General features: G+C 73.1%; 56 protein-coding genes (1 of these 56 cut by a window edge). 27 read left to right on the forward strand and 29 right to left on the reverse strand.

The window, feature by feature from the left end; translation table 11 throughout:
* The first annotated feature begins 66 nt into the window (after positions 1-66).
* Together AC3ERT_RS25105 and AC3ERT_RS25110 are read left to right on the forward strand one after the other, a co-directional pair.
* The gene (locus AC3ERT_RS25105) at positions 67-555 is read left to right on the forward strand and encodes a GNAT family N-acetyltransferase (RefSeq protein WP_435176930.1); all 489 of its coding nucleotides are present in this window, start codon (positions 67-69) and stop codon (positions 553-555) included.
* 368 nt (positions 556-923) lie between these two features.
* Positions 924-2525 carry a hypothetical protein gene (locus AC3ERT_RS25110; protein ID WP_435176932.1) on the forward strand — a complete coding sequence of 534 codons (1602 nt, stop codon included), beginning with the start codon at positions 924-926 and terminating at the stop codon, positions 2523-2525.
* Between the two features lie 167 nt (positions 2526-2692).
* Here the strand turns inward: AC3ERT_RS25110 and AC3ERT_RS25115 are convergent, their stop codons facing one another.
* Complete coding sequence (locus tag AC3ERT_RS25115) at positions 2693-3694, reverse strand: hydroxyacid dehydrogenase (RefSeq protein ID WP_435176934.1); 1002 nt, start codon at positions 3692-3694, stop codon at positions 2693-2695.
* A 465-nt stretch (positions 3695-4159) separates the two neighbouring features.
* On the opposite strand from AC3ERT_RS25115, the gene AC3ERT_RS25120 reads away from it, so the two are divergent.
* Positions 4160-5308, forward strand: a complete 1149-nt coding sequence (locus AC3ERT_RS25120; RefSeq protein ID WP_335981395.1) for a LacI family DNA-binding transcriptional regulator — start codon at positions 4160-4162, stop codon at positions 5306-5308.
* 22 nt (positions 5309-5330) lie between these two features.
* On the opposite strand, the gene AC3ERT_RS25125 is transcribed toward AC3ERT_RS25120, so the two are convergent.
* From AC3ERT_RS25125 to AC3ERT_RS25150, 6 genes are all read right to left on the reverse strand, one after another.
* Complete coding sequence (locus AC3ERT_RS25125; protein ID WP_435176936.1) at positions 5331-7145, reverse strand: type IV secretory system conjugative DNA transfer family protein; 1815 nt, start codon at positions 7143-7145, stop codon at positions 5331-5333.
* A 4-nt stretch (positions 7146-7149) separates the two neighbouring features.
* Positions 7150-8568, reverse strand: coding sequence for an ATP-binding protein (locus tag AC3ERT_RS25130; protein WP_335981200.1), 1419 nt, complete (start codon positions 8566-8568; stop codon positions 7150-7152).
* A 30-nt stretch (positions 8569-8598) separates the two neighbouring features.
* On the reverse strand, positions 8599-10143 hold the full coding sequence (locus tag AC3ERT_RS25135) for an SCO6880 family protein (protein WP_435176938.1): 1545 nt from the start codon (positions 10141-10143) through the stop codon (positions 8599-8601).
* Positions 10140-11492 carry a hypothetical protein gene (locus AC3ERT_RS25140; protein WP_435176940.1) on the reverse strand — a complete coding sequence of 451 codons (1353 nt, stop codon included), beginning with the start codon at positions 11490-11492 and terminating at the stop codon, positions 10140-10142. The genes AC3ERT_RS25135 and AC3ERT_RS25140 overlap by 4 nt, the downstream gene beginning before the upstream one ends.
* On the reverse strand, positions 11482-12366 hold the full coding sequence (locus AC3ERT_RS25145) for a hypothetical protein (RefSeq protein ID WP_335981204.1): 885 nt from the start codon (positions 12364-12366) through the stop codon (positions 11482-11484). Before AC3ERT_RS25145 ends, AC3ERT_RS25140 begins: the two co-directional genes overlap by 11 nt.
* Before the next feature lie 199 nt (positions 12367-12565).
* On the reverse strand, positions 12566-12874 hold the full coding sequence (locus tag AC3ERT_RS25150; RefSeq protein ID WP_202238823.1) for a hypothetical protein: 309 nt from the start codon (positions 12872-12874) through the stop codon (positions 12566-12568).
* 261 nt (positions 12875-13135) lie between these two features.
* On the opposite strand from AC3ERT_RS25150, the gene AC3ERT_RS25155 reads away from it, so the two are divergent.
* The 4 genes from AC3ERT_RS25155 to AC3ERT_RS25170 all read left to right on the forward strand — a co-directional run bounded on the left by AC3ERT_RS25155 (position 13136) and on the right by AC3ERT_RS25170 (position 16890).
* Positions 13136-14158: an NlpC/P60 family protein gene (locus AC3ERT_RS25155; protein ID WP_335981205.1), complete on the forward strand. Its 1023-nt coding sequence runs from the start codon at positions 13136-13138 to the stop codon at positions 14156-14158.
* 227 nt (positions 14159-14385) lie between these two features.
* Positions 14386-15078, forward strand: coding sequence for a phosphatase PAP2 family protein (locus AC3ERT_RS25160; protein ID WP_335981206.1), 693 nt, complete (start codon positions 14386-14388; stop codon positions 15076-15078).
* 139 nt (positions 15079-15217) lie between these two features.
* Complete coding sequence (locus AC3ERT_RS25165) at positions 15218-15880, forward strand: hypothetical protein (protein ID WP_335981207.1); 663 nt, start codon at positions 15218-15220, stop codon at positions 15878-15880.
* A 26-nt stretch (positions 15881-15906) separates the two neighbouring features.
* Positions 15907-16890 (forward strand): hypothetical protein, encoded by a 984-nt coding sequence (locus AC3ERT_RS25170; protein ID WP_435176943.1) that lies wholly within the window; start codon positions 15907-15909, stop codon positions 16888-16890.
* Positions 16891-16940: 50 nt separating this feature from the next.
* Here the strand turns inward: AC3ERT_RS25170 and AC3ERT_RS25175 are convergent, their stop codons facing one another.
* Both AC3ERT_RS25175 and AC3ERT_RS25180 read right to left on the reverse strand, forming a co-directional pair.
* The gene (locus AC3ERT_RS25175; RefSeq protein ID WP_435177038.1) at positions 16941-18467 is read right to left on the reverse strand and encodes an FAD-binding oxidoreductase; all 1527 of its coding nucleotides are present in this window, start codon (positions 18465-18467) and stop codon (positions 16941-16943) included.
* A gap of 304 nt (positions 18468-18771) precedes the next feature.
* Complete coding sequence (locus AC3ERT_RS25180) at positions 18772-18951, reverse strand: hypothetical protein (protein WP_435176945.1); 180 nt, start codon at positions 18949-18951, stop codon at positions 18772-18774.
* A gap of 104 nt (positions 18952-19055) precedes the next feature.
* Here AC3ERT_RS25180 and AC3ERT_RS25185 point away from each other — a divergent pair, with 104 nt between their 5' ends.
* Together AC3ERT_RS25185 and AC3ERT_RS25190 are read left to right on the forward strand one after the other, a co-directional pair.
* Positions 19056-20027: an SCO4651 family lipoprotein gene (locus AC3ERT_RS25185; RefSeq protein ID WP_488180745.1), complete on the forward strand. Its 972-nt coding sequence runs from the start codon at positions 19056-19058 to the stop codon at positions 20025-20027.
* 130 nt (positions 20028-20157) lie between these two features.
* A complete protein-coding gene (locus AC3ERT_RS25190; RefSeq protein WP_435132601.1) occupies positions 20158-20331 on the forward strand; it encodes a hypothetical protein in 174 nt (57 codons plus the stop codon).
* Positions 20332-20447: 116 nt separating this feature from the next.
* Here the strand turns inward: AC3ERT_RS25190 and AC3ERT_RS25195 are convergent, their stop codons facing one another.
* Positions 20448-20780 (reverse strand): metal-sensitive transcriptional regulator, encoded by a 333-nt coding sequence (locus tag AC3ERT_RS25195; protein ID WP_335981213.1) that lies wholly within the window; start codon positions 20778-20780, stop codon positions 20448-20450.
* Positions 20781-20964: 184 nt separating this feature from the next.
* On the opposite strand from AC3ERT_RS25195, the gene AC3ERT_RS25200 reads away from it, so the two are divergent.
* Positions 20965-21585: a DUF47 domain-containing protein gene (locus AC3ERT_RS25200; protein ID WP_202235181.1), complete on the forward strand. Its 621-nt coding sequence runs from the start codon at positions 20965-20967 to the stop codon at positions 21583-21585.
* 5 nt (positions 21586-21590) lie between these two features.
* The gene (locus AC3ERT_RS25205) at positions 21591-22586 is read left to right on the forward strand and encodes an inorganic phosphate transporter (protein WP_335981214.1); all 996 of its coding nucleotides are present in this window, start codon (positions 21591-21593) and stop codon (positions 22584-22586) included.
* Positions 22587-22745: 159 nt separating this feature from the next.
* Here the strand turns inward: AC3ERT_RS25205 and pstB are convergent, their stop codons facing one another.
* From pstB to AC3ERT_RS25275, 14 genes are all read right to left on the reverse strand, one after another.
* Positions 22746-23522: a phosphate ABC transporter ATP-binding protein PstB gene (pstB, locus tag AC3ERT_RS25210; protein ID WP_335981215.1), complete on the reverse strand. Its 777-nt coding sequence runs from the start codon at positions 23520-23522 to the stop codon at positions 22746-22748.
* A 43-nt stretch (positions 23523-23565) separates the two neighbouring features.
* Positions 23566-24648 (reverse strand): phosphate ABC transporter permease PstA, encoded by a 1083-nt coding sequence (gene pstA / locus AC3ERT_RS25215; protein WP_335981216.1) that lies wholly within the window; start codon positions 24646-24648, stop codon positions 23566-23568.
* Positions 24645-25631 (reverse strand): phosphate ABC transporter permease subunit PstC, encoded by a 987-nt coding sequence (gene pstC / locus AC3ERT_RS25220; protein ID WP_435176947.1) that lies wholly within the window; start codon positions 25629-25631, stop codon positions 24645-24647. The genes pstA and pstC overlap by 4 nt, the downstream gene beginning before the upstream one ends.
* A 108-nt stretch (positions 25632-25739) precedes the next feature.
* The gene (gene pstS, locus AC3ERT_RS25225; protein WP_335981218.1) at positions 25740-26885 is read right to left on the reverse strand and encodes a phosphate ABC transporter substrate-binding protein PstS; all 1146 of its coding nucleotides are present in this window, start codon (positions 26883-26885) and stop codon (positions 25740-25742) included.
* A gap of 342 nt (positions 26886-27227) precedes the next feature.
* Complete coding sequence (locus AC3ERT_RS25230) at positions 27228-27656, reverse strand: NUDIX hydrolase (RefSeq protein WP_435132609.1); 429 nt, start codon at positions 27654-27656, stop codon at positions 27228-27230.
* Positions 27644-28714: a CHAD domain-containing protein gene (locus AC3ERT_RS25235; protein WP_435176949.1), complete on the reverse strand. Its 1071-nt coding sequence runs from the start codon at positions 28712-28714 to the stop codon at positions 27644-27646. Before AC3ERT_RS25235 ends, AC3ERT_RS25230 begins: the two co-directional genes overlap by 13 nt.
* A gap of 64 nt (positions 28715-28778) precedes the next feature.
* A complete protein-coding gene (locus AC3ERT_RS25240) occupies positions 28779-31142 on the reverse strand; it encodes an RNA degradosome polyphosphate kinase (protein WP_435177042.1) in 2364 nt (787 codons plus the stop codon).
* A 155-nt stretch (positions 31143-31297) separates the two neighbouring features.
* Positions 31298-32227 (reverse strand): mycothiol synthase, encoded by a 930-nt coding sequence (mshD, locus tag AC3ERT_RS25245; protein ID WP_435176951.1) that lies wholly within the window; start codon positions 32225-32227, stop codon positions 31298-31300.
* Positions 32224-33420 carry an MFS transporter gene (locus AC3ERT_RS25250; RefSeq protein WP_335981224.1) on the reverse strand — a complete coding sequence of 399 codons (1197 nt, stop codon included), beginning with the start codon at positions 33418-33420 and terminating at the stop codon, positions 32224-32226. The genes mshD and AC3ERT_RS25250 overlap by 4 nt, the downstream gene beginning before the upstream one ends.
* Positions 33421-33544: 124 nt before the next feature.
* Positions 33545-34996 carry a sensor histidine kinase gene (locus AC3ERT_RS25255; protein WP_435176953.1) on the reverse strand — a complete coding sequence of 484 codons (1452 nt, stop codon included), beginning with the start codon at positions 34994-34996 and terminating at the stop codon, positions 33545-33547.
* A complete protein-coding gene (locus AC3ERT_RS25260; protein ID WP_335981226.1) occupies positions 34993-35736 on the reverse strand; it encodes a response regulator transcription factor in 744 nt (247 codons plus the stop codon). Before AC3ERT_RS25260 ends, AC3ERT_RS25255 begins: the two co-directional genes overlap by 4 nt.
* 121 nt (positions 35737-35857) lie before the next feature.
* Positions 35858-37132: a S1C family serine protease gene (locus AC3ERT_RS25265; protein ID WP_435176956.1), complete on the reverse strand. Its 1275-nt coding sequence runs from the start codon at positions 37130-37132 to the stop codon at positions 35858-35860.
* Positions 37133-37323: 191 nt separating this feature from the next.
* Positions 37324-38346 carry a LacI family DNA-binding transcriptional regulator gene (locus AC3ERT_RS25270; RefSeq protein WP_335981400.1) on the reverse strand — a complete coding sequence of 341 codons (1023 nt, stop codon included), beginning with the start codon at positions 38344-38346 and terminating at the stop codon, positions 37324-37326.
* Between the two features lie 44 nt (positions 38347-38390).
* The gene (locus AC3ERT_RS25275; protein ID WP_335981229.1) at positions 38391-39182 is read right to left on the reverse strand and encodes a response regulator transcription factor; all 792 of its coding nucleotides are present in this window, start codon (positions 39180-39182) and stop codon (positions 38391-38393) included.
* A 195-nt stretch (positions 39183-39377) separates the two neighbouring features.
* On the opposite strand from AC3ERT_RS25275, the gene AC3ERT_RS25280 reads away from it, so the two are divergent.
* The 6 genes from AC3ERT_RS25280 (at position 39378) to AC3ERT_RS25305 (ending at position 44609) form a co-directional block, all read left to right on the forward strand.
* Positions 39378-40187: an alpha/beta hydrolase family protein gene (locus AC3ERT_RS25280; protein WP_335981230.1), complete on the forward strand. Its 810-nt coding sequence runs from the start codon at positions 39378-39380 to the stop codon at positions 40185-40187.
* 52 nt (positions 40188-40239) lie between these two features.
* Complete coding sequence (locus AC3ERT_RS25285) at positions 40240-40524, forward strand: MoaD/ThiS family protein (RefSeq protein WP_335981231.1); 285 nt, start codon at positions 40240-40242, stop codon at positions 40522-40524.
* Between the two features lies 1 nt (position 40525).
* Positions 40526-42211 carry a hypothetical protein gene (locus tag AC3ERT_RS25290; protein WP_435176958.1) on the forward strand — a complete coding sequence of 562 codons (1686 nt, stop codon included), beginning with the start codon at positions 40526-40528 and terminating at the stop codon, positions 42209-42211.
* 111 nt (positions 42212-42322) lie between these two features.
* Positions 42323-43030 carry an LmeA family phospholipid-binding protein gene (locus AC3ERT_RS25295; RefSeq protein WP_435176960.1) on the forward strand — a complete coding sequence of 236 codons (708 nt, stop codon included), beginning with the start codon at positions 42323-42325 and terminating at the stop codon, positions 43028-43030.
* A 421-nt stretch (positions 43031-43451) separates the two neighbouring features.
* A complete protein-coding gene (locus AC3ERT_RS25300) occupies positions 43452-44288 on the forward strand; it encodes a sulfurtransferase (protein WP_335981234.1) in 837 nt (278 codons plus the stop codon).
* A 30-nt stretch (positions 44289-44318) separates the two neighbouring features.
* Complete coding sequence (locus AC3ERT_RS25305) at positions 44319-44609, forward strand: DUF1416 domain-containing protein (protein ID WP_069466740.1); 291 nt, start codon at positions 44319-44321, stop codon at positions 44607-44609.
* Between the two features lie 139 nt (positions 44610-44748).
* Here AC3ERT_RS25305 and AC3ERT_RS25310 read toward each other — a convergent pair whose 3' ends face one another.
* The 3 genes from AC3ERT_RS25310 to AC3ERT_RS25320 form a co-directional block, all read right to left on the reverse strand.
* Positions 44749-45096: a DUF3099 domain-containing protein gene (locus AC3ERT_RS25310; protein ID WP_335981236.1), complete on the reverse strand. Its 348-nt coding sequence runs from the start codon at positions 45094-45096 to the stop codon at positions 44749-44751.
* 130 nt (positions 45097-45226) lie between these two features.
* Positions 45227-45931: an alpha/beta fold hydrolase gene (locus tag AC3ERT_RS25315; RefSeq protein ID WP_435132636.1), complete on the reverse strand. Its 705-nt coding sequence runs from the start codon at positions 45929-45931 to the stop codon at positions 45227-45229.
* A gap of 60 nt (positions 45932-45991) precedes the next feature.
* Positions 45992-46354, reverse strand: coding sequence for a DsrE family protein (locus AC3ERT_RS25320; RefSeq protein ID WP_335981239.1), 363 nt, complete (start codon positions 46352-46354; stop codon positions 45992-45994).
* Positions 46355-46437: 83 nt separating this feature from the next.
* On the opposite strand from AC3ERT_RS25320, the gene AC3ERT_RS25325 reads away from it, so the two are divergent.
* From AC3ERT_RS25325 to ygfZ, 7 genes are all read left to right on the forward strand, one after another.
* Positions 46438-47196, forward strand: coding sequence for a hypothetical protein (locus tag AC3ERT_RS25325; protein ID WP_435176962.1), 759 nt, complete (start codon positions 46438-46440; stop codon positions 47194-47196).
* A 28-nt stretch (positions 47197-47224) separates the two neighbouring features.
* The gene (locus AC3ERT_RS25330) at positions 47225-48142 is read left to right on the forward strand and encodes a hypothetical protein (protein WP_435176964.1); all 918 of its coding nucleotides are present in this window, start codon (positions 47225-47227) and stop codon (positions 48140-48142) included.
* On the forward strand, positions 48139-49026 hold the full coding sequence (locus AC3ERT_RS25335; RefSeq protein ID WP_435176966.1) for a hypothetical protein: 888 nt from the start codon (positions 48139-48141) through the stop codon (positions 49024-49026). Before AC3ERT_RS25330 ends, AC3ERT_RS25335 begins: the two co-directional genes overlap by 4 nt.
* Positions 49026-49958: a hypothetical protein gene (locus AC3ERT_RS25340; protein ID WP_435176968.1), complete on the forward strand. Its 933-nt coding sequence runs from the start codon at positions 49026-49028 to the stop codon at positions 49956-49958. Before AC3ERT_RS25335 ends, AC3ERT_RS25340 begins: the two co-directional genes overlap by 1 nt.
* 222 nt (positions 49959-50180) lie before the next feature.
* Positions 50181-50744 carry a heme-binding beta-barrel domain-containing protein gene (locus tag AC3ERT_RS25345; protein ID WP_335981247.1) on the forward strand — a complete coding sequence of 188 codons (564 nt, stop codon included), beginning with the start codon at positions 50181-50183 and terminating at the stop codon, positions 50742-50744.
* 20 nt (positions 50745-50764) lie between these two features.
* The gene (locus tag AC3ERT_RS25350) at positions 50765-51262 is read left to right on the forward strand and encodes a Fur family transcriptional regulator (RefSeq protein ID WP_435176970.1); all 498 of its coding nucleotides are present in this window, start codon (positions 50765-50767) and stop codon (positions 51260-51262) included.
* Between the two features lie 25 nt (positions 51263-51287).
* Positions 51288-52268 carry a CAF17-like 4Fe-4S cluster assembly/insertion protein YgfZ gene (gene ygfZ, locus AC3ERT_RS25355; RefSeq protein ID WP_435176972.1) on the forward strand — a complete coding sequence of 327 codons (981 nt, stop codon included), beginning with the start codon at positions 51288-51290 and terminating at the stop codon, positions 52266-52268.
* 60 nt (positions 52269-52328) lie between these two features.
* On the opposite strand, the gene dtd is transcribed toward ygfZ, so the two are convergent.
* The gene (gene dtd, locus AC3ERT_RS25360; RefSeq protein ID WP_335981252.1) at positions 52329-52754 is read right to left on the reverse strand and encodes a D-aminoacyl-tRNA deacylase; all 426 of its coding nucleotides are present in this window, start codon (positions 52752-52754) and stop codon (positions 52329-52331) included.
* Positions 52755-53081: 327 nt separating this feature from the next.
* Between dtd and AC3ERT_RS25365 the strand changes: the two genes are divergently transcribed.
* Positions 53082-53789, forward strand: a complete 708-nt coding sequence (locus tag AC3ERT_RS25365; RefSeq protein WP_435176974.1) for an RsiG family protein — start codon at positions 53082-53084, stop codon at positions 53787-53789.
* Positions 53790-53867: 78 nt separating this feature from the next.
* Positions 53868-55136 carry a GNAT family N-acetyltransferase gene (locus tag AC3ERT_RS25370; RefSeq protein WP_435176976.1) on the forward strand — a complete coding sequence of 423 codons (1269 nt, stop codon included), beginning with the start codon at positions 53868-53870 and terminating at the stop codon, positions 55134-55136.
* Between the two features lie 22 nt (positions 55137-55158).
* Here AC3ERT_RS25370 and AC3ERT_RS25375 read toward each other — a convergent pair whose 3' ends face one another.
* Entirely contained in the window at positions 55159-55365 is a 207-nt protein-coding gene (locus tag AC3ERT_RS25375; protein WP_335981256.1) for a hypothetical protein, read from the reverse strand.
* A 134-nt stretch (positions 55366-55499) separates the two neighbouring features.
* Here AC3ERT_RS25375 and AC3ERT_RS25380 point away from each other — a divergent pair, with 134 nt between their 5' ends.
* Positions 55500-55813 carry the 5' end (the start) of a GntR family transcriptional regulator gene (locus AC3ERT_RS25380; RefSeq protein ID WP_435176978.1) on the forward strand. It continues 598 nt past the right edge of the window, so only the first 314 of its 912 coding nucleotides appear in the window; the start codon lies at positions 55500-55502; its stop codon lies off the right edge, out of view.

Consider the following 55813-nt stretch of genomic DNA (forward strand, 5'->3'; position numbering starts at 1 on the left):
ATTCAGCTCGGGTTCCCCGGATTTATTCGGGGTACCCGGGCTTTTTTGCGTTGTACCGTCCGGACCATGGGATACGTGATACGGCCCGCGCGGCCGGACGAGTGGGAGCAGAGCCGGGAGTTGCGGTTGGCGGCACTCCAGGACCCGGTGGCTCCGGTGGCGTTCGCGAGGACGTACGCCGAGGAGTCGGCGATGGGCGACGAACGGTGGCGGCAGCGGGCGGCCGGGGCCGGCTCGCAGCAGTTCGCCGCCGTACGTGACGGGCGCTGGGTCGGGATGACCGTGGTGGTCGAGGAGCGTCCCGACTACTTCAGCGTGAACGCGGTCTACCTGGTGCCCGAGGAGCGGGGTACCGGGCTCGCCGACCGGTTGCTGGCGGCCGCCCTGGAGTGGGGCTGGCAGCGGACCGATCGGCTGCACCTGTGGGTGCACGAGAAGAACCCGCGAGCCGAGGCGTTCTACCGCCGGCACGGCTTCGCCCGGACCGGGCGGACGATGCGCTCACCGGTGGACGAGGCCTACATCGAGTACGAGTTGGCACTCGACCGGCCCTGAGCAGCGGTCCCTCGGAGTTCCTTGCACGTTCGGTCCGCGTGCGGTTTCCGCTCCGGTCTCCCGGCAACCGCGTTCTGTACGGTCACCTGCCGGCGCCGTTCTCCTGTGCTGCCACGGGTTTGTGACAGCAGCTACTGCACCATTGCGGCGGGGTTGACGGTGCGGAATGGTGGTCATGTGACCGGTCACTTGGGCTCCGGTTGCCGAGCTGACGCGTGCTGCACGCGTCCACAACAGGGAGGCTGCGCATGGGTACTGATGCGTCGTCCGAGAGAGCGTTAGAGGGTGAGGAGCGTCCTCCGCAGGCCGTCGGTGCGGAGAAGGACGCGAAGGGTGGGCCGGCGGCACGGAGGACCGGACGGGCGCGCGTGGGCGGGAAGGTGCTGCGGCGCGCGTCGATCCTGACGGTGGCGTCCGTGGTCGGTGTCCTGCACCTGACGGGCGGCGCCCTCGCCGACCCGCCCGGTGCGAACGGCGGGGCGCGCGCGGGTTCGTACGGGAGTGACAGCAGCGGGCAGGCGGGGCTCGGCGGTACCGGTGGCGGCCCGCAGTCCGGGGCGATCGGCATCGGCGGCGCCTTCGGCAACAGCTCCAACGGTGCTCCGGCGTCGGCCGGTATGAGCGTCGGCGACGGGAAGACCGGCGCCGGGGCGTCGTCGTACGGCGGGGGCACGAACTCGGCCGGTGCGGGCGCCTCGAAGGCCGGCCCGAGCGGCGGGCTGTCGACCGGCGACGCCACGGCGAGCGGTCCCGGGTCCGGGGCGAACTCCAACGCCGCGACCGGCAAGGGTTCGTCGTCCTCCGAGGCGTCCGGCGGCGGGCAGAGCGCGAGTGCGACGAGCGGGGCCAGCGGCAACGGCACCGCCGCCTCCGCCAGTACGAAGGGCGGCGGCTTCTCGGGCGCCAACTCCGAGTCCGGCTCGGTCGGTTCCTCCGCTGCCGCGTCCAGCGCCGTCGGCAACACCTCCGCGAGCACCGCCACGGGGCCGCTGGGCAGCGCGGGCAAGGCCGGGGTCGGGGTGAGCGGCGCGTCCGCGAGCACCTCGGCAGCTGGTACGTCCTCCGCCGGCACCGAGGCGGGCGGCAGCCAGGCGCAGGCGTCCGCGAGCAGTCCCTCGGGGCCGACCTCGGCCACGTCCACGGGGATCGGCAGTCCGTACGGCGGGGTCTCCTCGGCGACGGCCTCCGCGCCCGACGGCGGTACGGCGACCGCCCAGGCGCCCGGTACGGCACCCGCCAGCATCTCCGGTCCGCCCGGAACCAGCGTGTCGGCCAGCGCCTACAGCGGGGCGATAGCCGGCACCCCCGGAGCGATGATCGGATCGCCGTGGGGCGCCACCACGACGTCGACCTCGGCTCCTGCCGACGCGGCGCCCGCGGCCCCGGCCGCCCCTGCGGATTCGGCGCCCGCCGACTCGGCACCGGCCTCAGCGCCCGCCGACTCCGCGCCTGCCGCGCCTGCCGCGCCGGCGGCTCCGGTGGGAGACGCGGCTGCCGCGTCGGCACCCGGCGACGACGGCTCCTCGGACACCGCGTCCGCGGACGCGGGCAGCCCGGCCGGAGACGACGGCTCTTCCGAGGCCGCAGGCGATGCAGGCGATGCCGGGGCCGCCGGGGACAGCGGCGCGTCCGCGGACGGAGCCTCCGCCGACGGAGCTTCGTCCGATGGCGGCTCCTCCGACGCCAGCGCTTCGGCCTCCGCCGGCGATGGCGGCTCCTCCGATGGCGGTTATGGCGGCGACGGCGGCTACGGAGGCAGCGACGGCGGTTCTTCCGCGTCCGGCGGCTACGGCGGCGGCTCCGACGGTGGTTACGGCGGAGGCGACGGTGGGGGCGGCGACGGCGGCGGTTCCGGTGGCTACGGCGGCGGCTCCGGCAGCGGAGGCGACGGCGGTGGTGGCGACGGAGGGGGCTCCGGCGGCGGTTCCGGCGGTGGTGACGGTGGTGGCTCCGGCGGGGGCGGCGAGTAGGACGCGTCCCGTACGCGGCAGGCCCCGGGCGGTGACCCGTTGGGGCTGAACCGGGCGGCCGGCCACAGCATCGCCGTGGCCGGCCGCACGCCACCCGCCGCCCGCCGGCGCTACGGGCGCAACACCCCACCCGCCGACCCTGCGCTCACGCGGATCTCACGCGGACCTCACGCGATCCGCGTGAGGTCCGCGGCCTGCACGCCCCCGCGCAGCGGCTCCCCCTTGATCCAGCGCTCCACCTCGTCGACCGCGTAGGCGCCGAGCCGTTGGACCTCGCTGCCCTGGCAGCCGGCGATGTGCGGGGTGATCAGGACGTTCCGCAGGGAGAGCAGCGGGTGGCCGACGGGCAGCGGCTCGGGGTCGGTGACGTCGATGTAGGCGTCGATCCGTCCGCTGCCGCACTCGTGGGTGAGCGCGTCGGTGTCCACGAGCCGGCCCCGCGCGCTGTTGATGACGGTCGCGCCGTCCCGGAGCAGGGCGAGGCGTTCCGCGTTGAGCAGGTGCCGGGTCTCGGGGAGGTCGGGCGCGTGCACGGTGACGATGTCGCTGCGCCGGCACAGGTCGTCGAGGTCGACGAGCGTGGTGCCGAGGGCCTCGGCCTCCTCGGCGCTGACGTAGGGGTCGGCCAGCAGGACCCGGAAGCCCGCCGCGGCGGCGGTCAGGCGGGCGATGACGCCGCGTCCGATCCGCGAGGCGCCGATCACGCCGACGGTCGCGCCGTCGGCGCCCTGCCGCAGGCGCATCGCGGGTTCGCGTCCCGCGACGTAGCCAGCGGCGGTGCCGAGCGCGCGGTGGGAGGCGAGCCAGATCGTGGCCATGGTGTACTCCACGACCGGTGCGGCGTTGGCGTCGGCGGCTGAGGAGACGGCGATGCCGCGTGCCCAGACCTCCGGGGTGGCGTGGTGGCGCACGCTGCCTGCCGCGTGGATGGCGGCGGCCAGCCGCGGCATGCGGTCGAGCGTCGCGGTGTCGAGCACCGGGCAGCCCCAACCGGTCAGCAGCAGCCGGGCGCCGGCCAGCGCGTCGGCGGCCTCGGGGGCGGTCGGGTCGGTGACCGTGCCGGGGTGGACGTCGGCGAGCGCCTCGAGCCGGGCGCGCAGAGCGGTGGGCAGGACCAGGTCCACGATGTCGGGCCGCATCGCCAGCACCAGCTTCGGCCGCTCCGCCATGTCTGCTCCCTGCGTGTGGTGGTCGTGGTGGTGCTGCCTGTCCGCGTCCGTGCGGCCGGGGTGCGTGCACGGTGCCTGCCGGGTCCGAGCTGGTCCGGGCGGGTCCGCGCGGTGTCCCCCGTGGCGGCCGCGGTCGGCTGCCCGCTGTCCCGAGTCGGCGTGTAACCGGTTACCGCATCTGACGCGAAGCCTAGGTCGCCGCCCGGGGGGCGGTCAACGGCGCCATCGTGGCCGGGGGCGCCGTGACGGCGGTATTCTGCGGGTCAGGCGCGGAATTCGGCCACGGTACGGGCCTGCCGCGGGCCCGATGTGCCGGTGCGGCCGCCCGAGGCCGGGCCGTAACCGGTTAGATCAAGAGCCCGGGATGCCGGGTATCCGCCGGTCGTCGCGGCACCAGTACGCTGGGCGGCGGCGCGGTGGGCGTGCGGGCGGCTGCGACGGGACTGCGGACTGCGGATGGCGGAGATGGCGGAGCGTTCATCAGGGCCGGAGTTGGACCCGGGGCCGGGGCCGGGCGGCCGGGCGGGCCGGGGCAGCGGTCGGAGCACCATCCGGGACGTCGCCGATCGTGCGGGGGTGTCCGTCGCGACCGTCTCCCGGGTGCTGGCCGGAAACCACCCCACGTCGGCCGCGGCCCGCGCGAAGGTGCTGCGGGCGGTGAAGGACCTCGACTACGTCATCGACGGCCGGGCCCGGGCGCTGGCCGGCACCGGCCCGAAGACCATCGCGGTGGTCGTCTCCTCGGTGGACAGCGCCTTCTACACCGGTATCGCGCAGGGCGTGGAGCAGGAGGCCGCGGCCCGCGGCCGGCTGTGCCTGGTGTGCAGCCACGGCGGGGACGAGGCACGCGAGCTGGCGCTGCTCCAGATGATGCGCGAGCAGCGCGCGGAGTTCGTGGTGCTGGTCGGCGGTGTCGTTGAGGACGAGCGCTACCGGGCGCGCCTGGCGCAGTACGCGCACAGCCTGGCCGCGGCCGGCTCCCGGCTGGTGCTGTGCGGGCGGTCGGCGCCCAGCCCCGACATGCCGGTGCTGGTGGTGGAGTACGACAACGAGGCCGGCGCGTACGCGGTGGTCAGCCACCTGCTGTCGGCCGGGCACCGCGACATCCTCTTCCTGGGCGCGCTGCCGGGGCACTCCACCATCGAGCAGCGGATCAGCGGCTACCGGCGGGCGCTGGCCGACCATGGCGCAGGGGCGGCCGCCGAGCGGATCGCCGGGGTGGGGCTGCGCCGCGCGGACGGCCACGCGGCGATGCGGCAGCTTCTCGCGGACTGCGGCGGGCGCCCGGAGTTCACCGCGGTCTTCGCCGGTGACGACCATGTGGCGGCGGGCGCGATGGCGGCGCTGCGCGAGTACGGTCTGCGCACCCCGGGGGACGTCTCGGTCGTCGGCTACAACAACGACGGCCTGGCGCAGGACCTCAACCCGCCGCTGACCACGGTGAACATCCCGTCGTACGAACTGGGCCGGGAGTCGGTGCGGTTGGCGCTCGCGGAGAAGGCGGTGCTGGTGCCGGGAGGTGGGCCCCGGGTGCCGGTGCAGAGCCGCCACCTGCTGGGGACGCACCTGGTGCTGCGCGAGTCGGTGGGCCCGCCGCCCGCGCCGCGGGGCTGAAGCGGCGGCCGGGCGGCCCCGGTCAGTGGATGCGGACGGCGTCCGGGACGGTGGGCGGGAGTGCCTCGGCGGTGGCGTCGCCGAGCGCGAGCCGCATGTCGGCCTGCTGCCACAGCGGTGACCGCCAGCGGGCGGTGCCCTGTTCGGGCGAGCGCAGTACCGCGAGGGTCGGCAGCCCGGCGGCGCGGCCCTCGGCGAGGAGCACGGGAAGTTCGGGGACCGGGGCGAGTGCCGCGACGTCGTCGAGGACGAACGTCATTGGTGGGTCGAGCCGACCGGCGGGTGACCTTCCGGCCATGCGCCGGCCGTGCTCGACCACGCTGGAGACGAGTGCGGTCAGCAGGGGCATCGCACCCGGATGGGAACGCGGGTCCTCGATCCGTTCACCCACCACGTAGAGCGTTCCCCGTTCGGCGGTGAACGACTCCAGGTCGAGGCCGCCGGACTTGGCGGGGGTGCAGGCGTCGCGGATGTGCACCGAGTTCAGCGGTTCCAGGGCGCGCCGGATCAACGCCTGGGCGGCGTCCCGGCGTTCGGGGTGGGCGTGCAGCACCGACTCCAGTTCGCCGCTCCAACCCGAGGCGGCGGCGCGGTCGCTGCGCAGCACCCGGACCGCCTCACCGGCGCTCGACCCGCCCGCGGACCACCGCTGCACCTGGCGGAACGGCCGGCCGTCCACGGCGGCCGCGTGCAGCCAGCAGCGCAGGAGCGTCACGGCGGCGTCGTGCACGATCGCCTCGTCGGCGCGGGCGGTGCGCAGCGGGGCGAGCAGCGCGGCCGCGCGGGTGCGGGCGGTGTCGGGCCGTTCGCAGCCGCCGTGCGGTGCCCACCGCAGCCGGCCGGGCACGTCCACCAGGTGGGCGGGGTCGAAGACGTGCACGGGGCCGAGCTTCGCCCGGTTGCCGGCGGTCTGGTGGTAGGTGTCGGGGTCGGCGGTGGTCACCACCACCGGGCCGGCGGCGGCCAGTACGGCCGGCTGTACGACCTGCTTGGCCTTGTCGCCGCGCGGCGCGGCGAACAGCGCGTAGGTGCGGGTGATCTCGCCGTCGGCGAGCGCGGTCAGGGGTGCGGTGGCGGCCGGGCCGGGCGCCGGGCCGGCCGCGGCGGTGGCCGCGCCGGTGGGTACCAGGCCCTCGGCGTGCACCGGCGGGATCTGCGTGGTCGGGGCGTCCTCGGCGGCAGGGGTGCCGGGCGGGCCGGGGGGCACCGCGCGCGGCACCGTACGGAACCAGGCGTCCAGGCTCTCGTCGCCGCCGCGGGCGTACGACGGCGGGGCGGTGCGGCGGCGCGGTGCGGGTACCTCCGCGGGGGAGGCGCCGTCCTGTCCGCCCTGCTTCCCGGGCGCAAGCGCGTCGCCGTCGTCGCCGTCGTACTCGTCCTCGGCCTCGTAGGCGGCAGCGTCCTCGGCGTCCTCGGCGTCGTACCCGGACGCCTCCTGCGCGGGGTCCGGGGTGCGGGCGGCGCGGCGGGGTGTCCGGGTGCGGGGCGGGCGTTTGCCGCGCAGCCGGGCCACCGTGTTCAGCAGCCAGACGACGAAGACGACCAGCAGCGCGATCTGCGCGGCGAGCACCCACCAGAACAGCTGCGCCCCCGGCAGCTGCCCGCGGGGCACCTGGGGCCAGGCGGTGGCCATGTCGTGCGGCTGCGTCACGAGGAAGCGCATCGCGTGGGGGGTGCGGGTGAAGCGCACGCCCTGCGGCCAGGAGCCGTGGGCGAGCACCGCGGCGATCCCGGTCGCCGTCCACACCAGCAGGGTCACGCCGAGCAGGAGGCCGATGATCCCGACGATCAGGCCGTCGGGCAGGCCCCCTGTGCTCTCCTTCTTCCGGGCCGCCATGACCTCACGCCACCGCGTCGTCTGCCAGGTGCTTGGCGAGGGCGGCCTTCGCCGCGTGCGCCTCCGCCCGGGCCTCGGCCTCGGCTTCCGCCTCGGCCTCGATGCCGGCGAGGTGGTCCTGCGAGGACTCCGTCATCGCCCGGTCGGTGAAGACCAGGGGCCGTTCGGCCTCGGTGATCAGGTGCTTGACCACCTGTACGTTGCCGTTGACGTCCCACACCGCGATGCCGGGGGTGAGGGTGGGGATGATCTCCACCGCCCAGCGCGGCAGTCCCAGCACGCGGCCGGTGGCTCTCGCCTCGTCGGCCTTCTGGGCGTAGATGGTGCGGGTGGAGGCCATCTTCAGGATCGCCGCCGCCTCCTTGGCGGCGGCGCCGTCCACGACGTCGGACAGGTGGTGCACCACCGCCACGAAGGACAGGCCGAGCCGTCGGCCGAACTTCAGCAGCCGCTGGAAGAGCTGGGCGACGAACGGGGAGTTGATGATGTGCCAGGCCTCCTCGACCAGGAAGATGCGCTTCTTCCGGTCCGGCCTGATCCAGGTGTGCTCCAGCCACACGCCCACGATCGCCATCAGGATCGGCATCGCGATGGAGTTGCGGTCGATGTGGGAGAGGTCGAAGACGATCAGCGGCGAGTCCAGGTCGATGCCGGCGCTCGTCGGGCCGTCGAACATGCCGCGCAGGTCGCCGTCGACCAGCCGGTCCAGCACCAGCGCCACGTCCAGGCCCCAGGCGCGGACGTCGTCCAGGTCGACGTTCATCGCCTCGGCGGACTCCGCCACCGGGTGCCGCAGCCGCTCCACGATGTCGTTGAGGATCGGCTGGCGGTCCGTCACCGACTCGGCGACGTAGCTGTGCGCGACCTTCAGCGCGAAGCCGGACCGCTCGTCCAGGCCGCGGCCGAGAGCCACCTCGATGATGGTGCGCAGCAGCGCGAGCTGCCCGGTGACGGTGATCGCCGGGTCCAGCGGGTTGAGCTTGATGCCGCCGTCCAGGGCGGCCATCGGGTCCAGCCGGATCGGGGTCAGGCCCAGCGCCTGCGCGATCAGGTTCCACTCGCCGACGCCGTCCTCGCCCTGCGCGTCGAGCACCACGACCTGGCGGTCCTTGAACCGCAGCTGCCGCATCACGTAGGTCTTCTCCAGCGCCGACTTGCCGTTGCCGGACTCGCCGAGCACCAGCCAGTGCGGGGCGGGCAGCTGCTGGCCGTAGAGCTGGAACGGGTCGTAGATGTACCCCTTCCCGGAGTACACCTCGCGGCCGATGATCACACCGGAGTCGCCGAGGCCGGGCGCGGCGGTCGGCAGGTAGACCGCCTGCGCCTGGCCGGTGGAGGTGCGGACGGGCAGCCGGGTGGTCTCGACCCGGCCGAACAGGAAGCTGGTGAACGCGTCGGTGATCGCAGCCAGAGGGTCCAGCATGGGCATCGGTGGCCTCCTCCTCCGGGCGGGCTAGCGGCGGATGCCGGTAGCGAACGGCAACGTGTTCACGAAGGCCCGGTGGTGTTCACGATCGCACCATTCGAGCTTCAAATACGACTTACCCGCGGAAGCGCGGATGGTGCGCTTGTCGCGCGCCAGCGCTTCGGGGGAGCGCGCGGAGACCGTGATGTAGCCGACCAGGTTGACCCCGGCGGCGCCGCTGGCCAGGTCCTCGCCGCGCTGGTCGATCCGGCCGTGGTGGGCGACGTCCCGCGGGTCGACCACCCGGTTCATCTTCGCGGCGCGGCTCGCCTCGGCGTCGTCGTTGGTCTTCTCCGTCAGCATCCGCTCGATCGCGACGTCCGTGGGCTCCAGGTCCATGCAGACCGCGACGGTGCGGATCACGTCCGGGGTGTGCACCAGCAGCGGCGCGAGGAAGTTGACGCCCACCGGCGTCATCGGCCACTCCTTGACCCACGCGGTGGCGTGGTGCCAGGGCGCGCGGGTGCTGGACTCCCGGGTCTTCGCCTGGAGGAACGTCGGCTCGGTGGCGTCCAGTTCGGCCGGCCACGCGTTGCGGCGGGTCATCGCCTGGATGTGGTCGATCGGGTGGTCCGGGTCGTACATCGAGTGCACCAGCGACGCCAGGCGGGCCTGGCCGAGCGGCTGCCGGACCCGGATGTCGGCCTCGGCGAGGCGGGCGCAGATGTCGTTGAGCTCGCGCGCCATTACCGCGGCCAGACCGGCGTCCTTGTCCACCCGGGCGCCGTGGTGCGGGGTCGCGCGGGCCATCGCGTTGCCCTCGGCGGCCAGTTCGCGGGTGAAGTGCATGCACGCCACCAGGTAGGCGCGGTGCTGCTCGGAGGAGGTCGACACCATCGACTGGAGCTGGTCGTAGGAGTCCTGGAGCCAGCGCGGGGCGTCCGGTTCGCCGCGCTGCGCGACGTCCTTGGCGTGTGCGTCGGGGTCGGCCGGCAGCGTACGGGCGAGCATCTGAAGACGCGTCACGAAGCCGTCGCCGTTGGCCACGTGCTTGAGCAGCGTGCCGAAGCGCTCCACCAGGGCTTCCTGGTCCTCGCTGTCGCGCAGCCCGACGCCGGGGCCCTCGATCTCGATCGCCGCGGTGACGGTGCGGCGGTCGACGTGCAGCAGCACCGCCATCTCGTCCGGCCCGAACGGCGCGGCCAGCCAGGTGATCCGGCCGATGCCCGGCGGCGGCCCGACCTCGACCTCCTTGCCGTCCAGCGAGGTGCCCGCCTCCTGCGCCGAGGAGCGGTACGTCGGGGAGACCCGCAGGGTGCGGCGGTAGGCCCGGTTGATCTCGAACCAGCGGTAGAACGTGCGGCGCCGGTAGGGCATGTACACCGCGGCGAGTGCCAGTACCGGCCAGCCGACCAGGCCGATGATGCGCAGCAGCAGCACCGGGATGAGCAGGCCGGACATCATGCCCAGCGCCGCCCCGACGATGATCAGCGCGATCTCGCCGGTCTCGCGGTTCTTGCCGACGATCGCGTTGGGGCGCGCCTTGCCGATCAGGTATGTGCGGCGCGGTTGGGCGAACGGCTGGGTCGTCATCGGCGCTCACCTCCTTGGGAAGAGCCTTTGTTCGAACCCGGTGCCGGTCCGCGGCCGGGGCCGGACCGGTACGGGGAGCCGCCGAGCGGGCCGCTGCCCGAGCCGCCGCCCGAGCTGCCGGAGCCGCCCGAGCCGCCGGAGCCGCCGCGCGTGCTGTGCGCGGCCATGCCGCCGGCCACCGGGTTGGCGGGCTGGCCGCCGCCCTGGGCCTGCTCCTGCGGGCCGCCGCGGGCGCTGTGCGTGGTGATGCCCTGCCGGACCAGCGCGGCCGGCGAGGAGATCACCGCGGCCGCCGAGCTCTGGCCGCTCGCCTTGCGGTTGTTGCGCAGGCTGACCACGTCGTCGCCGAAGCCGGGCACGAAGCGGTAGATCATGGCGCTGGCGAAGATCGCCAGCAGGATGATCGCCAGGCCGGAGACGACCGCGGAGAACGAGTCCGGGCCGTTCTTCGACCCCGACAGGGCGCCGGCCAGGCCCAGCACGATCACGATCACCGGCTTCACCAGGATCACCGCGATCATGATGCCGGCCCAGCGCCTGACGTGGTGCCACATGTTCTTGTCCACCAGGCCCGCGTAGACCGCGGTGCCCAGCAGCGCGCCGACGTACAGCAGCGCGGCGCGGATCACCAGCTCCAGCCAGAGCACGCCCGCGGCCAGTACCGACACCAGCGAGACCACGATCAGCATGACCGGGCCGCCGCCGATGTCGTCGCCCTTCTTCAGGGCGCCGGAGAACGAGCCGAAGAACACGTCGGTGTTCGACTTGGTGCCCGACGAGATCACGTCGGTCACCGCGTCCGTGGCCGAGACCACGGTGTAGAGCACCAGCGGGGTGAAGGCGGAGGCGAGCACGGTCAGCCACAGGAAGCCGACCGCCTCGGTGAGCGCCTCGGTCATCGGCACCCCGCGCACCGCGCGCTTGGCGACGGCCAGCAGCCACAGGATCAGGGTGAGGATGGTGGAGGCGGCGAACACGACGGCGTACTGCCGCAGGAACTCGGTGTTGGTGAAGTCGACTTCGGTGGTCTTCGTCACCGCGGTGGACAGCTTGTCGATGGTCCAGGAGGCGGCTTCGGCGCAGCCCTTGCCGAGGGAGGTGAGCGGGTCGAGGCTGCTGGTGCCGCTGTCGCCCTTCGGTGAGACGGGCGTGGTGCCGCTGTTGCAGTAGTCCTTGGTCGGACCGGACAGCAGGCTGCAGGTGTCGTTGGTCGCCGAGGCGGACGGGGTCGGCGTCGGCGTGGCCGAGGGGTCCGCCATCGCGCGCGTCGCGGTGGTCCACAGGACCGTCTGCACGGCGACGACGGCTGCCGACAGGGGCAGGAGCCGGGTGCGGGCGCTACCGCGCATAGGTGAACCCTCCGTACTGCTGTACGGCACCCGCGATCTGGTCCGCCGTGGCGATCTGCTGGTCCCCGCTGACCGGCGCGGGCCCGTCCTGCTGGCTGGACGAGGCGATCTTCCAGTCGCCGCCCGAGCCTGCCGAGCCGCCTGAACCTCCCGACCCCGTCCTGCCCGGGGCCGACGCCTGCCACACCAGCTTCTCGGTGATGGTGAACCAGGAGGCGGTGACGGGCTTGGTGGAGTCCTTGCCGGCCAGGCCGGCCAGCGCGGTGCACCAGACCTCCACGGTCGCCGCGTCCGCGCTGCTCGCGGTGGTCTTCGTGCCGACCGGGATGGTCCGGGAGACCAGGGTCAGGCCCTGGGGCGCGGAGCCGTCCGGGTTGAGGCCGAGGGCCTTTATCGCGCCCGCGGAGTACGCCTGGTCGAGTGACGTCTGCAGGGACGCGGTCGCCGACGGGGCGTACACGGTGGCCACGATCCGGTGCCGGGTGGCGGTGTCGAACATGTCGACGCCGCCGAGGGCCACCGCGTAGTTGGCCGCGGCGGACTGGGCGCCCTGCTGGGTGTGGGCGAAGCCGGCCGGGATGCCGTTCGACGAGCCGGTGACGGGCAGTTCGCCGGTCGGCGCGGTGGCGGTGGCGGAGCTCTTCGCGGCGGAGCCACCGCTCCCGCTGCTGCCGCCGGAGCCGGCGTCGTCGGTGCTGGAGGAGGAGCCGCCGCCGCGGGTGGCGAACGCCAGCGCCGCGATGAGCACGACGATGACGCCCACGACGGTGACCAGGGCGCGCCGCGGCTGCGGGCGCCGCCCGGCCGGGCCGTGCGTGCCGTGGCCCTCGGGGAACCGGGTCCGGGTCGGGGGACCGTCCTGGCCGAGGCTCATCGTGCGGTCGCCCCCCGGGGCGCCGCGGGCACGGCGCGGAGGCGCGCGGCACGGCGGGGCGAGTCGCTGGGAACGACAGCGCTGCTTGGTTGAGTGGGCATCAGCACGCAGCCTCGGTCGGGACGGTGGAGCCTGGGACGGGCTCCGGGGGGAACAGGGGCACCCGCGGGTGCCGGTACGGCGGTTTCGCCCGGACGGGCTAGATCGCCATGCCGTAGACGATGGTGAACAGCGTGCCGAGGGAACCGATGATGAACACGCCGGTGAGCCCGGCGATGATCAGTCCCTTGCCCTGCTCCGCGCTGAAGGTGTCGCGTAGTGCGGTCGCGCCGATCCGTTGCTTGGCCGCGCCCCAGATGGCCAGGGCCAGGCACAGCAGGATCGCCACTGCCATGACCACCTCGACCATCACACGCGCTTCGTTGCCGAGGGAACCGAAGGGTCCCCAGTCCGGGGCGATGCCACCGATGATGGTGTTGATGTCGCCCTTCGCCGCTGCCAGATACATGTAACTCACCACCCCGCTCGATCAGTTGGCTCCCTCGCCGGGGCGCAAGGGGCCATCGTCTATCTTGACGGAGGATTCCGCTCTTGGATGTCGACTGGGCGACTTTCTCAGCGGATTGTCCGTGTGATCCGCCCCGCAGCAGCCACACTGGTGAACGGACCGGTGTTCGAGGGATACAGACGACTACTGTGTGTATCACGAGCATCACGTTAGGGCAACGAAGAGCGTGGGATCGTCCAAGGACCGGAAGGGTGGGGACTCGTGCGCCGGATCTGGCTCGTCGTCATCATCGCGCTGGGCCTGTGCTTTTCGTTCCTCGCGCTGCTCGTGGTGGGCACCTTCTCGGCCGCGGCGGGGCTGAGCGACGACGAGAACGGCCAGGCGGTGACGCTGGCTCAGGGCGCGGTGCCGGCCGAGTACGAGCCGCTCGTGGCGAAGTGGGGCAACCTGTGCGCGGCGCTCAACCCGGCGCTGCTGGCCGCGCAGCTGTACCAGGAGAGCGGCTGGAACGCGCACGCGCAGAGCGGGGCCGACGCGCAGGGCATCGCGCAGTTCATCCCGGGCACCTGGGCCACCCACGGCATCGACGCCAACGGCGACGGCAAGGCCGACGTGTGGGACCCGCAGGACGCGATCCCCTCGGCCGCCAGTTACGACTGCCAGCTGGCCTCCTACGTCAAGAACGTGCCCGGTGACAACACCGACAACATGCTGGCCTCCTACAACGCCGGCGCCTACGCGGTGATCAAGGCCGGCGGCGTCCCGCCGTACGCCGAGACGCAGCACTACGTGAAGATCATCCGCACGCTCGCGGAGAGCTTCGCGGCGCCGGTCGCCCGGTTGCAGCCGAGCCAGCAGGCCGCGGGTGCGATCACCTACGCGCAGTCGAAGCTCGGCACGAAGTACCTGTGGGGCGGCGAGGGCACGGCGGCGCAGGGCGGGCGGTTCGACTGCTCGGGGCTGACGCAGGCGTCGTACCGCGCGGTCGGGGTGACCCTGCCGCGGGTGGCCAACGACCAGTGGAACGCCGGGCCGCACCCGAGCCGCGCCGAGCTGCTCCCGGGCGACCTGGTCTTCTTCGCCTACGATCTGAGCGACCCGCGCTCCATCCACCACGTCGGGATCTACGTGGGCGGCGGGTACATGATCGACGCGCCGCACACCGGTGCGGTGATCCGGTTCGACCCGATCGACTCGCCCGACTACATCGGCGCGACGCGGGTCACCGAGGGCGGGGCGCAGGCGCTGCCCACCGCCTCGGCCGCCTCCTCAGCCGCCTCCTGACGGCCCGTCGCGGCGCCGCGGCGGCGGCCGGGCCGCCCGTTCGTACGACTGTTCTGCCTGGTCACCCTTGCATAACAGCATGGTGATCATCTGGCGAAGACCGGAACGCTACGTAGTGTGCCGGCCGTTGTACGGGGGAGAATGGGGCGAGACGCAAGCGACGGGGGTTGCGCACGAGCCGACCGTGGACGCATGTTCCGTGCGTTGCCCGATGAGGGGTGGACCCGATGGCGAAAGTCGCAGGCGACACTGTGAACCCCGACGTCAGCCTGCTGCGCGAGGTCAACGGCCTGTCCGGGCACACCCCGCACGGCGTGGACCGCGCGGTCGAGTGGATCGGCGGGTACGGCCTGGTCGCGCTGGCGTTCGTGCTGGCCCTGTGGTGCTGGTGGCGGGTGGCGCGGCGCGCCGAGGACGCGCCGGCCGCGGTCGCCGGGGTGCTGTGGTCGGGCCTGGCCGCCGGCGCCGCCACCCTGCTGGACCTGCCGATCCGGGCCCTGGTGCAAAGACCCCGGCCCTACGTCGACCACGACGGCCTGCGGGTGCTGGTGCACGACGGCGGCTACTCCTTCGTCAGCGTGCGCAGCGCGGTCATCGCCGCGGTCGCGGTCGGCCTGTTCACGGTGGACCGCAGGTTCGGCGCGATCGCGCTGCTCGCGGCCCTCGCCGAGGGGTTCTGCGACATCTACGTCGGCACGTACTACCCGACCGACGTGGTCGGCGGGTTCGCGCTCGGCGCCGCGACGGCCCTGCTGCTGACCGCGCCCGCGCTCGCACTGCTGACCGCGCTCACCACCCGGCTCTCCCGCGGCCGCGCCGCCCCCCTGGTCCGCGCCGCCCCCGGCCCCACCCCCGCCGCCCGCCGCCTCGACCCACGCGAAATCGGCCACCACGCCACCGACAAGGACCTCGCGGCGTAGCCCGGCCCGTCCCCCGCGGCCGGCCCGCGTGCCGGGCGCGTCACGGATCGAACCATCCGCTTCCAGACACATGCTCCTCCCCGGTACCGTCGGACCGCTTGCTTCACGCACGTTGACGAATCACACGGGGGATGCCATCGTGACCCGCTCTTTCCTTCCCACCGCGGCGGTCACCTCGGCCCTGGCCGCGGCCGCTGTACTGCTCGCGGGCTGCGGCGGCGGCTCGGGGGGCTCGAAGACGATCGACTCGTCGGACCGGACGACGACGTCCGCTGCCGCCCCGACGCAGACGGCGACGGCGACACCCTCCGACCAGGCGAAGGGGCCGTCGACGGCGTTGCCGAAGGACCTGACGATGACGTTCGACTGGCCCTCGACCGGGGACGCCACGAAGGACGCCGTGCTCGACGGCGGTCGGCAGTACCTGAAGGCGTACAACCGTGCCGCGGCGGCCCACGACCTGAAGGACCCCGCGTACCAGTTCTACTCGCGGGACGACGCGCTGACGTACGCCCGCGACCAGATCAACCAGAACATCAAGGACGATCTGGCCCCCACGGGTCTCGACCGCTACTACTCGGCGACGGTGTCCGACGTGCAGGCCGGGTCGGCCACGCTGAGCTTCTGCGAGGACCAGAGCAAGAGCTACAGCAAGGAGGTCAAGACGGGGAAGGTACTGGTGACGACACCGAGCATCGACGACTACTACCAGTACAACCTGCTGCTGTTCAAGGACACGTCGAACGGTGTGTGGCAGGCGTCGAAGATCACCGTGCTGGAGGCGCCGAAATGCAAACGCTGAGGCGTCGCTCAGCAGGGATATGCGTGGTGGCGGCGGTGGCCCTGGTCGTGGTCGGCAGCGGGTCGGCGTCCGCCCGGCGCACGACCACGACGACGACCGGCGGGAGCAAGGACGGCTCCATCGACGCCTCCGTCAGCGCCTATGAGGTCACGTACACCCCGGCGACACCGCCCAAGGGGCACCCGCTCGCGGCGAACAACGGGTGGACTCCGCCCGCGTGCTGGCAGGCGCCCGCCGCGACTCCCGCGGAGTTGAAGGCGGAGCGGGAGGCGGTGTGGGCGGAGGACTCCACCGGCTACGCGTGGGACGCGGCCCAGCAGGACTACTACGTCAAGGGGCACCCGCACAAGGACTTCGAGCTCGCCAACGCCGGCAAGGGCATGTGGTGGAACGGCCAGGTGAATCCGAACCGGATCGCGGACCCCGCCTCGCTGAAGTGCTTCAAGGAGCAGGACGACTGGGTGCTCGACGGCGACACCCCGCCCGACCCCCAAGGCCCGGTGGTGACCCCGGAGATCCTCGCGCAGTCGGCCTACGACCGCATTCGCATCCCGGAGAACCCGGTGCAACTCTCCCCGGCCGCGGACCACGTGCAGACGGTGAACGTCAACACCTGGGCGTGGCTGGACAAGGGGGACGTCGCACCGGTGTCGGTCACCGCCAGGCTGGCCTCGCTGAACATGTGGGCCACGACGACGGCGACACCCGAGGGGCTCCACCTCAAGGCCGGCACCCCGGACGCCGACCTCTACCCCGCGTCCGGTGACTGCCTGCTCAACGCGGACGGCTCGATCGGCACCGCGTACGTCAGCAGCGACGGCAACGGTGTTCCGCCCTGCGGTCTCACCTACCGGCGCTCGTCGGACGGCGGCACCTTCCCGCTCAGCGCGACCATCACCTGGAAGGTGACCTGGACCGGCAGCGGCGGCACCGGCGGGAACCTTCCCGGCGGCAGCTTCGAGTTCGACCAGGACGTCCGGGTCCAGGAGATCCAGTCCGTCAACCGCTGAACGGCCCCCGGCGGCGCTTCACCTGACGGCCGGTCGACGCCGGCGGCCCGTCACAGGGCCTGGGGGAAGTCGAAGAGGCGGGTGGGGTCGAGTTGCTTCTTCAGGGCCGTGAGGCGGGCGGCGTTCGGGCCGTAGTAGGCGGTGCGCCAGTCGGACAGGGACGGGTCGGTGTAGTTCTGGTAGGCGCCGCCGGAGGCGTAGCGGCGCATCGCGGTGTGGGTGGAGTTCAGCCAGGTGGTGTCGGCCAGGGCGTGGGAGGCGAGGTACTGGGCGAGGAAGCGTGAGCTGCGGTGCGCGAAGGCGGTGGCGGTGGCCGAGGGGCGGTTGACCGCGCCGCCCAGCGCGGTGAGGGCGATGCTGCCGGCCCCGCCGCCGGACCGCCCGGCGAGTTGCTGGACCTGAGCCAGGAGGGCCTGGACGCCGCCGTCCGGGAGGTTCACGTCGTAGAAGTCCGAGCGCGCGGTGTATGTGTCACGCTCCAGGCTGCCGGCCGGCGCCAGGTGGCACTGGGCGGCGCTGCGGCCCTCGCAGCCGGCGTAGGAGAACATCGCGTCGACGTAGGTGTGCGGCCGCAGCGAGACCGAGGCGGCGGGGGAGCCGACCGCGGTGGCCAGCCGGTCCGCTGCCGCGGCGAGGTCGTCGCGGGAACCGGTGGACGTCATCGCCACCGAGACGGTCGGGGTCTGGCCGACCGTGCAGTTCAGGTCGAGCGCGGACCAGATGTGGTCCGGCAGGTCCGGGCCCCAGCTCTGCCAGCCGCGGACGAGGTCGGCGGCGCGGCTCCACGGCCAGGTCAGGTAGCCGGTGACGACGTCGGGCACCGGGTGGGTGGCGAACGTCAGGGACGTCACCACCCCGAAGTTGCCGTTGCCGGCGCCGCGCAGCGCCCAGAAGATGTCGGGTTCGGCGTCGGCCGAGACCTCGTGGCTGCGGCCGTCGGCGGTGATCAGCGTCGCACCGGTGAGGTTGTCGCAGGTCAGCCCCATCGAACGGCTCATCACGCCATGGCCGCCGCCGAGTGCGAGCCCGGAGACGCCCACTGACGGGCAGGAGCCGCCCGGCACCGTCCTGCCCTGCTGGGCAAGGGTGTTGTAGACGTCGATGAGCTTCGCGCCCGCGCCGATCGTGGCGGTGGTGCCGTCCAGCCGGATCGAGTCGAGCTTCGAGACGTCCACGATCAGGCGGCCGTCGCCGCTGGACCAGCCCGCGTACGAGTGGCCGCCGCTGCGGACCACCGGGGTCGTGCCGGTGCGGCGGGCGAAGTCCAGGCAGGTGCGGATGTCGTCGGCGCCGGTGACGTACGCGACCGCCGCCGGGCGCAGCGAGTCGAACCTGGTGTTGTACAGGCGGTGGTCGAGCTCGTAGGCGCTGTCCTGCGGGCGGACCAGGGTGCCGTCCAGGGACTTCGCCAGCGTCGGCCAGTCCGGCTTCACCGGGGAGGCGGTCGCCGAGGCCAACGGGGTCGCGGACGTGGCGGCCGTCGAACCCGGCGTGCCGGACGGGGCTTTCGCGTCGTCCCCGCCGTCGTCGTCGCACCCGCTCAGTACGGTCGCCGCCAGCGCTCCGCCGCCCGCCATCAGCGCGGTGCGCCGCGCGAGTCCGCGGGGGCTGCCGCCCCGGTTCGGGCTGTCGGACCGGGCCGTGCGTTCCACCGTTGCCACCCTCGCGTCAGGCCCTCCGGCGCGGGAGGTGGGTGCCTTCTCCCGCACCCGTGCCGCTCAGAATCCCAAGACGCCGCACCCCCGTTGCCGGTTGCGGGTTTTTGCGGGCGGTGGCGGTCGGTGCCGGTCGGTGGCGGGTGGGGCGCCCCGGACCGGCCGCCGTTCCTCCGGGAGTGCCCCGTTCCTCCGGGGCCCTGCTCCTCCGGGAGTGCCCCCGTTCCTACGCGGAGTGCTCCGCGGCGTCGCGGCGGGCGCGGTCGCGGGCACGGCGGGCGGGCCCCTTCCAGCCGCAGGAGCAGCGCGCGGACGCGAAGGACCCGCGCTCGACGACGGTCACCTCATGGCGGCTGCCACCGCCGGCGGCACCCGCGGTGGTGGTGGACGATCCGGGGTCGGACACGCCTCAACCGTAACGGGCGTGACGGCCCGCTCAAGACCGTCGTTATCCGGGTGAGACCCAGCCGGTGGGGCGGGTGCAGGGATGGACGGGCGATGGTGGCAGCGGTGACCCCAGCGGCGGGCACGACGGGTGTGGCGGGTGCGACAGCAGGCGGCGGCGCGACGGGCCCCCACCGCCCGCGCCGCGGCACACGCGGGCGGGGCGGACCGCACGCCGCCGCGGTCGCCGCGGTCGCCGCACTGGCGTGCGCGGCGGCGCTGACCACCGGCTGCGGCGGCCCGGCCGCCGGCCGCGCCGCAGGCGCGGCCCCCGCGGACGCCGCCCAGACCCGCGCGGTCACCAGCGCCGCGGACACCCTGGTCGGCGCCGGCAGTTCCAAGGTGGCCACCGCGATGCGGATGGCCAGCGGCGGTACCTGGGTCACCATCACCGGCACCGGCGGCTTCGACTACGCCAGGCGGCAGGGCGAACTGGTGGTGCTGCTGCCCAAGGACGCGGTCGGCAAGGAGGAGCACAAGCCGATCACCGAGCTGATGACGCCCGGCGCGCTCTACATGAAGAACCGCGGCGCGGGCGTCCCCGCCGACAAGTGGGTGCGGGTGGACACCACCCGCCTGCCCGACGGGAACCTGGTCACCGGCGGCGCCACCGAACCGCTGGCCGCCGCCGAACTGCTGCGCGGCGCCGAGGACGTGACGTACTCCGGCACCGAGCAGCTGCAAGGCGTCCGGGTGCGGCACTTCCGCGGCACCACCGACATCGCCAGAGCCGCCCGGATCGCCCCGACCGCCGTCCGGGGCCCGCTGAGAGCCGCCGCGAAGGGCTTCACGGTGACCCGGGTGCCCTTCGACGCCTGGCTCGACACACAGGGCCGGCTGCGCAAACTCACCCAGCGGTTCACGATGAGCCCCTCACCGGCGTCCGGCGGCGCCGCGAGCACCCCGTCCGCCCGCCAGGACCCGGGCGTGACCGTCACCGCCACCACCACCTACGACGGCTTCGGCACCCCCGTCGCAGTCACCATGCCGAACAGTGCGGACATCTGGACCGGAAAGATCGTTTCTGCCACCTCCTAGGTCCCGCCCCGCCGGATCGGGCCTGCTGGAAATGGTCCATCCGTGCCATGCGCCGGGCCGCGTACGGTCCCTACGCTTGATGACGGCCGTTCACAGGCGTATGGGGACGCGTAGCGAAGGTGGTGCGGGTATGGCGCCGTCACTCATGACCTCGGTGCAGGACGATCCGGTGGCACTGGCCGAGATCGATCTGTACGGCGAGCTGATGATCGCCGCTTCCGCCACCGTCGAGGAGCGGTTGAGCTCCGACCGCATCGACGAGGTGCTGGACGTCGCCCGCGTCCGCCCGGTCCGGGCGAACTAGGAGGACTCAGGGGTCCTCCGGCGGCAGCGCGAGCCAGGGCGGCAACGCCGCCGCGGCCGGGCCGCCCCGGGCCCGACCCGACCCCCTCGAGCACCGCGGGCCCCGCGCCGCGGTGCTCAGGTGCGCAGCAGCCGCGCTATCGCCGCCGTCGCCTCGGCGACCTTCTCGTCGATCTCCGGCCCGCCCCCGACCGCGGCCGCGGCCACGCAGTGCCGCAGGTGCTCCTCCAGCAGCTGGAGCGCGAAGGACTGCAACCCCTTGGTGCTCGCCGAGACCTGGGTGAGGATGTCGATGCAGTAGACGTCCTCCTCGACCATCCGCTGCAACCCGCGCAGCTGGCCCTCGATCCTGCGCAGCCTCTTGAGGTGGGCTTCTTTGTCATGGCTGTAGCCATGCGGCCCGTGCGGCTTCACAATCTCCCCGGCGACGCCTTCCGTGGCCATCCGCATGCCCGCCCTTCTGTCCCGTTATACCCCCGATGGGTATACCTTACCGAATCGATACCCTGTGCGAGGCATCCCCTGACGGGGGGACTTCGTCCAATGGGCGACACTGGTGGACGCCGGTCAGTGGCGACCGCATGATGCACCTAGCATCAACGAGACCGAAACTCATGCACCCCGAGGACCTCACGTGCGCTTTCGTCTGACCCCCAGGGAGACGAGCTTCTATGACATGTTCGCCGCTTCCGCGGACAACATCGTCACCGGTTCGAAGCTCCTGATGGAACTGCTCGGGGCCGATGCGCCGACCCGGACCGAGATCGCAGAACGCATGAGGGCGGCCGAGCACGCCGGGGACGACGCGACCCACGCGATCTTCCACCAGCTCAACTCCTCCTTCATCACGCCCTTCGACCGGGAGGACATCTACACCCTCGCCGGCTCGCTCGACGACATCATGGACTTCATGGAGGAGGCCGTCGACCTGGTCGTCCTCTACAACGTGGAGGAACTGCCCAAGGGCGTCGAGCAGCAGATCGAGGTGCTGGCCAGGGCGGCCGAGCTGACCGCCGAGGCGATGCCGAACCTGCGCACCATGGCCAACCTCACGGAGTACTGGATCGAGGTCAACCGGCTGGAGAACCAGGCCGACCAGATCCACCGCAAGCTGCTCGCCCACCTGTTCAACGGCAAGTACGACGCCATCGAGGTGCTCAAGCTGAAGCAGATCGTCGACGTGTTGGAAGAGGCTGCCGACGCGTTCGAGCACGTCGCCAACACGGTGGAGACCATCGCGGTCAAGGAGTCCTGACCTTCGTGGACACCTTCGCTCTGGTCGTGACCATCGGGGTCGCGCTCTTCTTCACCTACACCAACGGCTTCCACGACTCGGCGAACGCCATCGCCACCTCGGTCTCCACCCGCGCCCTGACCCCCAAGGCGGCGCTGGCGATGGCCGCGGTGATGAACCTGCTCGGCGCCTTCCTCGGTTCGAAGGTGGCCGCAACCGTGAGCAAGGGCCTGATCGCCACGCCCGAGGGCCGCCACGGAATGGGCATCCTCTTCGCCGCGCTCGCCGGTGCCATTGTATGGAACCTGGTGACCTGGTACTTCGGGCTGCCGTCGAGTTCAAGCCACGCGCTGTTCGGCGGCCTGGTCGGCGCGGCACTGGCCGGCGGCATCGCGGTGCACTGGAACGGCGTGGTCGACAAGGTCATCGTGCCGATGTTCGTCTCCCCGGTGGTCGGCCTGCTCGTCGGCTACCTGGTGATGCTGGCGATCCTGTGGTTCTTCCGCCGCGCCAACCCGCACAAGGCCAAGCGCGGCTTCCGGATGGCCCAGACCCTCTCGGCGGCCGCGATGGCACTCGGCCACGGCCTCCAGGACGCCCAGAAGACGATGGGTGTGGTGGTGCTGGCGCTGGTGATCCACGACCCGAGCCGCGGCTTCGGCATCCCGATCTGGGTGAAGCTGATCTGCGCGGCGATGATGTCGCTGGGCACCTACGCGGGCGGCTGGCGGATCATGCGGACCCTCGGCCGCCGGATCATCGACCTCGACCCGCCGCAGGGCTTCGCCGCCGAGACCACCTCCGCGGCGATCCTCTACACGACGTCGTACGTCTTCGCGGCGCCGGTCTCCACCACCCACGTCATCACCTCGGCGATCATGGGCGTGGGGGCGACCAAGCGGGTCAAGGCGGTCCGCTGGGGCGTGGCGAAGAACATCGTCGGCGGCTGGTTCATCACGATGCCCGCCGCGGCGGTCGTCGCCGCCGTCTGCTTCTACGTGGTCCAGTTGATCTTCGGCTGATCGGCTTGGCCGGTTTCCGCCGTTCCCGGTCCCTGGTGCCGGTGTACGCGAGTCCATGGGGCGGCGCATGCGAAGGGCCCCGGCCCCCGTCGAAGGGGAAACCGGGGCCCTCGCGCCCTGCGGTGGCACCGCCATGCAGCACCGCACGGCGTCCTGGGATCAGCCGAAACGGCCGGAGATGTAGTCCTCGGTCGCCTGCACCGACGGGTTGGCGAAGATCTTCTCGGTCTCGTCGATCTCGATCAGCTTGCCGGGCTGCCCGACCGCGGCCAGGTTGAAGAACGCGGTACGGTCCGACACGCGCGCGGCCTGCTGCATGTTGTGCGTGACGATCACGATGGTGAAGCGTTCCTTCAACTCCCCGATCAGGTCCTCGATGGCGAGGGTGGAGATCGGGTCGAGCGCGGAGCACGGCTCGTCCATCAGCAGCACCTCGGGCTCGACCGCGATCGCGCGGGCGATGCACAGCCGCTGCTGCTGGCCGCCGGAGAGCCCCGAGCCGGGCTTGTTCAGCCGGTCCTTGACCTCGTTCCACAGGTTGGCGCCCTTGAGGGACTTCTCGACGATGGAGTCGAGCTCGCCCTTCTTGCGGACGCCGTTCAGCCGCAGGCCGGCCGCCACGTTGTCGTAGATCGACATGGTGGGGAAGGGGTTGGGGCGCTGGAAGACCATGCCGACGGTGCGCCGGACCGTCACCGGGTCCACGCCGCTGCCGTACAGGTTCTCGTCGTCCAGCAGCACCTGGCCCTCGACGCGGCCGCCGGGGGTGACCTCGTGCATGCGGTTCAGGGTGCGCAGGAAGGTGGACTTGCCGCAGCCGGACGGGCCGATGAAGGCGGTCACGGAGCCGGGCTCGACGGTCATCGAGATGTCGTCGATGGCCTTGTGGCTGCCGTAGTAGGCGGACAGGCCGCTGACGTCGATTCGCTTGGCCATGGTGGGGATCACTTCATTTCTGCTAGGTCTGCTGATGGCCGCGTCAGCGACCTGAGTGCTTCGGCGCCTTCCAGCGCGCGATGAGCCGGGCCACGAGGTTCAAAATCATCACGAAGGCGATCAGGACCAGGGCCGCGCCCCAGGCGCGGGCGTAGCTCGCGGGGTTGCCGTCCACGTACTGCTGGTAGATGTAGAACGGCAGCGATTCCTGCGGGCCCTTGAAGGGGTTGTTGTTGATGTACTGGGCGCCGTAGATCAGCAGGGCGACCGGGGCGCTCTCGCCGGCGATCCGGGAGAGGGCCAGCATCACGCCGGTGGTGATGCCGCCGATCGCGGTGGGGACGACCACCTTGGTGATGGTCCGCCACTTCGGCACGCCCAGCGCGTAGGAGGCCTCGCGCAGCTCGTTGGGAACGAGCTTGAGCATCTCCTCGGTGGAGCGGACCACGATCGGCGTCATCAGGATGGCCAGTGCCAGCGAGCCGGCGAAGCCGGACTGCGGCGCCTTGTCGAAGGCGATGAACCACAGCGACAGGATGAACAGGCCCGCCACGATCGACGGGATGCCGGTCATCACGTCGACGAAGAAGGTGACCACCTTGGCGAGCAGGCCCCGGCCGTACTCGACCAGGTAGACCGCGGTGAGGATGCCCAGCGGGGCGGCGATGGCCGCGGCGATCGCGACCTGCTCCACGGTGCCGATGATGGCGTGGTAGATGCCGCCGCCGGGCTGGATGGTGAGCACGTTCTTCATCGAGTGCGTCAGGAACGTGCCGTCGATCACACCGGCGCCCTGCTTGATCGTCGTCTCGATCAGCGAGTACAGCGGCAGCACGGCGAGGATGAACGCGGACCAGACCAGGCTGGTGGCCACCCGGTCCTTGGCCTGGCGGCGGCCCTCGACCTGGGCGGTGATCACGTACGACCCGACCACGAAGAGCAGCAGGGCGATCAGGCCCCACTGGATGTGGCTGTCCAGGCCGGCCCCGGCGCCGATGGCCACGGCCACCACGATCGAGCCGACCGCGATCGCGGGCGGGGTCCAGCGCGGCAGCCGCCGGGTCGCCAGGTGCCTGGTCGCGGGCACGGCGGCGGACGACGTCGCGTCGACAGCGGTCTCGGTCATGCGTTGGCCCCCGAGTACTCCTTGCGCCGGGCGATGATCAGCCGGGCGGCTCCGTTGACCAGGAGCGTGATGACGAACAGCACCAGGCCGGACGCGATCAGCGCGTCCCGGCCGTACTCGGTGGCCTCACCGAACTTGGCGACGATGTTCTGGGAGAAGGTGCCGCCGGCCGGGTCCAGCAGGTGGGCGCTGAGCGTCGGCGACGCGGACAGCACGGTGGCCACCGCCATGGTCTCGCCGAGCGCGCGGCCCAGGCCGAGCATCGAGGCGGAGATGATGCCGGAGCGGGCGAAGGGGAGCACCGACATGCGGATGACCTCCCAGCGGGTCGCGCCGAGCGCGAGTGCCGCCTCCTCGTGCATCTTAGGCACCTGCCGGATGACCTCGCGGCTGACGTTGGTGATGATCGGCAGGATCATGATCGCCAGCAGGATGCCCACCGTGAACAGCGAGCGCGGGGTGGAGTTCGGGTCGTCCTTGTGGAAGATGACCGTCCAGCCCAGGTAGTGGTTGAGCCACAGGTTCAGGCCGCGCAGGTGCGGCACCAGGAAGAGCGCGCCCCACAGGCCGTAGATGATGCTGGGCACCGCGGCGAGCAGGTCGATCACGTACGCGATCACGTCGCCGAGCCGGCGCGGCGCGTAGTGCGTGATGAACAGCGCGATGCCGACCGCGATGGGCACGGCGATGGCCATGGCGATCACCGCGCTGACCACGGTGCCGTAGGCGAGGACCGCGATGCCGAACTTCGGCGGCGTCAGCGCGGCGTTCCACTCGAAGGTGGTGAAGAAGTTCGCGTGGTCCTTGGAGATGGCGTTGACCGCGCGGACGGTCAGGAAGAGCGCGATGGCGCCCATGATGACGAGGACGAAGATGCCCGAGCCGCGGGAGAGCCCGGCGAAGACCCGGTCGCCCGGGCGGGTGACGGTCTTCGTGCTGCTGGGCGGCGGCGGGGCGGCGGGGGGCGGTGCGGTGGTTGTCATGGGGAACTCCGGTCTGGGGTGGGGGAGGTGGCTCCCCCGGCGGCGGTGCACCGGATGTGCGGCGGGCCCCGCGGTGGTCGTGCCGACCGCGGGGCCCGCCGCCCTGGATCAGGACAGGGCGGAGATGGCGGAGCGGACCTTCGTGGCGATGGTGTCCGGCAGCGGGGCGTAGCCGGCGCTCGCCAGCTGGCCCTGGCCGTCGGCGCTGGCGATGTAGTTCAGGAAGGACTTCGTCAGCGGCAGGGTGTCGGACTTGTTGCCCTTGTCGCAGGCGATCTCGTACGTCACCAGGACGATCGGGTAGGCGTTGTCCGCCTTGGTGGTGTACGCGGCGCTCAGGTCGAGGGCCAGGTCGGAGCCGGTGCCGACGACCTTGGCCTGCGCGATGCCCGCGGAGGCGTTGGCGCTGGTGGCCTCGACCGGCTGCGAGGCGCCGGTGGCGATCTTGACGGTCGGGATCTGGTCGGCGGTCGCGTAGGACAGCTCGAAGTAGCCGATCGCGCCCTCGGTCTGCTTGACCTGCGAGGCCACACCGGAGGACTGGGCGACGGCCTGGCCGCCCTTGCCCGCCCACGCCTTGGCGTGCGGGTAGGGCCAGTCGGCCTTGGCCGCGCCACCGAGGTACTTGGTGAGGTTGTCGGTGGTGCCGGAGTCGTCCTGGCGGTGGAAGCTCTGGATCTTGGTGCTCGGCAGGTTGGCGCTCGGGTTGAGCTTCTTGATCGCCGGGTCGTTCCAGGTGGTGATCTTGCTGTTGAAGATCTTCGCCAGGGTCGGGGCGTCCAGCACGAGGTTGCTCACACCGGGCAGGTTGTAGCCGATGGCGATCGGGCCGCCGACCATCGGGAGGTCGATGCCCTCGCCGCTGGTGCACACCTTCTTCGACGAGGTGATCTCGTCGGCGGCGAGCGGGGAGTCGGAACCGGCGAAGGCGTCGGTGCCCTGGTTGAAGTCGATGACGCCCTGACCGGACGACGACGCCTTGTAGTTGATCGTCGCGCCGGAACACGCCTGCTGGTAGTTCTTCACCCAGGCTTCCATCGCGTTCTGCTGCGCGGTGGAACCGGAGGACAGGATCTGGCCCTTGGCGCAGGAGATCGACGACGCGGCGGACGAGCTGGACGAGCTGCTGCTCGACGACGAGGAGCTGCTGCTGTCGTTGTTGTCCGAACCGCAGGCGGTCAGGACCAGCGCGCCGGTAATCGCCGCCGCGCCGACGGTCAGGGCCCGCATTCCGGTCTTACGCTGAAGCTTCACCTTCGTGTGTTCCTTCCAAAAGCCCGCCGGTGGACGGCGAAGCACAGGGTTTGGTTTTCTGCATCCACCCGGCGCGAGTGCTGCTCACCGGTAAGGCCGAAATTAGGGAGATCAGATGAAGCGACCGACGGGGGAGGGTGAACGCGAGGTGAACCTCGTCCGTCGGTGTGGTGGCCCTCTGAGCAGGCCGAGCCCCCAGGTGCCAGGTGGGGCGAACGGGGAGCGGGTGACCTGGGCACGCCTCGGCCGCGCCGCGGCGGGGCGCCCGGGAGCAGGGGTCTACGCGCGTGGCCCGGCGGGTGTTCGGGGGCCGCGGACGGGGGCCTGAGGGGGCCTGGTGGGTCAGCCCTGGAGGGCGTTCAGGAGGGCGGCGATCAGCGCGCGGTCGCGGTCGTGGGTGAGGCGCCGGCGGGCCGCGTCGGGGGGCAGCCAGGCGATGCGGTCGACCTCGTCGTTGGGCGAGAAGGGCGGCGCGGTGGCGGCGGAGGGCGCCTGGGCGGCCCAGTAGCGGACCTCCTTGGGGCGCCCGGCGGTCCAGTAGTACGACGCGGGCAGCGGCGTGCCGAGCACGCACGCCACACCGGTCTCCTCGAGGGTCTCGCGCACCGCGGCGGCCGCGTGGTCCTCGCCGCGCTTCAGCTTGCCCTTGGGCAGGCTCCAGTCGTCGTACCGGGGCCGGTGGACGAGTGCGATCTCGACCCCGGCGCCGTGTGCGGCGTGCCGCCACAGCACGGTGCCCGCCGCCTGCACCGTGGTGCTCACGACTGCCACAGCCGGGAGAAGGCGAACCGGGCGGCCTCCACTTCGTGCCGCTGGTCGGCGTGGAGCACACCCAGCGCGTAGGCGGTCGCCGGGGCGATCCGGGGGGTGCGGGCCGCGGCGGCGACCGCGGCGGCCGACTCGGCGGCCTCGTGGTGCCGTTGGAGGACCAGCGCGGCCTCGGCCAGCCGCGGGTCGCCGTGGCCGCCGGCCCCGGGCACCTCGGCGGCGTACCGGCTCAGCCGCAGCAGTATGCGCACCTGGTGCCAGGGCGCGTCCTGGAGGTCGGCGGTGAGGTCGGCGCCGAGCGCGGCCTGCACCGCCTCGGCGTTGTACGGGTGCCCGGCCCGGCGCAGGGGCAGCGTGCCGGCCGCCTCGGCGAGCCGGGTGTGCGCCTGCCCGGCCAGCGGCGGCAGCACCTGGTCGGCGGGCTCGGCGGCCCGCGCGGTCAGCGGCACCTCGGAGGCGAGCAGCGCGATGGAGTCGGCCAGCGCGTGGAAGCGCGCCGAGCCCATCGCCTGCAAGGTCGCCGAGTGCGCCCGGGTACGGGCCAGGGTGAGCTGCCGCTCCAGCAGCGCGGCGGCCCGCGCCGCCCCGACCGCCAGCGGCCCCGCGGACTGGGCCGGCACGGTGCCGCGCGCGGCGACCGCCGCGCCGGCGGACCGGCGCGCGCCGCCGGCCGGCTCCGCACCGGCGCCGCCGTCGGCGCCCTGGGGGAGCGCCACCGCGGCGGGCAGCGCCTCCTCGGCCGGGGCGAGCACCGACAGCCGGCGCAGCGCGTCCAGCAGCCGTCCCAGCCGCACCGCGTACTGCGGCTCACGGCCGAGGGTGGCGCCGAGCCAGCCCAGCTCGGTGCGCATCGGCTCGGCCCACGCGGGGTCGGTCAGCACGCCGTAGGTGTGCAGCACACCGGCGATCCGCCGGGCGCTGCCGCGCAGCAGCGCGTCCGCGGTGTCCTCGTCGTCGCCGCGCAGGCCGAGCCCGCGCAGGAACGCGGTCGCCTGCGTGCGCAGGTAGGACGACAGGGCCTCGCCCGCGTTCCCGTCGTCGAGCCCCGTGCTGACGCCCACCGTGCCGCTCCCCGTGTCCGTGCCGTCGCCCGGTCGACCGGGGATCTGCTGTGCGAGCAGGTTGCTATGTTGCTGCTGACGGGCCACGCCGGCGCCTCCGGGCGTCGATGAGCATTTCCTGGACGTTGCGCAGCGGACGGCCCTCGGAGTCGGTGCTGTGCCGGGTCCAGTCGCCGTCGGCCGCCAGGTGCCAGGACGAGGTCGCGTCCGACATCCCGGTCTCCAGCAGTCCGTCGAGGGTGGCGCGGTGGACCGGGTCGGTGACCCGGACCAGCGCCTCGATCCGGCGGTCGAGGTTGCGGTGCATCATGTCGGCGCTGCCGATCCACACCTCCGGCTCGCCGCCGTTGCCGAAGACGAAGACCCGGGAGTGTTCCAGGAACCGGCCCAGCACGCTGCGCACCCGGATGTTCTCCGACAGGCCCGGCACTCCCGGTCTGACCGCGCAGATGCCCCGGACCCAGATGTCGACCGGCACACCGGCCTGGGAGGCGCGGTAGAGCGCGTCGACCACCACTTCGTCGACGATCGAGTTGACCTTGATCCGCACGGAGGCCGGGCGCCCGGCACGGTGGTGGCCGATCTCGGCGAGGATGCGCTGGATCAGGCCGTCGCGCAGGCTGCGCGGGGCGACCAGCAGCCGGTTGTACGTCTCGCGGCGCGAGTACCCCGACAGCCGGTTGAACAGGTGGGACAGGTCGGCGCCGACCTTGGGGTCGGCGGTGAGCAGGCCCAGGTCCTCGTAGAGCCGCGCGGTCTTCGGGTGGTAGTTGCCGGTGCCGACGTGGCTGTAGCGGCGCAGGGTGTCGCCTTCCTGGCGGACCACCAGCGACAGCTTGCAGTGCGTCTTGAGGCCGACCAGGCCGTAGACGACGTGGCAGCCGGCCTCCTCCAGCTTGCGGGCCCACTTGATGTTGGCCTGCTCGTCGAAGCGCGCCTTGATCTCGACCAGCACCAGCACCTGCTTGCCCGCCTCGGCCGCGTCGATCAGCGCGTCCACGATCGGCGAGTCGCCGGAGGTGCGGTAGAGGGTCTGCTTGATGGCCAGCACGTCGGGGTCGGCGGCGGCCTGGTCGAGGAAGGACTGCACCGAGGTGGAGAACGAGTCGTACGGGTGGTGCAGCAGGATGTCCCGCTCGCGCATCGCGGCGAAGATGTCCGGCGGCGTGGCCGACTCGACCTCCGCGAGGTCGCGGTGGGTGCCGGCGACGTACGGCGGGAACTTCAGCTCCTCGCGGTCCAGCGCGGCGATCGCGAACAGGCCGGTCAGGTCGAGCGGGCCGGGCAGCGGGTAGACCTCGGTGTGCTTCATCTTCAGCTCGTGCACGAGCAGATCGAGCACGCGCGGGGCGATCGACTCCTCGACCTCCAGCCGGACCGGGGGCCCGAAGCGGCGCCGCATCAGCTCCTTCTCCAGCGCCTGGAGGAGGTTCTCCGCGTCGTCCTCCTCGACCTCCAGGTCCTCGTTGCGGGTGACCCGGAACATGTGGTGGTCCAGCACCTCCATGCCCGGGAACAGCTCGTCGAGGTGGGCGGCGATCACGTCCTCCAGCGGGACGTACCGCTGCGGGCTCGCCTCCAGCAGCCGGGACAGGATCGGCGGCACCTTCACCCGGGCGAAGTGCTCGTGCCCGGAGACCGGGTTGCGCACCACCACCGCGAGGTTCAGCGACAGGCCGGAGATGTACGGGAAGGGGTGCGCCGGGTCGACCGCCAGCGGGGTCAGCACCGGGAAGATCTGCTTGCGGAAGAGCGTGGCCAGCCGGGCCTGCTCCTGGCCGGTGAGGTCGCCCCAGCGGATGACGTGGATGCCCTCGTCGGCGAGCTGCGGGCCGACGTCGTTCTGGAAGCAGGCGGCGTGCCGGGCCATGAGCTCGCGCGAGCGGGTCAGGATCAGGTCCAGCACGTCGCGCGGCTGGAGGCCCGACGCGGAGCGGGTGGCGACCCCGGTGGCCATGCGGCGCTTGAGGCCGGCCACGCGGACCATGAAGAACTCGTCGAGGTTGCTGGCGAATATCGCCAGGAAGTTCGCCCGCTCCAGCAGCGGGGTGGTCGGGTCCTCGGCGAGTTCGAGGACCCGTTCGTTGAACGCCAGCCAGCTGCGCTCGCGGTCCAGGAAGCGGCCCTGCGGCAGCTCCTCGCCGAACTCCTCGCCGGCCGCGGCGAGGCTGGGCGGCTCGGGGTCGAGGTCGGGGACGACGCGCGGGCGGAAGGTGCCGTCGGGGGTGCTGAAATCGGTGCCGTTCGCGGTGTGCCCGGTGCTGCTCGGCGCGGCCTGGGCGGCCTGCGCGGGTACATTCGGGTGATTTGTCTGGGCCATGGGTTGCGCGCCCTCCTCCGGTTCCGGCACATCCGCCACATCGGCGGCCCCCGTGCGGCGGCCGACGGCCGTCGCTCCATTGTCCCGTGTACCTGCGGGTTCCGGCAGGTCGGGCGGGGGAGTGGGGGTCGGGGCAGCGTGCTGCACCCGGCGATGTTCGCAAGCGCGGTTGAATGACCGGTAAAGAGAGCGTTGCCGTCAGGCAAGCGGGGTGCTTCCAGCGAGGGTGCCCCGGCCCCCCGGACGGCCCGCCGCTTTCCGGGTCATTCCTCGGTGCGGTACATCAGGTCGGTTTCGTGGGTGGTGAAGCCGAGGCGCTCGTAGACGGCGACGGCGGGGGCGTTGTCGGCGTCGACGTAGAGCATCGCGGTGCCCAGTCCGCGCTCGCGCGCCAGGTGCCGCAGCCCGATCGCGGTGAGCGCCCGGCCGAGGCCGCTGCCCTGCTCGTCCGGGGCGACCCCGACCACGTAGACCTCGCCGAGCCCCTCCGGCCGGTGCACCTTGGTCCAGTGGAAGCCGACCGGGGTAGGGCCGCGGAAGGCGAGGAAGAAGCCGGCCGGGTCGAACCAGGGCTCGGCGATCCGGTCGTCCAGGTCGGCCCGGGTGATCCCGCCCTGCTCGGGGTGGTGGGCGAAGGCCGCCGCGTTGACCGCGAGCCAGGCCGCCTCGTCCTGGCCGGGCACGAAGGTGCGCACCTCGACCCCCTCCGGCAGCCGCGGCTCGGGCAGCCCGGTCAGCTCCGGGTCGAGCGGGCGGCGCATCTGCCGCAGCTCGCGGAAGAGCCGCAGGCCCAGCTGCCGGGCCAGGTGCCGGGCGGCCGGGTGGCCGCCGTGCGCCCACACCCGCAGCCGCCGGCCGGTGGCGGCCAGCAGCTCCGCGGCCAGCGCCTGGCCGTGGCCCCGCGAGCGGCGCCGGGGGTGCACCAGGAACTCCGCGGCAGGCGCCTCCACCGGGTCGGTGCCGTCGATCTGCCCGTACCCGGTCAGCTCCTGCGCCCCGCCGCCGTCCGGCCCCGGCGTCCACAGCAGCAGGTGCCGCACGCCGGGCCGGCCGGCGTTGCGCAGGTGCAGTCGGCCCTGCTCGGAGACGGCCGGCTGGCCGTCCTCCGCGGCGGCCGCCGCGATCAGGTCGAAGACGGCCTGGGCGGCGCCGGCGGGCAGGTCGGTGAAGGTCTCGATACGGCGGTCGGTCATGCGGTGATCGTACGGCTCCGCTCCGTCCCGTCCTCGGGCGCCACCTGCCGCCGTACCGGGATGATCGCCGCCGAGGCGCAGGCGGTCGCGGCGGCCAGCACGAAGCCCGGCCAGTAGGAGGTCGCCGAGATCAGCGCGGCCATCGCCGGGGGCACCACGGCGGCGGTCAGGTTCTGCCCGGTGTTGTGCACGCCCAGCGCCCGGCCGGACCAGGCCGGTCCGGCCCGCTCGGCGGTGGAGGTGAAGGACAGGCCGTTGGTGCTGGCCGAGATGCCGATCGCGACCACCAGCAGTGCCGGGGTCAGCGGCGACGGGAAGGCCGTGGTCAGCGCGGTGGCGCCGATCACCGCGGCGGTGAGGACGGCGAGCTGCCGCATCGGGCGCAGCCGCTCGCCGACCGCGTCGGACCAGCGCCCGACCAGGATGCGGGCGAGCGCGCCCAGCCCCTGCGCGCCGGCGATGAGCTGCCCGGCGTGCACCGACGACCAGCCGCGTACGTCGACGAGCAGGACCAGCGCGAACGCCCCGGCGGTGAACTGCGGGATCACCAGCAGCGCGGCCGAGCCGTGGATGCGCCACAGCACGTTCGAGCCGCGGTACGGGTTCGGCGCGGGGCCGGCCGCCTCCTTCGCGGTGCGCGCGGGGTCCGCGGCGAACAGCGCGATCAGGACGGCGATCGCCCCGCAGGCGAGGGCGAGGAACCCGATGGCGCCGGGCAGGCCGTGCGCGTCGGACAGCGGCGGCATCGCCAGCGCGGCCACGCCCATGCCCAGCGGCGTGGACGTCTGCCGGATGCCCATGGCCAGGCCGCGCTCCCGCGCGGCGAACCAGCCCATCACCAGCCGGCCGCTGGCGGAGTACACGGAGGCGCCCGCGGCGCCGGCCAGCACCAGCAGCAGCCCGAGCGCGAGCATGCCGTGCGCGACCCACGCGGCCAGTGCCAGGCTGCCCGCCGCCAGGCCCAGGCCGCAGGCGATCACCACCCGCTCGCCCCAGCGGTCGGCCGCCGCGCCCCACAGGTACAGGGCCAGGACCAGCCCGGTGGTGGGCGCCGCGACGAGCAGCCCGACCTCGGTGAGCGAGAGGTGCTCCTGCTTGCGCAGCATGTCGGCGAGGTACGGGATGCCGTACACGAACGCGCAGGCGGCCGTCTGGGCCGCGGTTCCCAGGGCCAGCATCAGCCAGCGGCGCATGGGTGCACCTCCTTGGTAGGTGGTGCACCCAACTATGTCGTCTCGGCCGAGGAGTGAGACAGAGCGTTTCGTTATGTGAGACGGATGCGGCCGCTGCGCCCGTCTGCGCCCGTCTATGCCCGGCCTACGCCTCCGCCTGTGTCGCGCCCGGCGGCAGCTCCGGCGGTTCGATCGGCGCGCCCGGCAGCCGCAGCGCCGCAAGCGTGCCGCCACCCGTCGCCGGGGACAGCGACACCTCGCCGCCGGCCTGCTGCGCGGTGCGCGCCACGATCGACAGGCCCAGCCCGCTGCCCGGCAGCGACCGAGCCGACGGCGACCGCCAGAACCGCTCGAACACGTGCGGCAGCTCCTCCGCCGGGATGCCGGGGCCGTGGTCCCGCACCGTCAGCAGCCCGTCCCGCAGCCGCACGTCGATCTCGCCGCCGGGCGGGGAGAACTTCACCGCGTTGTCCATCAGGTTCACGATCGCCCGCTCCAGCGCAGCCGCCTCCGAGCGGACGTACCACGGCGCCACGTCGGCGATGATCTTCAGGTCGGGTCCGCGCAGCCGCGCCCGGGCCAGCGCGGTCTGCGTCACCTCGTGCAGCGCGACCACCTTCAGCGTCGGCCCGCTGTCCGGCCGGGACAGCTCCTGGAGGTCGCCGATGAGCGAGGCCAGCTCCGTCATCTGCGCCTTCACCGATGCCAGCAGCGCCCGGCGGTCCTCCGGCGGCAGCGCCCGCCCGGTCGCCTCGCTCCGCTCCAGCAGCTCGATGTTGGTGCGCAGGCTGGTCAGCGGGGTCCGCAGCTCGTGCCCGGCGTCCGCGATCAGCTGCTGCTGCCGGTCCCGGGAGGAGGCCAGCGCGGCCGTCATCGAGTTGAACGACGCGGACAGCCGGGCGATCTCGTCCTGCCCGTCGACCGGGATGCGGACGTTCAGGTCCTCGGTGCGCGCGATGTGCTCCACGGTCTGCGTGAGGTCGTCCACCGGCCGCAGCCCGGTCTGCGCGATCAGCAGCCCGGCGCTGGCCGCGCCGACCGCGCCGATCCCGGTGACGGCGAGCAGCACCCACGCCAGCGTGGTGAGCGGGTCGCTGACCACGCTGAGCGGGCGCGCCACGGACAGCGCGATCGGCTGCGGCGGGCCCTGCACGGTCAGTACGGCGTTGGTGCTCACCGTGTAGACCCGCAGCGCGGTGCCGTGGCTGTGCACGGTGTGCGTCACCGAGACCTGCTGCGGGCCGATGACCGCCACCGAGCGGTCGGCCGAGGTGGTGGTGAACGTCTTGCTGCCGGAGATCAGGCAGGTCTTGCCGTCGGGCAGCACGATCTGGGCGGACACGCTCGACGGGTTGATGTTGTACTGCCCGTTGTCCGGCGCCTGCGACTGGCAGGTGAACGATCCTGATCCGAGCCGGCTGGCCCGCTGGAGCTGCTGCTTGGCGTCCTCCAGCCCCTGGCTGAGGGACTTGTCCAGCTGGGAGCTGAGTTCGTTGCGCGTGATCAGCCAGCAGGCCAGCGCGGCCAGCGCCACCGCGACGAGGACCGCGGCCGCCGTCAGGATGGTGAGCCGGGAGCGCAGGGGGAGGCGGTTCACGCGTGCCCGCCGTCGGGGGCGCGCAGCACGTAGCCGACGCCCCGCACGGTGTGCACCAGCCGCGGCATGCCGCCGGCCTCGGTCTTGCGCCGCAGGTACATCACGTACACGTCGAGCGAGTTGGAGGACGGCTCGAAGTCGAAGCCCCACACCGACTTGAGGATCTGCTCCCGGGTGAGGACCTGGCGCGGGTGGGTGAGGAACAGCTCCAGCAGTGTGTACTCGGTGCGGGTCAGCTCCACCGGCTGCCCGGCCCGGGTGACCTCGCGGGTGGCGGTGTCCATCCGCAGGTCGGCGAAGGCGAGCGCGTGGGCGGCCGAGTCGTCGGCCGGGCCCTGCGCACCGGCGTACGAGCTGCGCCGCAGCAGGGCGCGCAGCCGGGCCAGCAGCTCGTCCAGCTCGAACGGCTTGACCAGGTAGTCGTCGGCGCCCGCGTCCAGACCGGTGACCCGGTCGCCGACGGTGTCGCGCGCGGTGAGCATCAGGATCGGCGTGGTCACACCGGTGGACCGCAGCCGCCGGGCGGTGGTCAGGCCGTCCATCCGCGGCATCAGCACGTCCAGCACGATCGCGTCCGGGCGGTAGCTGTCCGCCTGCTCCAGCGCGGCGAGGCCGTCGGCGGCGAGCGCGGTGTCGTACCCCTCGAAGGCCAGGCTGCGGCGCAGCGCCTCCCGTACGGCCGGCTCGTCGTCCACGATCAGCACCCGTGCGGGCGCTTCGGCGCTGTCCCCGTTGCTCATCCGTTCCCTACCTCATGACCCGTCGGTGATGTCCCCAGCCTCGCACGTCCGCCGCGCTTTCCCGGAAGGTCCGCGCCCCGGGCCGCCGGGGGACGGCCGGCGGTCCGGGACGCGTCCCGGCTCAGCTGCTGTCCCCGCCGCTGCGCAGGTAGGACAGGTCGGCCTTGACGGTGTTGATCGGGATGGCGAAGCCCAGGCCCACGCTGCCGGCGCTCGAGGAGGACGAGCTGCTGTCGGAGGAGCTGGAGTACATCGCCGAGTTGATCCCGACGATCTGCCCGCTCATGTTGATCAGCGCGCCCCCGGAGTTGCCCGGGTTGAGCGAGGCGTCGGTCTGGAGCGCCTTGTAGGTGGTGGTGGAGCTGCCGGTGCTGCCGTTGTACTGGTTGCCGCCGAAGGAGAACGGCCACTGGTCGCTGCCCCCGCCGCTGCCGCTGCTGCCGCCGCCGTAGCCCTGCTGGCCCTGGCTGCTCTGGCCCTGGCTCTCCTCCACCGGCACGGTCACCTCGCGGTTGAGCGCGGAGACGATGCCGCTGGTCACGGTGTCGCTCAGGCCCTCGGGCGAGCCGATCGCCACCACCTGGTCGCCGACCGCGACCGCGGAGGAGTCGCCGAGGATCGCCGCGGGCAGCCCGCTGGCGCCGTTCACCTTGATCAGCGCGAGGTCCTTCTTCGCGTCGGCGCCGACGACCGAGGCGGAGGCGGTCTTGCCGTTGCTGTAGGTGATCGAGATGCTCTGGGCGCCGGAGATCACGTGATTGTTGGTGACGATCTGGCCGTTGGAGGTGATGATGACGCCCGCGCCGGTCGAGGTGCCGTCGCTGAGGGTCGCGGTGATCTCCACGACGCTGGGGTTGACCGCCTTGTAGACCCCGGACACGGTGCCGTCCACGGCCGCGGCGTTGACCGCGGCGGCGGAGACCACGCTGTTGCCCGAGTGGTCGGTGGCGTGGCCGATCAGCGCGCCGGCGCCGCCGCCGACGACGCCCGCGGCCAGCGCCACCGCCGCGGCGAGCGCGAAGGGCCGGCTCATCCGGCGGCGCCGGCGCGGCACCGGCGAGGCGCCCACGGCCGCGTAGCCGGCCTGGTAGGCGGGCGGCGGGGGGTAGCCCCCGATGCCGCCGTAGTGGCCGGCGCCGCCGGTCGCGGTCTCCGGCGCCGAGGCGGGCACGACCGAGCCCTGGATCACGGTGTGCCCGGCGTCCCCGGTGGTGTACGGGTCCTGACCACCGGCGTACGGGTCCTGGTAACCGCTCCCGGCGTACGACTGCTGCTGCGCCGGCGGGGCCGTGTGGGTCGGCGGCTCGCTGTACGGCGCCTGCGGGTCGGACTGGAGCGGAAGCTGCGCGTCGTGCGGGTACTGGGGTTCGCCGCCGTTGCGGCTCTCGCTGGTCATGTCTATGACTCTGAGCCCGCTTCATGAGAGCTTGCTGAGTGCACGCTGAGAAGCCCGGCAGAAGTAGGTATGCCCGATGTAAGGAAGATCGCCGCCCCGGTGGCGCGGCCTTTATCCGGCCCTCACCGGGCCCGCCGTACGAACCCGACTCCGGCCGCGGCAGAGGCTGTTGGCCGGTGCCCGCGCCGCACTCAGGCGCAGCCGCACGAACCCCGCACGACCAGCCGGGACGGGAACTGCCGGACCCGCTCGCGGCGCGAGCCGGGCACCCGCAGCGCGTCGTCGAGCACCGCGTCCACCGCGGCGCGGGCCATCGCCTGCCGGTCGGAGGCGACCGTGGTCAGCGGCGGGTCGGCGAGCGCGGCTTCCTTGACGTCGTCGAAGCCGGCCACCGCCAGCTCCCCGGGTACCTCGATGCGCAGTTCGCGGGCCGCCCGCAGCACACCGATCGCCTGGTCGTCGGTCGCGCAGAAGATCGCCGGCGGCCGGTCCGGCCCGGCGAGCAGGTCGAGCGCGACCCGGTAGGCGTCGTAGCGGTTGTAGGGCGCCTGGAACAGGCGGCCCTCGGTGCTCTTGCCGGCCTCGGCCATGGCCCGCCGCCAGCCCACCACGTGGTCGGTGACCGGGTCGCCGACCTCCGGGGTGACCTCGGTGCCGCCCAGGCAGGCGACGTAGTCGTGGCCGTGCTCCAGCAGGTGCCGGGTGGCCAGCTGCGCGCCCCCGATGTCGTCGGTGACCACCGCGATGTCGTCGATCGCCTCGGGCCGCTCGTGCAGCAGCACCACCCGGGCGTCCCACGCGTCGATCTCTATGGCGGCGTTTTCGCTGGGGCCCTGGCTGATCAGGATCAGCCCCGACACCCGCATGCCGAGGAACGCCCGCAGGTAGTGCACCTCGCGCTCGTCGAGGTAGTCGGAGTTGCCGACCAGCACCATCTTGCCGCGCTCGGACGCGGCCTGTTCCACCGCGTGCGCCATCTCCGCGAAGAACGGCTGGCGCGCGTCCGGGACGATCAGGCCGATCAGGTCGGTACGGCGGCTGGCCATCGCCTGCGCGACCCGGTCCGGCCGGTAGCCGAGCTGTTTGATGGCAGCGAGCACCCGCTCGCGGGTGGCCGGGGCCACCGGCCGGGGTCCGTTGTTGATGACGTAGCTGACGACCGCGGTCGAGGTCCCTGCCAGCCTGGCCACATCGTCACGCGTCACCTTGGGCACGTCGCGCAGTCTACGCGTGTCCAAGGTGGCGTCATATAAAAGTCTCAGACGGTGTGCTCAGCCGAACTGCGGCTGTCCACCCGGTGGTCGGCGGCGGGCGGCTCGGCCCGCTCGTCCGCCCGGTCCGCCGTCTCCGCCCGGTCGCCCTTCTCGCCCTTCTCGGGCTTCTCCGGCGTGACGAAGCGGTAGCCGACATTGCGCACGGTGCCGATCAACGACTCGTGCTCCACGCCGAGTTTGGCCCGCAGCCGCCGCACGTGCACGTCCACCGTGCGGGTCCCGCCGAAGTAGTCGTAGCCCCACACCTCCTGGAGGAGCTGGGCGCGGGTGAAGACCCGGCCCGGGTGCTGCGCCAGGTACTTCAGCAGCTCGAACTCCTTGAAGGTCAGGTCGAGCACCCGGCCCTTGAGCTTCGCGCTGTACGTCGCCTCGTCGACCGACAGGTCGCCGTTGCGGATCTCCATCGGGCTGTCGTCGCTGCCGATCTGCTGGCGGCCCATCGCCAGCCGCAGCCGCGCCTCGACCTCCGCGGGGCCGGCGGTGTCGAGCAGCACGTCGTCGATGCCCCAGTCGGCGGTGACGGCGGCGAGGCCGCCCTCGGTGACCACCAGCACCAGCGGACAGCCCGGGCCGGTGGAGCGCAGCAGCTGGCACAGGCTGCGGACCTGCGGGAGGTCCCGCCGGCCGTCGATCAGGATCACGTCGGCACCGGGGGTGTCGACCAGAGCCGGGCCCTCGGCGGGCGCCACGCGCACGCTGTGCAGCAGCAGGCCGAGTGCGGGCAGCACTTCGGTCGAGGGTTGAAGGGCGTTGGTCAGAAGCAGGAGAGAACTCACCGGGCGCTCCCGTAGGTCGTCGTCCGGCCCCGCTGCGCGGCCGCGGGTGGGGCGGGCGGTGCCGGGACACGTCCCGTGACCTGTCTCAAAACCGAACCCTCCTCGTTTCCCGCGAGGCGCCATCGAGTGCCGGAAAGCACGAAAGGACCCGGGGGCGACATTGCCCAGGTCCTCTTCCAGGGAAGAATAGCCCACATGGACAGCCCTGCCGAGAGCGGTGACAGCCTTTCGTGTGTTCCGGTGATCACTTCGGGTGGCCACCGGGAGGTGCTGTTGACGTCGGACGGCGTACCGATCGAGGCCGAGCACCTGCCCGCACCGGCGGGTTCCGGCCGCCTCGCGATCGTGGTCGCGCACGGCTTCACCGGCGCCCTGGACCGGCCCGCGCTGCGCCGCGCGGCACGGCGGCTCGCGTCGTACGGCGGGGTGGTCAGCCTCTCCTTCCGCGGCCACGGCGGCTCCGGCGGCCGCTCCACGGTCGGCGACCGGGAGGTGCTCGACCTGGAGGCGGCGGTGGCCTGGGCGCGGCGGCTGGGCTACCCGGACGTGGCCACCGTCGGGTTCTCCATGGGCGGTTCGATCGTGCTGCGGCACGCCGCGCTCTTCGGCGTGGACGCGGTGGTGTCGGTCAGCTCGCCGGCCCGCTGGTACTACCGCGGCACCCCGCCGATGCGGCGGGTGCACTGGGCGGTGACCCGCCCGGTGGGGCGGCTGGTCTCCCGGTACGGGCTGCGCACCCGCATCCACACCCGCGACTGGGACCCGGTGCCGCTGTCCCCGGTGCAGGCGGTGCCGCTGATCCCGCCGGTGCCGCTGCTGGTGGTGCACGGCGACCGGGACGCGTACTTCCCGCTCGACCACCCCCGCTCGCTCGCCGAGGCGGCCGGGCCCGGCGGCGCGGAGCTGTGGATCGAGCCCGGCTTCGGCCACGCGGAGAACGCGGCGGCGCCGGAACTGCTGGACCGGATCGGCGACTGGCTGACCGCCCGCTTTCCCGCGAGCTGACGCCGACCCGCCATGATGGAGGCGCACCACGCACTGACCCGAGGACGGAGCGATGGCAGGACCTGACACGGCGGCGCCCGCGGCGGGCACGATCCGCTACTGGGCGGCGGCGAAGTCCGCCGCGGGCACGGCGGAGGAGCCGTACCGCGCGGCGACCCTCGCCGACGCGCTGGCCGCGGCCCGCGCCCGCCACGCCGCCGACCCGGAGTTCGCCCGGGTCCTGCTGCGCTGCTCCTTCCTGGTCGACGGCGCGCCCGTGGGCACCCGCGACCACGCCTCGGTCCCCCTGCCAGACGGCGGCACGGTGGAGGTCCTTCCGCCGTTCGCGGGAGGATGAGATGAGCGACTTCCACAGTTCCGACCAGCCCTACGGCGCCCCTGCCGCGCCCGGCGAGCCCGGCTTCCCGCCCGCCCCGGCCGACGGCGCGCCTGGCAGCGGCTACGGCCAGGGCGGGCAGCCGTACGGCGCCCCGCCCCCGGCCCCCGGCGGCTGGTCCGGCGGCGGCCCCGCCCAGGAGGCGTACCCGCAGGCCGGGTACGGCGGCCAGGGCGGCTACGAGCAGCCGGGGCACGGGCAGTCCGGGTACGGGCAGCCGGGATACGAGCAGACCGGGTACGAGTCGTCCGGGTACGAGCAGCCGGGATACGGGCAGGGCGCCTACGGTGCCGGCGGGCACGTCCCCGGCGGATACGCGCCGACCGGCAGCGGCTACGGCCAAGGCGGGCTGCCGTACGGCGGCGCACCCTACGGTGCGGGCGCGGGTCCGGCCGCAGGTCCGGGCGGGGCCTACGTACCCGAGCCCATGGCCGCGCAGCCGCCGCCGGGCGCGCAACCCGGGGCGGCCGAACCCGGCGGGGTGTGGGAGGGGCAGGTCATCAGCGGCCAGGTGCATTCCGGGCAACCCGCCGCCGACCCCTGGGCGGCCGCCCCCGCCGCCGCGCCCGCCTGGGGCACCACGCCCGAGGGCGCCCCCGGATACGCGCCCGGCCAGGACGCCGACTACGGCCCGGCGGGCGGGCGCAAGCCCGCGCCGGCCCCGCGCCACGCGCCGGACGTGCCCGCCGGGTACGCGCAGGACGCCGGATACGCGGCGGCTGGATACCAGCAGGCCGGATACCAGCAGGCGGGCGCCCCGCAGGCCGGGTACGCCGCCGCGCCGGCCGGCCCCGGCCCCGTTCCCGGCCCTGACGCCGATGCCGATGCGGAACCCGAACTGGAGCGCACCGCCGCGCTGCCCGTCGTCGAGGCCGAACCGGCCGCGCCGGCGCACCGGACCGGCTCGCCGATCATCCCGCCCGGCATCCAGCCCGCCGGGCTGACCGCGGCCCTCGGCCTGCTGCTCGCGGGCGGGGCGGCCGTCGGCAAGCCCGCCCTCGCGGTGCTGCTGGTGCTGCTCCAGGCGGTGACCGCGGCGGGCTGGTTCCGGCTCAACGGCATGTGGCCGGCCCGGCAGGGCATCGTGCTGGCGTTCCTGTCCGGTGTCACCGTGGACATCGCGGTGCTCGCGGTCAGCGGCGGCCACGGCCCGGTCGCGCTGCTGGGCACCCTCGGGGTGTGGCTGCTGTTCGTCCTGGTCCTCCAACTGCGCCACCACGGCTCGGCCGACGAACGCCTCGCGTCGCTCACCGCGACCTCCGCGTCCACCCTGCTCACCGTGGTCGCGGGCGGCTACCTGCTGACCGCCACCTCGCACGCGGGCACCGACCCGGTCGTGGCCGGCACCGTCGCGGTGGCCGCCGCCACGTTGGTGCGCGCGCTGCGGCTTCCGGGCGGCGAGCCGGTGTCGCTGGCCGCCGCGCTCGTGGTGGCCGCCGCCACCGGCGCGCTCACCGGGCCGGCCACGGGCTTCGGCAGCGGCCACGCGGTGCTGCTCGCCGCCGCCGCCGGCGCCTGCGCGCTGATCGGCCTGCGGGTGGCCAGCTACGACTGGCCGTCCCGGTTCGTGCACTTCACCGCGGGCGTCGCGCTGCCGCTGACCGCGGCCGCCCCGGTGGTCTACGTGCTGGGCGCCGCCCTGTCCTGATCGTTCCGGTGAGATAAATGACCTGCCCGGCGGGAACCGTTCGGGCCCCGCCGCCCGTCAGGCGTTGCGAGCGAGTCGAACGGTAGAACGGTCAACAGCCGGGGAGAACCCATGCGCGCGGCGCGAATAACCCTGATCGTCGTCCTGGTCCTGGGCGTGGTCTTCGTCGGGCTGGACCGGGTTGCCGTGTACGTGGCCCAGAACAAGGCCGCCCAGCAGGCCCAGTCCTCCGAGGGCCTGACCGAGAAGCCGAAGGTGGGGATCAAGGGCTTCCCGTTCCTCACCCAGGCCCTCTCCCGCAAGCTGGACCACGTGACGGTCAGCGCCGACGGCGTCGCGGCGACCAGCGGCGGCCGGAGCGTCCAGGTCGAGGACTTCCACGCCGACCTGTACGACGTGAAGCTCTCCAACGGCTACAGCCGGGCCACCGCGGACCGGGCCACCGGCACCGCGCGGATCGACTACGCCGAGCTGACGAAGGCCGCGCCCGCCGGGATCACCGTCTCCTACCCGGGCGGCGGCGCCACGGACACCGTCCGGATCACCGGCTCCTACCTCGGCACCCACCTCAGCGTGCTCAGCAAGGTCAGCGTGGTGAGCGCGTCCTCCGGCGCCGCCCCCAACACGATCCGGCTGCACGCCGAGGGGCTGCCCAAGGCGTTCACCGCGCTCGGCCTGGAGGAGAAGCTGCGCGACCAGATCGACTTCACCCCGGAGCTGACCCACCTGCCGACGGGGCTGGGGCTGAGCACGGTCCGCACCGGTCCGGACGGCATCACCGTCACGTTCGGCGGGAAGAGCGTCGTTCTCGCGGGCTGAGACATCGGCGTCCACCGCTTCCGGCGCCGGGTCCACCGCGGTCGGCCGGCGGCCGTTTGGGAGGGCCACGGGAGGGGTAACGTGCGGGTGGCGGCCGGTAAGCGTATCGCCATGCGGACCATCTCGTCTCGCCATCCGATACACCGGTGACACTTCACGGTTCATTTCCCTACGATCGGGACTCATGAAGCGACAGGCGGACCTCACGAAGCGGCGGGCAGTGGACCTGTGCCGCGTTGCCGCCATGCTCTGTCGACTTTCCTGAGGGCGCCCTCCCGCCGCGCCGCCGCGGCCGTCCCGGCCCGGTGCGAGCGGCCCGCCCGCCCTCCCCACCTGCCGCAAGGCACCCCGGCGTGCCCGCGCGCCGCGACGCACCCGACCGCGCCACCGCACATTCCGTACTGCCCCGGAGGAGATCAGCATGAGCCGCAGTGACGTCCTGGTGGACGCCGACTGGGTCGAGGCCCACATCGACGACCCCAAGGTGGTCATCGTCGAGGTGGACGAGGACACGTCCGCCTACGAGAAGAACCACATCAAGAACGCGGTCCGCATCGACTGGAAGACCGACCTCCAGGACCCGGTCCGCCGCGACTTCGTCGACCAGGCCGGCTTCGAGGCGCTGCTGTCGGCCAAGGGCATCGCCAACGACGACACCGTGGTGCTCTACGGCGGCAACAACAACTGGTTCGCGTCCTACGCCTACTGGTACTTCAAGCTCTACGGCCACGACGCGGTCAAGCTGCTCGACGGCGGCCGCAAGAAGTGGGAGCTGGACGCCCGCGAGCTGGTCAGCGAGGTCCCCACCCGCGCCGCCACCGAGTACAAGGCCAAGGCCCAGGACACCTCGATCCGCGCCTTCCGCGACGACGTGGTGGCCGCGATCGGCGCCCAGAACCTGGTCGACGTGCGCTCGCCCGACGAGTTCTCCGGCAAGCTGCTCGCCCCCGCGCACCTGCCGCAGGAGCAGTCGCAGCGCCCCGGCCACGTGCCGAGCGCCCGCAACATCCCGTGGTCGAAGAACGCCAACGACGACGGCACCTTCAAGTCGGACGACGAGCTGAAGGAGCTCTACGCCGACGAGCAGGTCGACCTCGCCAAGGACACCATCGCCTACTGCCGGATCGGCGAGCGCTCCGCGCTCACCTGGTTCGTGCTGCACGAGCTCCTCGGCGTGGACAACGTGAAGAACTACGACGGCTCCTGGACCGAGTACGGCTCCCTGGTCGGGGTGCCGATCGAGCTCGGCTCGAACTGACCCGACCCGACAAGGCGAGGACTGAACCTTATGTGTGGAGCGAAGGCCGGCGGCCCGGACCTGGCAGGAGTTGACGTGGCGAACGAGACGATCATCCAGGGGTCCGTCACCCGCGACGGCGAGCCGGTCAGCGGTTACGTCCGGCTGCTGGACGGCGGCGGCGAGTTCACTGCGGAGGTGCCGACCTCGGCCACCGGGCAGTTCCGCTTCTTCGCCGCCCCCGGCACCTGGACCCTGCGCGCCCTCGTGCCGGGCGCCACGGTCGACCGCACGGTGGTGGCCCAGCAGGGCGCCGCGGCAGAGGTCGCCATCGCCGTCTGAGGCCGGCGCCGCGCACGGCCCGGTCTCACCGAGAGCCGGACGGGCCGCACCCCGCGCAAGGGGGTGCGGCCCGTCCGTATGCCAGAGCGCCGTCCGTATGTCGGGGTGCGGCCGTGGCGCGGTGGGCGCCGAGGAAGGTTCAGTCGCGGCGGTGCCTGCGGTTGGGCTCGTCCAACTCCGCCCACCAGGCGTCCGACTGCGGGTCGCCGCAACTTCCGCGCTTGCGCCGTTCCGGCTCCGGGGCGGCCTCCTCGGCCTTGCGTTCCGCCTTCTTCGGACCGGGGCCGTCCTTCTCGTCCCACCACCGGTCCTCCGGGCCCTTCCGGTTCGCGACGATCGCCGCGACCGGCGGGATGAACATCGCGAACAGGCACATTCCGATCGCCGCCTGGACCGACCACAGGCGCACGACCGACCACGCCAGGACGAAGAGCACCACGCAAGTGCCCATCATGGCGAAGTACCAGTGACGACGTCGCGCGTACACACTTCAACCGTACGACCGGGACCCCCGAATGGCACCCGTCGGGACCGGTCCGCGGACCGCCTTCCGGACCTGGCCCCGGGGCTGCTGGGGCCCGCCGCACCCCCCGTCCGGCGTGTCGGCGGGCCGCCGCTCAGCCCGTGTGGCCGGCCGCGGTGAGCAGCACCCGCGCCAGCTCGTCCGGCCGGGAGAACATCGGCCAGTGCCCGGTGTCCATCTCGACCAGCTCCCAGCAGTCCGCGGCGAGCAGTTCCGCGGCGGCGCCGGTCGGCTCCGGCCAGTCCAGCAGGCACTTCACATAGGTCGTCGGCATGCTCTCCAGCGGGCGGGCCAGGGCCGCCGGTTCGGTGAGGCTCGCGCCCGGGTGGGGCGTGGCGCCCGCCAGCAGCCGGGCGATCTGCTCGGGATCGAGCCCCTGGCCGTCGAACTCCTCGGGGCCCGGCGGCGCCCACCACCCGGCGTTCGCCGCGACGGCCTCCGCCACCTCGCCGGCACCGGGGAAGCTCGTCACGAACGACCCGCCGTCCACCGGCACACTCGCGTCCACGTAGACCACCCGCGCCAGGCGGTCCCCGATCAGGCCCGCCGCCTGGCCGACCGGGATGCCCGAGTAGCTGTGCCCGACCAGCACCACGTCCCGCAGCCCGGCCTTCTCGACCGCGTCGACGACGTCACGGACGTGGGCCTGCGCTCCGGCGGGCCCCTCACCGCGGCGCTCGGCGACCCCGGAGAGCGTCACCGGATGGGCGCCGCAGCCCGCCGCCCGCAGCCGCTCCGCGACCTTGTCCCACACCGAAGAACCGAGCCAGGCGCCCGGCACGAGTACGAATTCCGTCATGCCCGCACCGTAGCCCGGGGGTCTGACAACGCCGCCCGGCAGCGGCGCCGGAGCACCGGATCAGTAGACGAGCGCCTGGACGCCGTCCTTGGTGATCTCGCTGACGAAGACCTGCGCACCGGCGATCCGTACACCGTCGATGACGTCGCGCTCGGTGATGTCGCGGCGGGCCGCGCACTGCGTGCACAGCGTGACCTGGCCGCCGGCCAGCAGCGCGTCGAGCAGGTCGGGCAGCGGCGCGGAGTGCGGGAGTTCGAACTCCGCGGCCCGGCCCGGCAGGGCGAACCACGCGGACTCGCCGGTCAGCCAGAGCGACACGTCCACCCCGCTGGCCACCGCGACCGCGGCCACGGTGAACGCCTGCGAGCACCGCTCGGGCGCGTCCGCACCGGCCGTCACCTTGATCACGACTTTATTCGTCATACGAGCACCCTAAGCGGTGATATAAAGCAGGTCCGCGCGGATCTGCTGGGCGCGGACGCATATGTGCCCGGGGGGGCTTGAGGGTGGGATTCAGGGACGGCGCGGGCCGTCGGGGCGGGCTCGCCGCCGCCGTGACCGGAGTGGTCGCGCTGGCGGCCGTGACGGCCGGCGCGGTGTTCGCGTTCGGCTCGTCGCCGGGCGGCTCGGACGCCGCCGTGCTGCCGAAGGCGACGACGACGGCCACGAGTACGGCTTCCGCCGCGGATTCTTCGGATTCGGCGTCGGCTTCCCCATCGGCGGCGCCCACGGCCTCCGCCGCCGCGGGCACAGCGCCCACCGGAGCGGTGTCCAACGGCGTGCACAGCGGTGACCTGCGCTACTTCCTGATCCCACCGCCCGGCGGCGCCGACGTCTACGGCGACCCGGCGGGCAGCGCGGACACCGCGGCCGACGTCGCCGCGGCCGCCGCCGACCAGGACAAAGCCGCGCGCGCCCTGTCCACGTACGGCTTCCGCGCCGCCGCGACCCGTACGTACCTGACCGCCGACGGCGTCACCGAGGTGACCGTCGAACTGGTCCGGCTCCGCGGCAGCGACCAGGCAGCGGCGTACTACGCGGCGTCCGGCTACCAGGCCACCACCCTTCCGCTGCAAGGCGGTTACCCGGCGCGCGGGTACGACCTGTCGTCCGGCTCAGCCGAGTCCGCCAACACCCTGCTCGCCACCTCCTACCAGGGCGACGTGCACATCACGATCTCCGTGACCGGCGGGCGGGCACCCTCCCGCGCGCTCCTCCAGCACCTCCTTGACGCGCAGCACCAGCGGCTGCGGACGGGTCACTAACCCGCTCATCCCCTCTCGTGGAGTGTCCTTGTCCCATGACACCCCTGTCCCGGAACCGGACCCTGTCCCGGTCCCCGAGCAGGTTCAGCAAGCAGCTCCGGAGCCCCTTTCGGAGCAGACCACCGAGCAGATCACCGAGCCCGTCTCAAGGGAGGCGGCCGAGCCCGTCGCCGAGCAGTCGGCCGAGCCGGCCGCGGAGCCCGCAGCCGTACCCGAACTCCCGCAGGACCCGCCGCCGGACAAGCCGCGTCGGCGCGGGCGGACCACGCTGCTGATCGCGGCCGCCGCCGTGCTGGGCGTGCTCGCGGGCGGCGGCCTCGGCTACCGCATCCAGCAGGATCGCCCGCCGACGCCGCTGCCACCGCTCAGCGGCCCGGTCCTGGCCCAGCCGAAGGGGGCCGGCCCGGCGGCGCCGAAGCTGACGGCCGCTCAGGACGGCGGCCTGCTCTACCAGGGCGACCTGCGCAAGCTCCTCGTGCCCACCCCGAAGGGCGCCGAGGAGCAGGAGCGGGACTGGTTGCCTCTGGCGGACTACGCCGAGGACTTCCGCGGGCCGGACGTCATCTTCCCCCAGCTCGCCCTCGACGGCTTCCAGCGCGCCGCCGTGGCGGACTGGACCGACAAGCACGACACGTACTACGAGGTGCGCCTCGTCCAGTTCCGCGACCAGACCGCCGCCGACGCCCAGCAGTTCTTCGACGCACAGCAGGAGATCGACGACTCGATGCCCGGGGCCGGTACCGCGCACGACCTCACGGACGTCCTGAGCGGCACGGTCTGGGGCTCGGGCAAGGCCCGGCAGGACTCCGGTTACCTGCCGTCGTACGGCGGGCGCGGCATCGCGCGGAAGGGCAATGTCTACGTCGAGGTCTTCGTCGACGCGGTCCACCCGGTGAAGTGCGGGACCGTCCGGTCCTTCCTCGAGAAGCAGTTGGAGCGGTTGTGAGCGACGAGACCCCTTCTCCTTCCCCTGAGTCGGCCGAGCCGGTCGAACCGGCTGCGTCGGAGCAACCGGCCGAGCCGGACGCCGAGCCTGCGTCCGAGGCGGCCGCCGCGCCCGCTGCCGAGCCGGCGTCCGAGCCCGCCCCCGTGCGGTCCCGGCGGGTCCCCGCGCTGGCAGTCGCTGCCGCACTCGTCGCGGTCGCGGCCTGCGGCGGCCTCGGGTACGCGGTGCTGCACGGCGGGCAGGGCACCGTGGCCGCGAAGCCCGCCGCCACCCCGTGGTCCTCGCCGGCGCCCACCGCCACCAAGGCGTTCGGCGCGAGGTCCGGCGGCAGCCACTACGGCAGCCCGCGCCTGCTTCTTCTCCCGGTCCCCACCGGCTACCGGCCCGGGCCCGACGTCGAGGGGTACGGCAACGATGTCGCGCTCGGCGCCGAGCAGGCGCGGCAACTGGTCAGGGGCGACTCCCAGGACCTGTCCGCGAAGGAGCGCAAGGAGCTGGACGAAGCCGTCGACGCCCTCCACATCGAGTCCGCCGGGATGCGGACCTACCTCGAGGACGGTGGCGACCTGGAGGTCCAGATCCGGATCGTGCAGATGAAGAACAAGGAGGCGGCGAAGGCCCAGACGGAGTACTTCACCGCCTTCACCAAGGCCCTGGGCGTCTTCCGGACCGGCCCGAAGGTGAAGGGCTACCCGAAGGCCACCTGCGTCCTGCCGCCCATCGACAAGGACGAGAAGCTCGACGGCATGACCTGCCAGGCCACCGAAGGCGACCTGATGGTGACGATGTCGGCCGACGGCACGCGGCCGCTGGCGAAGTCCGCGGCGGCCGACCTGCTGCGCCGCCAGCTCGACCGGATCAAGGACCCGGGGACGACGATCTGATGACCGAGACGACACCTGAGACCACGGGGCCCGCCGTGACCGCCGTACCCGACACCGCCGTACCCGAGACCGCCGACGAGGCGGCGCCCGGCGTGACGCACGACCCGGCCCCCGAACCCGACCCTGCACCCGACCCCGCCCCCGAGGCCGCCGCTCCCGCGGAGGGCCCGGCCCGCCCGCCGCGGCGCAGGCTGCGGGCCGCGGCGCGCTGGACCGCAGCCGTCCTGGTCTTCGCGGCGTTCGGCGGCGCGGCGACGTACGCGGTGGCGCAGCCGGAGCGGACGAAGATCCCCGGGCTCAAAACACCTGGCGACGGCCGGTGGACCTATCCGCCGGTCGCCCTGCCGAAGCTGCCCGCGGGCCGCCCCCGGCCGCTGGACGCGGCGGCCAACCCCGCCGGCGTGCACTACGCCGACCTGCGGTCGCTGCTGCTGCCGCTGCCCGAGCAGGCCGTGGCGGACCGCTCCTTCCCCGGGACGAAGGGGTGGCTGCCGTCCGCGGACTACCTGAAGCGGTACGACTTCGAGTTCCCGGACACCGCGCGGGACACGCGCCTGGAACTGCAGGACGACGCGCTGCGGCACATCGCCGCCCGCGCCTGGACCATGCCCGACGGAACCAGGACCGAGATCTACCTCGTGCAGTTCCTCACCGCGGGCCACCGCAACTCCCACTACGCCCAGTTGGCCGGGGTCCCGGTCCGGGGCGGCCGCGACGCCGTGGACGACGGCACGGTGCAGTCGAAGTCGATCCCGAGCGCCGAGACGGTGTACGCCCAGGCCAAGGCGGGCGCGCACGGGGGAGTGTCGACCCGTACGGCGATCCTCGGCGCGGGCGACACGTACGCGCTGGTGGTGCAGACCCGCAAGGGCGCGCTGCCGGAGGTGCCCTTCCGGCAGACGGTCCGGCTCCAGGCCCAGCTGCTGGGCTGAGGCCGCACCGGGCGTGGCCTGGGCGCGGGCGGGGGAAGGGCGCGCACTAGACTTGCGTACGGGCCGTGCCGCAGCCGCGTGCCGGCCCGTACTGTCTGCCGCCGAGGAGCCTGTCCGTGGAAATCCAGTACTACTTCGACGCTCTGCTCGTCCTGGTCTGCGTGGGCGTCGCCGCCTTCGCGATCTACTCGGTGAAGAAGCTGTACCAGGGCCAGCGCTGACATGATCGAGATCCCCTCCGACCTGCACCCGACCCTGGTCCCGCTGGCCTTCCTGCTGGGCCGCTGGACCGGAGCGGGCGTGCACGACTTCCCCGGCGCCGAGAAGTGCAACTTCGGGCAGGAGGTCGCCTTCACCCACGACGGCCGGCCGTTCCTGGAGTACACCTCGCACACCTGGGTGCTGGACGAGGAGGGCCGCAAGGTCAGGCCGCTGGAGTCCGAGACGGGCTACTGGCGGATCGACGCCGAGCGCAAGGTGGACGTGACCACCACCCGCGACGAGGGCGTGGTGGAGATCTGGACCGGTGAGCTGGCCGAGGGCAAGCCGCAGATCGACCTGGTCACGGACGCGGTGGCGCGGCTGCCGGTCGCCCCGGAGTACAGCGGCGGCAAGCGGCTGTACGGGTACGTCAACGGCGACCTGATGTGGGTGGGCGAGAAGGCCACGCCCGCGGTGCCGCTGCGCGCGTACATGTCGGCGCACCTGAAGAAGGTGGTGGACCCCAAGGAGTGGGTCGCCGACCTGAAGGACCTTCCGGACGACGGGATCGCCTTCTTCAAGTAGGCGTACCTACACTGGGGCGCGTGGCGAGCACCGACTGGAAGAGCGATCTGCGGCAGCGCGGGTACCGGCTGACCCCGCAGCGTGAGCTTGTGCTGGAGGCGGTCGACGCCCTGGGCCACGCGACGCCCGACGGCATCCTGTGCGAGGTGCGCAAGACCGCGTCCGGCGTCAACATCTCCACGGTCTACCGCACCCTGGAGCTGCTGGAGGAGCTGGGCCTGGTCAACCACGCCCACCTCGGCCACGGCGCCCCCACCTACCACCTCGCCGACCGGTACGACCACATGCACCTGGTCTGCCGGGACTGCGACCGGGTGACCGAGGCGGACGTGAGCGTCGCGGCCCCGCTCAAGGACGAGCTGCGCGAGAAGTTCGGCTTCGAGACGGACATGAAGCACTTCGCGATCTTCGGGCGCTGCCAGGAGTGCGCGCGCAAGGCGGCCGGGCACGCGGAGGCCACCGGCGCCGCGGGAGCGGCAGGAGCGGCAGGAGCGGCAGGAGCCGCGGGGAACGCCTGAGGCGCGCCGCCGTACGCTGGGTCGCATGAACAAGAGCCCTTTGCTGTCGCTTCCCGGCGCCGTCCCCGCAGAAGGCCCTGACGAGGGCGTCGCCGCCCACTACGGCGACCTCTTCCGCGAGCAGCGCGCGCTCGCGGACGGCACCGGCTTCGTGGACCTGTCGCACCGCGGCGTCGTCACCGTCAGCGGCGAGGACCGGCTTTCCTGGCTGCACCTGCTCCTCACCCAGCACGTCGAGCAACTGCCGCCGCAGCAGGCCACCGAGGCACTGATCCTGTCCGCGCACGGCCACATCGAGCACGCCCTGTACCTGGTCGACGACGGCAACACCACATGGCTGCACGTCGAGCCCGGCACCCAGGGCGCGCTGCTGGCGTACCTGGAGAGCATGAAGTTCTTCTACCGGGTCGAGGTCGCCGACGCGGGGGAGCAGTACGCGGTGGTGTACCTGCCCGCCGGCTCGATCACCCAGGTGCCCGCCGGGTGGGCGGTGCGCGAGACGCCGTACGGCCGGGACGTGTTCGTGCCGCGCGCCGAACTGGCGGACTTCGCCGCGGCGGCGGGCCCCGCGGTGGGCGTGCTCGCCCACGAGGCGCTGCGGATCGAGGCGCACCGGCCGCGGCTGGGCCTGGAGACCGACCACCGGACGATCCCGCACGAGCTGGGCTGGCTGGACAGCGCGGTGCACCTGAGCAAGGGGTGCTACCGCGGGCAGGAGACGGTGGCGCGGGTGCACAACCTCGGGCGGCCGCCGCGCCGGCTCGTCTTCCTCCACCTCGACGGCAGCGAGGTGCGGCTGCCCGCCCACGGCGACCCGGTCCGCGTCGCGGCCGACGGCGCCGGGCCGGGGGAGGCCCGCGCGATCGGCTTCGTCACCTCCTCCGCCCGGCACTGGGAGCTGGGGCCGATCGCCCTCGCGCTGGTGAAGCGGAACACCCCGGAGCACGCGACGCTGATCGCGGGGGAGAACACCGCGGCGGCGCAGGAGACCGTGGTCGCGCCGTAGGACCCGCGTCCCTGTGGCCGGTGCCGGGCCCCGCGGCCGGCACCGCGCCCCCGTCGCCGGTCAGATGTCGACGACGAGGGTGAAGGGCCCGTCGTTGGTCATGGACACCTTCATGTCGGCGCCGAAGACCCCGGTGGCGACGGTCGCGCCGAGCCCGCGCAACTGCGCGACCACCTCGTCGACGAGCGGCTCGGCGATCGGGCCGGGCGCCGCGGCGTTCCACGTGGGCCGGCGACCCTTCCGGGCGTCACCGTAAAGCGTGAACTGGCTCACCACGAGGAGCGGGGCGTCGATGTCGGAGCACGACCGCTCCTCGGGCAGGATGCGCAGGCTCCACAACTTGCGGGCCAGCGCCGCGGCCTTCTCCTTCGTGTCGTCGTGCGTCACACCGACCAGGACGCACAGTCCCGGTCCCTGGATGGCGCCGACGGTCTCCCCGTCGACGACGACCTTCGCTTCGCTCACCCGCTGGGCCACCGCTCGCATGGCCCTATTGTCGCGGGTCGCGGCGGCCGTACCCCACACGGGTGAGGGCGGCCGATCGAGGGGAGCGGCGTTCGCCCGGTCGGCGGGGTCGCACAACTGTTGTGACGGCCGTTCGGGTGCAGAGTCGCTGCGGGCCGCCGACGGCAGGTGGCAGCATCGAAGCCGGGAGGGGCGTGCGGCACGCCCGGAGGGGACGACAGGGATGACCAGAACCGGCGCGGGACACACGCCCGGCACCGTGCACCCGGTGCCGCGCGCGGCGCACGGCGGCGCCGTACCGAGGGCCGCCGGTTCCCCGGCGGATCGCACAGCAGGAAGGGCCAACCCATGCTGAAGGCCGACGCCACGGGTCCGCTACGGCCGCCCGCGCCACGCGGTCCGGTCGCCGACGCGCCGGCCGGTCCCCTGGTGGACCTGGGCCCGCTGTCCGGGGGCCTTGCCGGTTCACCCGCGCCGGACCTGGGCGCGCTGGACCTCGTTGCGCTGGACCTGGTCGCGCTGCGCGCCCTGCGCCGCGAGGCGCAGCGGGAGGAGGCCGACCTGTCGTACCTGCGGCGCATGCTGCACGGGCGGATCGACATCCTGCGGGCCGAACGGGCCCGGCGCGGTGGCGCGGACGCCGCCGAGGCGGTGGCCGAGGAGGCCGGAGTGCCGGGCGTGCAGGGGACGCACGGCGGCACGCAGGCCCCGGCCGGGCCGGCCGACGCACCCGTCGTGGACCGGCTCCCGGAGATCCTCACCGACGGGCCGTCGCCGGGGCGCTCCTCGGCCCGGCACGTCACGCTGGGCACCCCGCTGACCGAGCGGGTGCGGCTGCTCGCCGAGGAGATGCTCTCCGAGGTGGAGCTGTCCGACCTCGACGCCCGTACGGACGCCGAACTGGACGCGGGGATGGCCCGGTTGGCCGGTCACGAGCAGCAGGTGTCGCGGCGGCGGCACGCGCTCCAGCAGACGGTGGACGGCTGCTCGGCGGAGATCACGCGCCGCTACCGGGCGGGCGAGGCGCGGGTGGAGGACCTGCTCGCGGAGGACTGACCGGCCCTGTCCGCCGCGGGGCCGCCCGGACCGATAACCGTGTGCGGGGCCGGGGCCCGCCCGCCTATCGTGCCGGGCATGACCGCTGAGATCCGCACCCTCGAAGAGTCCGACGTCGCCGACTGGGTGCGGGCGCAGTACACCGGCTTCCACATCGCGCCGACGGCCGACGCCGAGGAGGTCGCGGCCCGCCGCAGGATCATCGACCTGGCGCGGACCCGCGGGGCGTTCGACGGCGGCCGCTGTGTGGCGACCTTCCGCAGCATGCCCAGGGAGCTGACAGTGCCCGGCGGGGCGGCGGTGCCCGCGTCGGCGATCACCAACGTCGCGGTGACCGCCACGCACCGCCGGCGCGGGCTCGCGGCGCGGATGATGGCCGCCGACCTCGCCGACGCCAGAGAGCGCGGGGACGCGGTGTCGATCCTGATCGCCGCGGAGTACCCGATCTACGGCCGGTTCGGCTTCGGCCCGGCGACGTGGGTGGCGAACTGGGAGGTCGACGTGCCGCGGGCCGCGCTCGACCAGCGGTACGCCGGGCCGGCGGACGGCGGGCGGGTGGACATGGCGACGCTCGCCGAGCTGGGCGGGTTCGGCCCCGCGGTGCACGACCGGCTCAGGGCGCGCACCCCCGGGGCGATCGACCGGCCGCCGCTGTGGTGGCAGCGGACCACCGGCGAACTGCGGCTGCACGGCTGGAAGGAGCACTTCTGCGCGGCCTACCGCGGCCCGGACGGCCGGGTCGACGGGTTCGTGCGGTGGGAGGTGCAGGACCACCCGTGGCCGGGCAAGCAGCCGCGGACGGATCTGACGGTCGTGGACCTGACGGCGGCCACCCCGGCCGCCGAGGTGGCGCTGTGGCGCTTCCTGCTGTCGATGGACTGGATCACGCGGATCACCTCCGGCTACCGCGCGCCCGACGACGTCATGCCCCTGCTGCTGGGCGACCCGCGCGCGGCCCGTGCCGAGGCGTACGCCGACTTCCTGTGGCTGCGGCTGCTGGACGTCCCGGCCGCGCTCACCGCCCGCGGCTACGCGGGCCCGGCGACCGGGCTGGTGCTGGACGTACGCGACGAGGTGCGCGGCGGTGACGGCACCGCCGCGGGGCCCGCCGCCGGGCGCTTCCTGCTGGAGACCGACGGGAAGGGGGCCGCGACCTGCACCCCCACGTCGGCGCCGGCGGACCTCGCCCTGACCGCCGCCGACCTCGCGTGCCTCTACCTCGGCGACGAGTCCGCGGTGCGGCTGGCGGTGCTCGGCCGGATCACCGAGCACCGCGAGCAGGCCGCCTCCACCGCGGACACCCTCTTCCGCACCCCGCGCCGCCCCTGGTGCCCCGACGTCTTCTGACCCGCCCGGCACCCTCCGTCCCTCACTGGGCCAGCAGCAGCGCCAGCGCGGTCAGCCCGATCGCCGTGCACGCGGTGCTCTTCGCCTTGTGCCCGACCGTCACCAGCCCCACGACCAGCATCCCCGCGGCGCCGTACCGCCACTGCACCACCTCTTCCAGCACGAACCCCCAAAGACCCCAGACCACCACGGCCCCCACCTCCCCAGCTCTGAGACGGAGCGAGGTCATTCAACTGTCCAACTTGACCATTATCGAAGGAAGTTGAATGAGCTTTCTTGTCTTTGATGTGCCCGCGGGGGCGAGATCGGTAAACTTGGCTGAGGCAAGTGTGCGACGGGGGAGGGAAGTTGTAACGTTGGCCCGTGCCCGATGAACCGGCCTCGCCCACCAACTCCCGGCCGCCCTACCTGCACATCGCGGATGTGCTGCGCGGCGAGATCGACGACGGCCGCTACCCGGTGGGTGAACGCATCCCGTCCCAGGCCGAGTTGGAAGAGCGGTTCGACGTCTCCCGGCCGACGGTGCAGCGGGCGCTGACCGAGCTGCGCCGGGAGGGCTACATCGACAACCAGCGCGGCCGGTCCGCCGAGGTGCTGCCCCGGCAGGCCCGCGGCCGGACCGCGGGCACCAAGGAGCCGGAGCGCGCGCTGGCCGCCCTCGCCGCGCACACGGCGGC

This window comes from Actinacidiphila sp. bgisy145, assembly GCF_057708125.1.

Excerpts from the sequence above, each read along its gene's own strand:
- AC3ERT_RS25345 (WP_335981247.1), top strand. The coding sequence starts at position 50,181 with ATGATCGAGATCCCCTCCGACCTGCACCCGACCCTGGTCCCGCTGGCC.
- AC3ERT_RS25175 (WP_435177038.1), bottom strand. The coding sequence starts at position 18,467 with ATGGCGGGCGGCGGAGCGCTGGCGGCGACCGTACTGAGCGGGTGCGAC.
- dtd (WP_335981252.1), bottom strand. The coding sequence starts at position 52,754 with ATGCGAGCGGTGGCCCAGCGGGTGAGCGAAGCGAAGGTCGTCGTCGAC.
- AC3ERT_RS25315 (WP_435132636.1), bottom strand. The coding sequence starts at position 45,931 with ATGACGGAATTCGTACTCGTGCCGGGCGCCTGGCTCGGTTCTTCGGTG.
- mshD (WP_435176951.1), bottom strand. The coding sequence starts at position 32,227 with ATGACCGACCGCCGTATCGAGACCTTCACCGACCTGCCCGCCGGCGCC.
- AC3ERT_RS25130 (WP_335981200.1), bottom strand. The coding sequence starts at position 8,568 with ATGCTGGACCCTCTGGCTGCGATCACCGACGCGTTCACCAGCTTCCTG.
- AC3ERT_RS25250 (WP_335981224.1), bottom strand. The coding sequence starts at position 33,420 with ATGCGCCGCTGGCTGATGCTGGCCCTGGGAACCGCGGCCCAGACGGCC.
- AC3ERT_RS25105 (WP_435176930.1), top strand. The coding sequence starts at position 67 with ATGGGATACGTGATACGGCCCGCGCGGCCGGACGAGTGGGAGCAGAGC.
- AC3ERT_RS25195 (WP_335981213.1), bottom strand. The coding sequence starts at position 20,780 with ATGCGGATGGCCACGGAAGGCGTCGCCGGGGAGATTGTGAAGCCGCAC.
- AC3ERT_RS25190 (WP_435132601.1), top strand. The coding sequence starts at position 20,158 with ATGGCGCCGTCACTCATGACCTCGGTGCAGGACGATCCGGTGGCACTG.
- AC3ERT_RS25265 (WP_435176956.1), bottom strand. The coding sequence starts at position 37,132 with ATGACCAGCGAGAGCCGCAACGGCGGCGAACCCCAGTACCCGCACGAC.
- AC3ERT_RS25115 (WP_435176934.1), bottom strand. The coding sequence starts at position 3,694 with ATGGCGGAGCGGCCGAAGCTGGTGCTGGCGATGCGGCCCGACATCGTG.
- AC3ERT_RS25150 (WP_202238823.1), bottom strand. The coding sequence starts at position 12,874 with ATGTATCTGGCAGCGGCGAAGGGCGACATCAACACCATCATCGGTGGC.
- AC3ERT_RS25365 (WP_435176974.1), top strand. The coding sequence starts at position 53,082 with ATGCTGAAGGCCGACGCCACGGGTCCGCTACGGCCGCCCGCGCCACGC.
- AC3ERT_RS25290 (WP_435176958.1), top strand. The coding sequence starts at position 40,526 with ATGAGCGACTTCCACAGTTCCGACCAGCCCTACGGCGCCCCTGCCGCG.
- AC3ERT_RS25305 (WP_069466740.1), top strand. The coding sequence starts at position 44,319 with ATGTGTGGAGCGAAGGCCGGCGGCCCGGACCTGGCAGGAGTTGACGTG.
- AC3ERT_RS25280 (WP_335981230.1), top strand. The coding sequence starts at position 39,378 with ATGGACAGCCCTGCCGAGAGCGGTGACAGCCTTTCGTGTGTTCCGGTG.
- AC3ERT_RS25135 (WP_435176938.1), bottom strand. The coding sequence starts at position 10,143 with ATGACGACCCAGCCGTTCGCCCAACCGCGCCGCACATACCTGATCGGC.
- AC3ERT_RS25320 (WP_335981239.1), bottom strand. The coding sequence starts at position 46,354 with ATGACGAATAAAGTCGTGATCAAGGTGACGGCCGGTGCGGACGCGCCC.
- AC3ERT_RS25295 (WP_435176960.1), top strand. The coding sequence starts at position 42,323 with ATGCGCGCGGCGCGAATAACCCTGATCGTCGTCCTGGTCCTGGGCGTG.
- AC3ERT_RS25140 (WP_435176940.1), bottom strand. The coding sequence starts at position 11,492 with ATGCGCGGTAGCGCCCGCACCCGGCTCCTGCCCCTGTCGGCAGCCGTC.
- AC3ERT_RS25370 (WP_435176976.1), top strand. The coding sequence starts at position 53,868 with ATGACCGCTGAGATCCGCACCCTCGAAGAGTCCGACGTCGCCGACTGG.
- AC3ERT_RS25160 (WP_335981206.1), top strand. The coding sequence starts at position 14,386 with ATGGCGAAAGTCGCAGGCGACACTGTGAACCCCGACGTCAGCCTGCTG.
- AC3ERT_RS25145 (WP_335981204.1), bottom strand. The coding sequence starts at position 12,366 with ATGAGCCTCGGCCAGGACGGTCCCCCGACCCGGACCCGGTTCCCCGAG.
- ygfZ (WP_435176972.1), top strand. The coding sequence starts at position 51,288 with ATGAACAAGAGCCCTTTGCTGTCGCTTCCCGGCGCCGTCCCCGCAGAA.
- pstA (WP_335981216.1), bottom strand. The coding sequence starts at position 24,648 with ATGACCGAGACCGCTGTCGACGCGACGTCGTCCGCCGCCGTGCCCGCG.
- AC3ERT_RS25340 (WP_435176968.1), top strand. The coding sequence starts at position 49,026 with ATGACCGAGACGACACCTGAGACCACGGGGCCCGCCGTGACCGCCGTA.
- AC3ERT_RS25125 (WP_435176936.1), bottom strand. The coding sequence starts at position 7,145 with ATGGCGGCCCGGAAGAAGGAGAGCACAGGGGGCCTGCCCGACGGCCTG.
- AC3ERT_RS25285 (WP_335981231.1), top strand. The coding sequence starts at position 40,240 with ATGGCAGGACCTGACACGGCGGCGCCCGCGGCGGGCACGATCCGCTAC.
- AC3ERT_RS25375 (WP_335981256.1), bottom strand. The coding sequence starts at position 55,365 with ATGACCTCGCTCCGTCTCAGAGCTGGGGAGGTGGGGGCCGTGGTGGTC.
- pstB (WP_335981215.1), bottom strand. The coding sequence starts at position 23,522 with ATGGCCAAGCGAATCGACGTCAGCGGCCTGTCCGCCTACTACGGCAGC.
- AC3ERT_RS25300 (WP_335981234.1), top strand. The coding sequence starts at position 43,452 with ATGAGCCGCAGTGACGTCCTGGTGGACGCCGACTGGGTCGAGGCCCAC.
- pstC (WP_435176947.1), bottom strand. The coding sequence starts at position 25,631 with ATGACAACCACCGCACCGCCCCCCGCCGCCCCGCCGCCGCCCAGCAGC.
- AC3ERT_RS25120 (WP_335981395.1), top strand. The coding sequence starts at position 4,160 with ATGGCGGAGCGTTCATCAGGGCCGGAGTTGGACCCGGGGCCGGGGCCG.
- AC3ERT_RS25260 (WP_335981226.1), bottom strand. The coding sequence starts at position 35,736 with ATGAGCAACGGGGACAGCGCCGAAGCGCCCGCACGGGTGCTGATCGTG.